A 57140-nucleotide genomic window follows, 5' to 3' on the forward strand; every position below is an offset into this window, starting at 1 on the left:
GTGCTGCACCCGGTGCATGCGCAGGGCACCGACCGCCGCCCGGCGGAAGCCGCGCGCTACGTGAGCGCGACCGGCGAGTTCACGGTGCCGCCGCGCACCGCGGTGGTCTACGTGGTGCAGCCCTGAGGGAGGCCCTGCCGGACAGCCGTCCGGCTCATGCCGGGCGGCCCCGGTAGGCGCCCGGGGTGTCGCCGGTCCAGCCCTTGAAGGCGCGGTGGAAGGAGGCCGTGCTGTCGAAGCCCAGCTCGGCCGCGATGGTGGCCATGGGCTCCCGGCTGCGCGTCAGCTTCTGCACCGCGAGGTCGCGCCGCAGTTCGTCCTTCACACGCTGGAAGGAGGTGCCCTCGTCGGCCAGGTGCCGGTGCAGCGAGCGCACCGAGACGTGCAGGGCCTGCGCCGTGCTTTCGGCGGTCGCGGCCAGCGGCAGGCGGGCGAGCAGGTGCTCGCGCAGCCGCTGGCTCAGCAGCTCCTGCTTGAAGGAAACGAACAACCAGTCCTCCGGCGCGCGCCGCAGGAAGTCCTTGAGCTCGTGGCGGCTGCGGCGCACCGGCAGCTGCAGGTGCGCCGACTCCATCAGCAGGGCGGTCTCGGGCTGCGCGAAGCGCACCGGCCCCGGATAGAGCGCCTGGTACTCGGCCGCGAAAGACGGCCGCTCGAAGGAGAAGTCGACGCCCACCAGCGGGATGCGCCGGCCGACCAGCCACGAGGCCACCCCGTGGATCAGCTTGAGCATCAGGTCCAGCGCGACGGGTTTGCAGGGCGAGGCGCCGGCGTGCTCGATCAGCGCGACGCGACTGGTGTCGGCACCGGCCGTCAGCTCCAGGTGGAAATCGTCCTGCAGCAGGCGCAGCACCCTCGACCAGCGGTGCAAAGCGACCTGCAAGGAGCCGGCATCCAGCAGGCTCAGGCAGGTGAACTTCAGCGCCCCGGGACGCAGCGGCCGCGAGAACAGTCGCGGCATCTCGTCGTCCAGGCGCAAGGCGAGCAGGCGGTAGAGCGTCGCGACCTGCTGCTCGGTGACCCGGGCCGCCGGCTGGCCGGCCAGCCAGGGCGCGATGCCGGCCTCCTCCAGGCAGCCGGGCAGTTGCTCCGGCGTGAGCTCCATCGCGGAACACAGGGCGTGCACATAGCCCATGGAGATGGTCGGTGAGGACACGCGCGCTTTCATCGGCCGCACTCTTTGGCAGTAAATGCAACTATGACGGCTCAGTTCGCCAGTGACGCCGCGCGTGGCGCGACCGACACTCGAGCCAGGAGCCGGGCGCCCCCGGCCTGGGACCACCCGGAAGTCAACAACATAGCATGCAGGTCTGTGCCGGCACCCCGGGGTTGTCACGGAACGATGGTTCCGCTGTGCAGGAACGAAGAGGAGGAATTGATGTCCATCCCTGAAGCCCGCCGCGCGCGGGCGGTGGTTTGCCGCAGCATCGGCGCGCCGGTGGTCGTCGAGGACATCCTGGTGCAGCCGCCGCGTGCCGGCGAGCTGATGATGAAGGTCAGCGCCTGCGGCGTCTGCCATTCGGACCTGTCGGCCACTGACGGCACGATTCCCTTCCCGCCGCCGCTGGTGCTGGGCCACGAAGGAGCCGGTGTGGTCGTCGCGGTGGGCGAAGGGGTCAGCCGCTTCGCGGTCGGCGACCATGTCGTGAGCTCCTTCGTCAGCATGTGCGGAAAGTGCCGCTACTGTGCAGAAGGGCGGCCGCAGTTGTGCGATCAGGCGGCCCGCACCACCATCAGCCTGCCCGACGGCAGCGTGCGCACCTTCGACACCGAAGGCCGGCCCCTGGGTGTCTTCGCCGGCTGCGGTACGATGGCCGAATATGCGACCCTGCACACAGACAACGTGGTCAAGATCGACCGGGACATGCCGCTGGACCGCGCCGCGCTGATCGGCTGCGGCGTGATGACCGGCTATGGCGCCGTTCACAACACCGCGCGTGTGACGGCGGGCTCGGCGACCGCGGTGTTCGGCTGCGGCGGGGTCGGCCTCAATGTCGTGCAGGCCTGCTGCATCGCGGGCGCCGGCACGGTGGTGGCGGTCGACACCTCCGACGAGAAGCTGGAGATGGCGCGCCGCCTGGGCGCCACCCACACCGTCAAGGCGGGGCCGGACACCAACGTCGTCAAGGCGGTGCGCGGCCTGACGGAGGGCGGCGCCGACTACAGCTTCGAGTGCGTCGGCCGCGGCAGCGTGGTGTCGCAGGCCTACGGCGCGCTGCGCAAGGGCGGCACTGCGGTGGTGGTCGGCGTCGCGCCGCCGGACGACACCACCAGCCTGCGAACCGCCACGCTGACCTTCGACGAAAAGACGCTCAAGGGCAGCTACTTCGGCTCGGCGCGACCGCCGCTCGACTTTCCCCGCCTGATCGGCCTCTACCGCCAGGGGCGGCTGCGCCTGGACGAGCTGATCACGCGCGAATACCGGGTCGACGAGGCGCCGCAGGCCTTCGCCGACCTCGCTGCCGGGCGCAATGCGCGCGGCATGATCGTGTTCGACTGACCCCCTTCGACCTTTACCGGCCCCTGCTGCCTCCCCCTGTTTCCTGTCCAGGAGTGTTTTTCATGATCCGTCACGACCAGCTCTACATCGGCGGCGCCTGGGTGCCCTGCCCCTCCCGCGAAGTCATCGAGGTGGTCTCGCCCTCCACCGAGGAGGTCATCGCGACCGTGCCGGCCGGCAGCAGCGTGCAGGTCGATGCCGCGGTGACGGCCGCCCGAGCGGCCTTCGAGTCCTGGTCCGCGACATCGCCCGCCGAACGCGCCGAGGTGCTGCAGCGCATCCACGAAGGCCTGAAGGCCCGCGCGCCCGAGATCGCCCGCACCATCTCGTCGGAGATGGGCATGCCGCTGCACCAGGCGCTGCGCATCCAGGTCGGCACCCCGGTCGCGAGCTTCAAGCTGTATGCCGAACTGGCGCGCAGCTTCGCCTTCGAGGAAGAAGTGGGCCATTCCCGGGTGCTGCGCGAAGCGGTCGGCGTGGTGGCGGCCATCACGCCCTGGAACTACCCGCTGCACCAGATCGCCGCCAAGGTCGGCGCGGCACTCGCGGCCGGCTGCACCCTCGTGCTCAAGCCCTCCGAGGTGGCGCCGCTGAACGCCTTCCTGCTGGCCGAGGTGATCCATGAAGCCGGCCTGCCGCCGGGCGTCTTCAACCTCGTCACCGGCTACGGCGGCACGGTGGGCGAGGCCCTGGTCGCCCACCCGGACGTGGACATGATCTCCTTCACGGGCTCGACCCTGGCAGGCAAGCGCATCTCGGAAGTGGCGGCGCACACGGTCAAGCGGGTGTCGCTGGAGCTGGGCGGCAAGTCCGCCGCGGTGGTCCTCGACGATGCCGACCTCGCCGCTGCGGTGCACGGTACGGTCGCCAACTGCTTCATGAATGCCGGGCAGACCTGCACCGCGCACACCCGGCTGCTGGTGCCCCGCGCGCGTCTCGAGGAAGCGTGTGCGCTGGCGGTCGAGGCGGCTGCCGACTGGCGTGTCGGCGATCCCTTCGACGAGCGCAGCCAGCTCGGGCCGGTGGCCTCGGCGCTGCAGCGCGAGCGGGTACGCCACCACATCCGCGCTGGCGTCGAGGCCGGCGGCCGGCTGCTGTGCGGCGGACCGGATGCGCCGATCGGCCTGGAGCGCGGCTACTACGTGTCGCCCACCATCTTCGCCGACGTGCGCCCGGACGCACGCATCGCCCAGGAAGAGGTGTTCGGCCCGGTGCTGGTCATCCTGCCCTATGAGGACGAAAACGACGCGGTGCGCATCGCCAACGGCACGGTCTACGGGCTCTCGGGCGGCGTGTGGTCGGCGACCGAGGAGCGCGCTGTCGCGGTGGCGCGGCGGCTGCGCACGGGCCAGGTCAACATCAACGGCGGCGGCTTCAACCTGAAAGCACCCTTCGGCGGCTACAAGCAGTCGGGCCACGGGCGCGAGCTGGGCGTCTACGGCCTGGAGGAGTTCCTGGAGTACAAGTCGCTGCAGTTCAAGCGCTGAGCGGCGACCAGGGCCTGTTAACAGGCCCTAGCATCGTGCAGCCTTTCTTCTTCCGGAGATCCTGCAGATGCTGTACGCCTTGCGCCCGCTCGCTTTCGCCCTCCTCGCCGCCCTCGGCAGCGCGGCCCACGCCCAGGCCGCCGCCGGCACGGCGGCCGCCCTGGACGCCGCCGTCCTCGACGCGCTCGACCTGCGCATCGCCGCGGCCGCCCCGCGCGTGATCGAGTGGCGCCGCGACATCCATGCCCATCCCGAGCTGTCGGGCCGGGAGGTGCGCACCGCGCGGCTGGTGGCCGAGCATCTCAAGCGCCTGGGCCTGGAGGTGCAGACCGGGGTCGGCGGCACGGGGGTCGTCGGCATCCTGCGCGGCGCCCTGCCCGGCAAGGTGGTGGCCTTGCGCGCCGACATGGACGCCCTGCCGGTCGAGGAGGCCACCGGCCTGCCCTTTGCGTCCAAGGTCCGGGCCAGCTACCGCGGCAAGGAGACCGCGGTGATGCATGCCTGCGGGCACGATGGTCACACCGCCATCCTGATGGGTGTGGCCGAGGTGCTGCAGGGCATGAAGGCGCGCCTGCCCGGCTCGGTCAAGTTCATCTTCCAGCCCGCCGAGGAGGGCGCGCCGGACGGCCACGACCACCATGACGGCGCTGCGACGCCCGCCTGGGGCGCCAAGGCGATGGTGGAGCAAGGTGCGCTGAAGGAGGTGCAGGCGATCTTCGGGCTGCACCTGACGGGCAACCTGCCGCTCGGCGTGGTGGGCTACCGCAGCGGCCCGCTGATGGCCGGTGCCGACTCGCTGCGCATCCGGGTACAGGGCCGCGGCACGCACGGCTCGGCACCGTGGAGCGGGGTCGACCCCATCCTGGCGTCGGCCCAAGTGGTGGTGGGCCTGCAGGGCATCGTGAGCCGCCAGCTCAACATCACCCAGGAACCGGCAGTGCTCACGATAGGCGCGATCCAGGGCGGCAACCGCGACAACATCATTCCGGACAGCGTCGAGATGCTGGGCACCCTGCGCACCTTCGACGAGGGCATGCGCAGCGAGGCCAAGCAGCGCATCGCGACCACCGCGCAGTCCATCGCCGCGGCCAGCGGCGCGCAGGCCAGCGTCAGCTTCGGCCCGACCGCCTACAGCGTCACGAACAACCCGCCCGCGCTCACCGAGGCGGTGCTGCCGGCCTTGAAGCTCGCGGCCCGCGGCCGGGTGACGGAGATCCCCAAGGTGAGCGGCTCGGAGGACTTCTCGGAGTTCCAGAAGGCGGTGCCCGGCTTTTTCTACCTGCTCGGTGCGACACCCAAGGGCAAGGAAGCAGCAACGGCGCCAACCAACCATTCACCGGCCTTCGACATCAACGAAGACGCCCTGGCCGTGGGCGTGAGGACACTGTCGGTGCTGGCGCTGGACTTTCTCGGGCGGCCCTGAGATCAGGCGGCCGGCCGCGCCGCCCCTCCCCCCGCGTTCTGGGAGGTGTCCCACTCAAGTCAGGGGGCCGGCGGCCTCCCGCCCTTGTCGTCGCACCGGCTTTCCGGATAATTCCGCCCTGCAGTAACAAATTATTACGTAGGGTGATGGATACGAGGGTGCAGCTGGTCTTCCTGGGCGAGACCGTCGAGGGTTTTGACGTCGAGAGCGTGAAGCGCGGCCTGGCGCAGTTGCTCAGGCTGGACGACAGCCGGCGCGAGGAGCTGTTCTCCGGCCGGCGCCGGGTCCTCAAGCGGGCGCTCGACGCCGCCAAGGCCCAGCAGTACGTGGCGCAGTTCGCCAGGGTCGGCGCACGGCTTCACGTCGAAGCCGACGAGGCGGCCCGGCGGCCCTTGCAACTCGTCGATCCCGCAACGCCGCCTGCGGCTCCAAGCCCCGGCAGCCGCCCCGCCGCGGCGCCGGCACCGGTGTCGCCTGCTTTGGCACTCGCACGCGGCGACGAGGAGATCGTCTGCCCCTCCTGTGGCGAACGACAGCCCAAGCGCATCCTCTGCCGATCCTGCGCGACCGACATGCCGCGTGGCATCGCGGCCAAGCGGGAGGAGGAGGAGAAGGCACGGGCCGAGCGCCGGGCCGCCTTCATGGCGCGGCACAAGGTGAGCGCATCGACCGCCGGGGCGAGCGGGTTCGAGTCCGGTGAGGCGCCCGCGATGTGGGGCTTGGGCTTCTCCGGGCGCATCGGCCGGCTGCGCTATGCGACGGCCAGTGCCCAGATCGCCGCCGCGATGTTTTTCCTGGCTTGGTTTGCCCTGCGGGACCTGGAGCGGCCGAGATTTGTGCTGCTGGGCACGGTGCTGCTGGCCGCGTGTTTCCTGTTGCTGCGGCTGGCGTTCCTGCGCTGCCACGACTTCGACCGCAGCGGCTGGTGGAGCCTGCTGCAGGCGCTGCCCTTCGTGGGCTGGCTGATCGGCTGGCTGATCGCTCTGATGCCCGGGACCGAAGGTGAAAACGACCACGGCATCGAGCCGCCCCTGGGGCGCTGGTGGCACCTGTTCGCTTCGCTCGGGGTCCTGGTGGCAAGCACGCTGCTGAGCGTGCCGGCGATGCACGCGGTGTCCGTCGGCATGCTGGAGGACGGCGAGGCGTCGCTCGAGCCGATCGACCTGCCCTCGCCGGTTCCGCCGCACCTGCGAGAGGCCAGGGCGGCCTACCAGGAGGACTACCTGCCGGCGATCCCGCACAAGGCCTTCGCGCTGTCGTCCAGCGGCAGCTGGGGCATGAGCTCGCGGGCACCGTCTCCGCAGGAAGCGATGCGCGAGGCGCTGGCGAACTGCGACGCGCGGCGCGAGGCCTACACCGCCCTGTGCACCGTCGTCAGCGTCGACGATCAGGTGGCAAGGCAAGGCCTCCGCTGAGCCGGGGCCGCCACGCCCGTGTCGGTGTTCCGCTGACTGCCACACCCTCCCCTTGCGGCGAAGCTAGCCGCCATACCGCACAACCACCGGGGAGCCGCGCCATATGGCCCAGCTGCAAGAGGTCGCGAACTTCATGAAGGAGCACGGGCTGCTGCTCGTCACCGCCGAGTCCTGCACGGCCGGCCTCATCGCCGCCACGCTGGCCGACCTGCCCGGCGCCGGTGCGCTGCTCGACTGTGCCTTTGTCGTCTACTCGCCCGAGGCCAAGCAGCGCTGCCTGGGGGTCGACCCGAACACCATCGAGCGCTGCAACCTCACCAGCGAGGCAGTGGCCCGCGAGATGGTGCGCGGCGCGCTGCCGGAATGCCGGGCCAATGTCGCGATCGCCAACACCGGCGTCGCCGATGCGGTGGACGACGAGATTCCCGCCGGCACGCAGTGTTTCGCCTGGGCCTTCCGCAGCAAGGACGACCCGCGCGAACTGCGGATATTCTCCGAGACCCGCAGGTTCAGCGGCGGCCGCAACGAGATCCGCCAGCAGAGCGCCGAGTACGCGCTGCAGCGCCTGCCCCACTACTTCGAGACCGCCGGCCGGCTGTGCTGACGGCCCCGCACCCACTCAGGACACCGATGCAGACCCCCCAGCCCCCCGGCAGCCCTCCTGCCGCCGCCCCCCACCCCCGGCAGGCCGGGATCATGCGCGCGCTGGAGGTCGCAGAGACCTTCGACCCGGTGCTGGAGATCGAACGCCGGGTCGCCTTCCTCGCCGACTACACCCTGAGAGCGCGGGCCCGGGCGCTGGTGCTGGGCATCAGCGGCGGGGTCGACTCGCTGCTCGCCGCGCTGCTGGCGCAGCGGGCCGTGGAACGCCTGCGGAGTCAGGGCCACGAGGCCCGCTTCATCGCGATGCGCCTGCCCTATGGCGCACAGAAGGACGAGGCCGACGCCCAGCGCTGCCTGCAGGTCATCCGTCCCGACGAAATGCTCACCGTCGACATCCAGCCCGCTGTCGACGCGATGGCGCAGTCGCTGCGCGAAGCAGGCCTGGCCTACCGCGACGCCGCCCATGAGGACTTCCTGATCGGCAACGTCAAGGCACGCCAGCGCATGATCGCCCAGTACGCAGTGGCCGGCGCCCGTAGCGGGCTGGTCATCGGCACCGACCAGGCGGCCGAGGCATTGATGGGCTTTTTCACCAAACACGGCGATGGCGCGGCCGACCTGACCCCGCTGACCGGCCTCAGCAAGCGCCGCGTGCGGGCCCTCGCCAAGGCCCTGGGTGCACCCGACGAGCTGGTCTACAAGGTGCCCACCGCCGACCTCGAAACGCTGTCGCCGCTCAAGCCCGACGAGGTGGCCTTCGGCGTCAGCTACGAGCAGATCGACGACTTCCTCGAAGGCAAGGCGGTGGGGTCCGACGCCGAGGCCATCATCCTGCGCACCTACGACCAAAGCGCGCACAAGCGCGCCCTGCCTGCCACGCCTTGACCGGCAGGGCCGCCCGCGCTCCTGGCCTCAGGAGACAGGCCGGATGGGCCCCACGGCCGACATGTCTCTCACGCGAGACTTCAAGGATCACCTTGGGGCGCCCCCTCAGATGGGGGACTGAGCGGCTCCATGCGGTTGAACCTCGCTAAACTCGGTCGTCCAAGAAGGGTGCCGTGCCCATGCGCCGAGTGCCTGCTACAACCGCCGAGGGAGTCCATGCTCACGTTCATTCTGGTCCAGGCCTGCCTTGGAGCGGCTCGCCGTTGTCGTGATATGGGCCTCACCCGCTGACCGAGGCCCGCATGTCCATCCTCTCTTCCCTGTCGACCGCCGTCCAGGCTCTGTTGAGCGGCTACACCCAAACCGACCGCCTGCTTCGGCTGCACACCCGGCTGGGCCCTGACGTGCTGCTGGCCGAGCGCATGACGCTGACCGAGAGCCTGGGCCCCAGCGGCCCCGACTGCGGCTTCAAGCTCGAGCTCACCGCGCTGAGCCCCGACACCCACCTCGAACTCAAGCAGCTGATCGGCCAGCCCGTGCTGCTGGAGCTGCTGACCCAGGCCAGCCGGAGCACCTTGCGCCCCTGCCATGGCCATGTGACCTCCGTGTCGCTGCTCGGCGCCGACGGCGGCCTGGCGCGCTACCGCCTGATCGTCGAGCCCTGGCTGGCTTTTCTGTCCTGGCGCCAGGACAGCCGCACCTTCCAGAACCAAACGGTGATGGAGATCGTCGAAGCGGTGTTTGCGAGCTACCAGGCCCACGGCGCCTTGGCGCCGGCCTGGCGCTGGGAACTGGCCGACCGCGCGGTGTATCCGCAGCGCTCGCTGTGCACTCAATATCAGGAAAGCGACCTGAACTTCATCCGACGGCTGTTGCGAGAGGAAGGCCTGTTCACCTGGTGGGAGCACACCGGCGACGCCGGCGGCGGAGACACCCTGGGTCAGCACACGCTCGTGATCGCCGACCACAACGGCGCGTTCAAGGCCAACAGCCAGCCACGCGTGCGCTACACCCAGCCCGGCGCTGTGATGAAAGAAGACAGCCTGCGCCAGTGGCACCGCGAACAACGCGTGACCACCCAGGCGGTGAGCGTGGTCAGCTGGGACTACCGCAGCACCCAGCTGCGCCCGGTCAGTGCGAGCGCCCTGCACACGGCCGGCGGCATCGCCAGCGAATGCCAGGATGTGCCGGGCGTCTACGCCTACGAAAACAGCAGCCAGGGCCAGCGACTGGTGCAGCGCCAGCAGGAAGCGTTGGACGCCCGCGGCCAACTTTTTTATGGTGAAGGGACGGTCCGCAGTTTTGCGCCCGGCAGCGTGATCACCGTGCTGGACCACCCCCTCCATCAGGGCGGCGAGCAGGACCGATTTGTGTTGCTGCGCGCCGAGCACCGGGCGCGCAACAACGTGTCGGCCGACCAGCGAGCCGCGATCGATCGCCTGCTGGGGGTGGTGCTCGACGCCGTCAGCGAGCACTCCGACGCGCGCCAGCCCGACCTGTCCAACGCCAGCGAGGAGCCGCTGTACAGCGTAAAAGTGGTCGCCTTGCCCGCCGCCGTGCCGGTGCGTGCCCCGGCCCTCGATGTGGCGCTGGACCCGCAAGCCGGTCTGGACAGCATCGTCCAGCACCCGCGGCCCACCGTCTCGGGTACCCAGACGGCCATCGTCGTGGGGCTCGACGCTCCGCTGCACACCGACCGCGACCACCGCATCAAGGTGCAGTTCCACTGGCAGCGCGGCGGCAACGGCAGCCATCGGCTGGGCGCCACCGGCCGCGACAACGCCCCGGCCAACGATGCCAGCGGCACCTGGGTGCGGGTCGGCACTTCCGTGGCGGGCGCCAACTGGGGCAGCGTCTTTACCCCGCGGCTGGGGCAGGAGGTGCTGGTCGCCTTCCTCGACGGCGACATCGACCGCCCGGTGGTGATCGGCTGCCTCTACAACGGCCTGGGCCAGGACAATGCCCAGGGCAACCAGGTGGCCGGCGGCGCGGCCACGGCGACCGGCAACGCACCGGCCTGGTTCCCCGGCTCTGAAGCGGCCGGACCCCACCAGGGGCACCAGCACGGGGCCGTGATGGCCGGCTTCAAAACCCAGGAGCTGTCGGCCAGCCAGAGCGGGGCCGGGGGCTACAACCAGCTGGTGTTCGACGACAGCCCCGGACAGGGGCGTGTGCAGCTGGCCAGCACCCAGCACCGCACCCAGCTGAACCTGGGCCATCTGCTGAACCAGAACGACAACCAGCGCCTGCATCCGCGCGGGCATGGTGCGGAGCTGGTGACGGAGGCCAGTGGCGCGGTGCGTGCGGGCAGCGGGCTGTTGATCAGCGCCGACGCACGGGCCGGGGGCTCGACCGGCAGCACGGCCCAGCTGGACACCCGCGAGGCCGAGGGCCAGCTGCAGCAAAGTGCCGAGCTGACGACGTCCTTGATCGACACGGCGCAAAAGCACAAGGCGCAGCTGAAGGACGAGGTCAAGCCCGAGGACCTGCCGGTAGCGCAGGCGCAGAAGACGCTGCAGGAGAGCATCGCGCTGACGGACCAACGCGGCGATCCGGGCAGCGGGGCCGGGGAGATCGGCGGCGGGGCGGGCACGGTGAGGGCCTGGGGGCGACCGGACCTTGTCGCTTCAGCGCCGGCCGGCATCGGCCTGTTCACCCCGGCCAACACGGTCATGACCGCGGGCAACACGGCAAGCTGGGTGGCCGGGCAAGATCTCACCCACAACGCGCAGCGGCACTACAGCCTGGCGGTCAAAGGGGGCATCGGCTGGTTCACCTATGGCAAGGCGAGCAATGCGAGCAAGCCGAACCAGGAAACGGGCATCCAACTGCACGCGGCCAGCGGCAAGGTCAGCAGCCAGAGCCAGAGCGCGGCGACCAAGCTGACGGCGGACAAGACAGTGGAGGTGAGCAGCACCCATGCGGCGATCCAGATGGGGGCGCCGGTGCACATCCTGCTGACGGCGGGTGGGTCGGCGGTGCGGATCGAGGGGGGCAACATCACCTTGACTACGCCGGGCGCAGCCCGCTTCAAGGCAGGCATGAAAGAACTGACCGGTCCGGCCAGCGCGAGCACCGATCTATCGCTCCCGACGCCGAAGAATGTGCCTCCATGTAGTCAACTCGAGGCACAAGCTGCGGCGAACGGTGCAGCCTTCTTGTGAATACCACGGACGAAATGGGTCAGCCGACGACTCGTGCACGCCGTGTTGAGCAGGCGGTCAGCCAAACGGCGGCGCGGTTGCCCCTTGCTCGCCAGCATTCACCCGCGACCTGCGGTTTGCCCCTGTTCGCCTTGATAGATCCCTTCTTCCGGGAGCCCCATCTGCTGGCCTCTGATACACGTGTTGCCGGTGATGTTGCCGCATTGCAGACCATGAGACGGGAAGGATGGAGGCGCGAGGTATGGATGCCCGAAGGGCAGCCGCTGATCCATCCTCTGCGGCTGCCCTATCTTGTCCAACTGGACGGAAAGGCCGATGAGCATTTTCCTTTGCTGCTCGAAACGACCGAACGCGAGGCGGAGCAAGCCGTGGAGACCGGTGTCGGCAAATTCACGATCGGTGCCGTGCTGGAATCCGAACTGGCGCCCGAGCTGTTGATGCAATGGGTCGAGGCGATGTGGACCGTGCAGATCGGCCCCGGGAATCGCTATCTGCGCATCGCGGATCCCCGTGTGTTCGAACTCCTCACGCATCTTCTCGGCGTCGGCGAGATGCAAAACTGGCTGGGGCCTATCGCTCGCTGGCACGTGAGGACGCGTGACGGCGTCTGGGTCAGTCATGCAGGTGCGGTCGCGATTGACAGCGGATGCGACGAGCAAGCCCTCTATTCACGTCAAGCGCGGCTACAGACCATTGCGCGCGAGCGACCGCGTTTGAAGCTGAGTCCGGAGAGAAAGAGGCGCATGGAAGCAAGCGAACTGGTTTCCTTGAGCCTGACAGAACTGCAACGTCACCGTGCAGGGCCCCTGCCGGAGGACAGCCACGAGAGGGCATGGCGGGGCCTGGAACGGTGCCGGGAGTTGGGCCTAGCGAGCGCGGACGACATGGTCGCTTATGTGTGGCGCGCCATCGCATGGCCTTCGCTGGAGCACAGCGCTTCCTGCCGAGACGCTATTCGAGCGGCGGCTTCTGACCCGGGCACGCTCGATGAGCGGCTGACCGGGTGGAATGAAGCGCAGGTCACCCCGCCGGATGGCAGGCCCGCGGAAGGACCGCAAATCAATCAGGGATGGGAAACAAAATGACGACGACGCGCTCTTGCAAGATCTGCGAACACAGTGGGCTGCCCATCCTGTTTCTTTACCACGCGGCTGTTGCGAAGGATCCGGACTTCGGGCCCTTGGACGCCCACAAGCTCAAGTCGCATCCGTCGTCCATCGCGGCCGTCGGTCTGCCGGATATCACCCATTCGCGGTACGTCCTGCGGAGCCTGCGTCCGCGCAGCTTCTTGTACATCTACCATGAAGTACCGCCCCCACATTTGCTGAAGCGGCTGGACCGGACGAAAGCGGCCAAAACGGTTCCGGCATCAGTGGCCTCGGACGAAGCACATTGGGAAGTTTTTCAGGTCCTCACGGGCGGGGCTTTGGTACCGCAGGATCACCCGCTGTTCGGGAGCGGCGAAGCCTTCTCGTGCGACGCCGACGGTGGCTCGCACATCTATACCGCCCTGACCTATCGCCTGCGGAACGCTCACGCGTCGAAAGGCATCTGGGTGGCGGTCAGCGCGAATCAATGGAACCGCAAGTTGCGCGAGCGCATCAAGGAACGCAAGGCCGAGGTGATGCACTTTGTCAATGTGCCCGCCGCGCTCAGCGCCGTGGAAGTCAAGTCGGGTACCCACAGCAGCGGCAAGCATATCTTTCGGCCCACGGGCGAATGGCTCGAGGAGCATGTCGCCGATTTTGCGCTCGACAACTTCCAGCACGGTAAACGCGAACCCCGTGGTCCTTTGGCGAAAGTGCGTGGAGCAGGCGCGGCGCTTGTCCAGCGGATGGAGCAGTTGTCGGCTGAACACCCGAAAACCAAAGGACGGGGATTCGCGTTCGTCTTGCCAGATCCAGTGGGCACGGCCCAGGCACTTGCCGAGATCTCTCTGGCGCGGCAACAGCAAGGGCTCGACTACGCCTATGAAAACCGGCAACCCTTTGGCGTGGCGACCGCGATCCAGGTGATCCGCAACAAGGTGCACACCGCCACCGCCGAGGAGATCGATGGAGACAAGACCAAAAACCCGCGCTTTACTGCTGCGGACTTGCACGAGACAACCGGACTTGCGGGGACTCCCCCGAAACCCAAGTTCGTAGAACCCTATTTTCATGCTGCCAAGCTGGCCGCAGAATCGGGGAACTATATCAACTGCGGCACGATGAGCAGGCAGAATTTCGAGAGTGCGCGGGATATACACAAGAACCTGCCAAAAAATGCGACATATCTCAAACTGGCCAACGATCCCGCGAGAGGAGTGGTTATCGCGCCGTTTGACGCCTTAACCGCCACGAAGGCGAAGCAGACCCTTCAGAAGATGGACCGGCTTCACAATGGTGCCGAGATGGAGACTTTCCTCTCGGAATTTAACAAGACGAAAGAGAAGTTCGAGAGACTGGTGCGGGAACACAATGACGACCAGGCTCAGCTGCTTCCCTGGGCACCTCTTGCGTGCTATATGCGCGATCATTTTGATGCGTCGGACCCGAACGACCGCAACTGCGAACACAAACCGGGCGAGGTCTACATGCAGGAGGCGGCCGGCGTCTTGATCGGCTCTGGCACTTTCAGTCCGCGTTTGGCGGAGGAGAGCACCAAGCTGCTGGATGCGCAGCCGGGCAGCGACAACGATTGGCTACTGAGAGCGATGGTGGCGAATCAGAAGGAGCTTTTCGCGGCCTTCCAGGATGAGTGGGCTCACGGCAAAGAATGGTTCAGCAGTGAGGATAAAAAATTTGACAAGACCTACGACACGATCAAAGGACTGATGTCCGATGACTGGGTCACCGGCGCTCTTCGTGCTCGCTTTGGGTGGTTGAACCCCGCCGGTATCGCGCTGAGTTTTGGACTCCAAGCGTGGGCCGTGGCCGCGGCGGCTTATGTGACGGCGGAACTGCTCGCGAAATCAAAAAAGGCGCAGGATGTCGCCGCAAAGGCGAACGCGTCCTTGAAAGGGGTAGTCGACAGAAAGCTTGCCGCGGGGAAAGCGGCACGTGCAGCCGCGCTGCAAGCCTCTGTCGATCGCCTCAAAGCGGCTGAAGCGGCTGCCGATTTGCGAACCAAGAAGTGCGCTATATGGGCCGATTCATTTGGCGGCCTGCTTGCCGCGGTTTTGACGGGCGCTCCGCCGTCGAAACCTGTGCTTGCCAAGGTCCAAATGCATTGGACCGAGGCACTTGCGGTGCTTACGCGGTTAGAAAATAGCGGCAAGAAATTAGACGTCGATACGCGCCAGCAGAAGCAGCATTTTGAGCATTTGCAGAGCCGCTGGAAAACGCTGCCAGATCATATTCGGAACACAGTGATCACCATAGATCTTCGCGTCACAAACGCGGACCTTGTCGATGCGATGTCATTGCCGGATCTCCACGAGAAAGCGACTGGGGCAACGGTGTCTATCATCACCAAAGAGCCGGGTCTGCGACGGGTCGATTTGACCGTGACGAATTTCGCCAATCTTTATGATGATGCCCACCGCTACGACAGACTCAAAAGCTTTGTCACCGACGGGATCAAGGGCCGTTTTGCGCAGCTCAACGATGTAATGCTGGGCGGGAGCAAAAGGAAGGAAAAAATCGTTCAAGCGGCCGTCAAACCGAATGGTGCTATCGACGCAGGAATAGATATCGCCGGCAAAGCTGCGACGGCAACAAAAAACGTCGTCTTGAACTCGGATGCCTTGGGTGCGAGCGGTCATCTCTCTCTGGGAGGAGCGCTATTGCAGTGGCGTCTTCACTATGGGAATGCCCAAAGGATTGACGAATTGAGTCAGAAGCTGCTGGCTACCCCGGGGCTGACACCCGAGCAGCGCGAGGTCATTCAAGAGACGATCCAGATGACAAAGTTCGGCCTGTGGGATAACTACGCGGGTATGGCTGGCGGCGTTCTGGAGCTCGGAGGCCTCATTGCATCAGACCTTCGCCAATTCACTTGGGCACAGGCAAGGCCAACAGCAGGGAAGCTATTAACCGGCGGCGCGGCTGCAATGATGTTCGCCGCAGGTGTTTCTGGCGCAATCGGTAATGCGTTGAATGCAGCGCAAAATTTCATGAAGGCGGCGAGTAAGTTCAAACAGGGGCAGACTGGTCTGGCGTCAGCCTACTTACTGGTTACAGGACTGTATACTCTGGGAAGTGGCGCCGTCGGTGCTTCTGCAGTCGAGATCGCTGTACATTGGTACTGGGAGCGGAAGCTGCTGGAAGGTATGACTATCAGGGGCATCCAAAGGAATGGTGTGTTTGTAGCTGGACGGTGGGGATACGGTTGGGTAAGAGGGCTGAGTCTCACCGGCTGGGGCCTCGTGCTCACGCTTGCCTCATTCGCTGTAGAGGGCATAGTCATCTACTGCGACCGTACTCCGCTAGAAGCGTGGATAGAAAACAGTTACTTCGGAAACAAGCCACTCTATCGCGACAAATACCCTAACCCCAAAAACTGGGAGCGGGAAAATGCTGCGCTAGAGAAAGCATTCAAACTTGCTCACGCTCAGGCTGCTGAGTGGAGCAACCTGGATAAAGCGACGGCCGGCGGAAAACAAGTATTTCCTCCCCTTGTCCCGACTAGCGAGTCCGGTAGCACGATGTTGAAGGCGCACTAGGAGAGAGATATGGCGTCGTGCAAACACGTGCTCGGGAAAGACCTTGTTCATCCTGGAATGCTTTCTGTCACCGAGCGCTCAAAAAGTGCGGAGCACCTTTCCAAGAAAGTTCAGGCGTCGAACAATCCCAGTAGTTTGGGTTTGGTACGAGAGGCATGGAGCCACGCTCTTTCTTTGCAAATGATGTTCACGGGAGCGCGCGGCTTTGTTAGCATTGTCTGCCTCGCGTTCCTTATCGGCGCAGCGGCGATTTGTTACTGGCCCTTCAAGCTCTCCATTACCATGACATCGAAGCTAATGTCGGAAGATGGGATGGGAGGATACGCCCTAGTTATGTTGTTTATGTCTGCTTGGATGGGCGGGATGGCGCTGGTCGCCGTTTGTATAGGAGTTCGGGGGCTCCGAATGGACTTATTTGGCCCGAAGGATGTCCCGCTCGTCTTCAACAAACAGACGCGCAAGGTCTACAAATATGTGCAGGAACTTCCCAAAAAGAAGGGGACTGGCGCACTGAATGCACTCAAGCACCTGGTGGTCAGCGCTTTTTCGCCTTGGCCTCAGATGCTTTTGATTGAATATGACTGGGACTGCCTCGAGGCGGAGTACTTCGAATCGACAACGCTGATGGGCAATGTGAACAAGACATTGCGGGTCTTGCAGTTCTATGTCAAAGAGCACCCTACCAGCCAGCGAGTGATCGACAGCTTCACCGTGGCTTCGCCGGCGGTTGTGACACGCTCCATGTCGATGGACCTTTGGGAATACATCCGGCGTTACATGGAGGAAGACGGTCCGGTCATGCACAAAGGGGACTCGCCCGCACCGGCATGGCCAACCAGCTTGCTGCAGTCCGCGCAGGCAGTGGCGCCGTACTTTTGGCCGCTGGTTTTAATGGGGAGTCTCTGGAGCGCGTACTCGGTGTGGCAGCATGGGTGGCCGCATGATCAGGGCCACTTTGGGCCGGTCGTTTTTATAGTCGGCTTCATTTCAAATTTCTTCCTGCTGGCCATCGTCTTCAACCGCCTGGGTTACGCCCTTGGCAGAGAAGCCCCTCTCCCGCCCGCAGTGCTGGAGACCGTGGGGGAGCCTCTGGACCTCGCCAGGTTGGCGAAAGAGGCAAATGCCGGTGCGGTTGTCTCCCAGGCTGCGACCTAAGTCCTCACACGGCCGCTCCACGAGCTGCCCTGCTCCCCCGCATTTTCAGCGTCAGCGCTCGCCAGGCGTCCACGCCTCGCAGTGGTGGTCCGCAGCGAAGTTGCCAAAGACCGTGCTCGCATCCGGCTTGAAGCGCCAGTAGCGGTCGCCGGCACCATAGGCCGGCCAGGCCGTGGCGCCCTCGACGTTCGGGTTGCCCCCGCGCACGAAACGCGCCCAGCGTTCCACCATCTCCTGCGCCAGCCGTCGCTGTGCGGCGTCGAGTTCCTGGCCGGCCGCCGTGGGCACGTCAAAGAGGTACTGGATCTCGGCCGCGTGATAGGCCTTGTAGGGGAAGCTGGCCGGCGGCTGCAGCGACATCGGCGCGTCGCGGTCGTCGAACTCGTAGGCGTACACCGGCACGTGCTCCGCCAGCGCCTGCGCCAGGCGCCGCCCGCCGCAGGCAAAACTGGCATCGGTCACCAGGGCGCTCAAGGCCAGGCCGGGGCTGTTGTCGTAAGCGCTGAGCGGATAAAGCACCAGGGCGTCAGCCGCCGTCACCGGCGTGCCGGCCACCGCTGCCGCCACGGCCGCGGGGTAGTCCTCGGGCGCCAGCGGCCCGCGGATCATCTCGCTCTGGTTGTACTGGAACACCGTGTACTCGTCGTGCGTGCTGCCCGTGAGCACCGGCACCTGGTTGAACTGCCCGCTGCTCCAGGCGCTGGCCGGGTCGCGCGGCAGCAGCGCGCCGTCGACATTCGGCGCGTGGCTGCGCGGCTGCTTCGCAATGAGGGTGTCGACCGGCAAGGCCCGCAGGCAGGCGGCCGCACCCGGCCCGTCCGGACAGCCCATGGCCTCGGCCGCCTGCACCCCGCGGACCTGCGCCTGCTCGCCGGTGGGCAGGCTGCGCTGGTAGCCGCCGCTTTGCACGATGGCGCGCTGGAACAGGCCCGCCGCATCCGGCGACACGAGGTGCGCCACCACGCTGGAACCGCCGGCCGACTGACCGGCCACCGTCACCTGCCCCGGGTCGCCACCGAAAGCCGCGATGTTGTCCTGCACCCAGCGCAGCGCCAGCTGCTGGTCCATCAGCGCGTAGTTGCCGGAGCGGCCCTCGGCATCGTTGAGGGCCGGATGGGCCAGGAAACCGAGCGCCCCCAGCCGGTAGTTGAGCGTCACGACCACGATGCCCTGCTCGACCAGCCGGGTCGGGTCGTAGCCGTTGCTGCGGCCAAGATAAAAGGCGCCGCCGTGGATCCACACCATCACCGGGTGCGGTCCGGCGCTGCGCGGCGCGTAGACGTTGAGATAGAGACAGTCCTCCTGCCCGCCCGGCGTGCCGTACTGCAACGGCGCGGTGTCGGGCTGGGGACAGTGCGGGCCATGGACGGTGGCCGGTCGCACGCCGCTCCACGCGGCCGCCGGCTCGGGCGCCCGCCAGCGCCGCTCGCCGCTGGGCGGCGCGCCATAGGGGATGCCGAGCCAGGCGCGTGTCGTGTTCGTCTCGCTGCCCTGCACGGTACCCGCCCGGGTCTCGACCCGGGTCGCATCGCCACTGTTTTCACCCTCCTCGTCGTCGTCGCTGCCGCCGCAGCCCGACAGGGCCAGCCCCGCCGCCAGCATCATCCCGGCCAGCCGGAAGCCGGCCGGAACAGTATTGCCACGCCTCTTGCTCATCCTCGGTTCTCCTTCCTGGAAATCGCCGCCCGTCGTTGCGGACGGCTGGTGGTAAAGACCGCAGTGCGGGCAGGCTGCGGCGCGGGCCGCATGCCGGGTCTCAGGGGCGCCGCTGCTCGGCATAGGCCGCGCAGCGCTGCTGCCAGCGCAGCCGCTCGACGTCCGTCGCCCCCAGGTGGCGGGCCGCCTCGGCGCCCAGCTGTGCCTGCCGGTACACCTCGACCTCTGTGCCGCCGCGCTCCGGTGAGCGCCCACTGCCCGCGAAACGGCGTGTCCAGTCTGCGAGCTGCGCACGCTGCGGTCATTGGCAGGGTCAGCCGTTGTAGTTGCGCCTTCTGCCAATGCCTCTGGTGCAGCGCAGCAGGCGACGCCGCACCCGGCCGACCGCCGGCAAGCGCCGCCCCTGGGGCTTACCCGCTTGTCAGCACGGCGCGATGCGTGAATAAACGCGCTGCCGCCGATCTGCAGTACCCTGCGGGTTTGCCTGTCCAAACTGTGGCCCCACCAAGGGGCCACACGCTGTGTTGTGGGAGTAGTACCGATGAAGTCCAAAGCCGCCCTGTGGGCGACCACCCTCGTGGGGGCCATGTTGTCCACGTCCCCCGCCCTGGCCCAGACCGAGATCCAGTGGTGGCACTCGATGGGAGGTGCGCTGGGTGAATGGGTCAACGACCTGGCACGCCAATTCAACGAGAGCCAGAAGGACTACCGCATCGTTCCCACCTTCAAGGGCAGCTACGACGAGTCGATGACGGCTGCCGTGGCCGCTTTCCGTGCCGGCAATGCGCCGCACGTGCTGCAGGTGTTCGAGGTCGGCACTGCGACCATGATGGCCGCCAAGGGTGCCGTCAAGCCGGTCGCCGACGTGATGCGGGAAGCCGGCCTGAAGTTCGACCAGCAGGCCTATGTGCCCGCGGTGGCCGGCTACTACACGGCGCCCAACGGGCAGATGCTGAGCTTCCCCTTCAACAGCTCGACCACCGTCTTCCACTACAACAAGGACGCCTTCAAGGCCGCCGGGCTGGACCCGGAGAAGCCGCCGCGCAGCTGGCCGGAGGTCGCGCTGGCCGCTGGGCAGCTCAAGGCCGCCGGGCACAAGTGCCCCTACACCACCAGCTGGATAGGCTGGACCCAACTGGAGAGTTTCTCGACCTGGCACAACGTGGAGTTCTCGACCCTGCGCAACGGCTTCGGCGGCACGGGGACGCGGCTGACCTTCAACTCTCCGCTGCACGTGCGCCACTTCGAGAACCTGGCCAACATGGCGCGCCAGGGTCTGTTCATCTACAAGGGCCGCGGCAACGCGGCCGATGCGACCTTCGTCTCCGGCGAGTGCGCGATGATGACCGGCTCCTCGGGCCTGTACGGCAACATCAAGCGCAACGCAAAGTTCGCCTCCGGCATCTCGACCCTGCCCTATTACCCCGATGTGCCCGGCGCGCCGCAGAACACCGTGATCGGCGGTGCCAGCCTGTGGGTGATGGCCGGCAAGAAGCCGCAGGAATACAAGGGCGTGGCACAGTTCTTCGCCTTCCTGTCGCGACCCGAGGTGGCGGCGGCCAGCCACCAGCGTACCGGCTACCTGCCGGTCACCACGGCCTCCTATCAGCTGACCGAGAAGTCCGGCTTCTACACGCAGAACCCGGGGACCGATGTCGCGGTGACGCAGATGATCCGCAAGACCACCGACAAGTCGCGCGGCATCCGCCTGGGCAACTTCGTGCAGATCCGCACCATCGTCGACGAAGAAACCGAGCAGGTCTGGGCCGGCAAGAAAAGCGCGAAGGAGGCCCTGGACGCAGCCATCAAGCGCGGCAACGAGCAGCTCCAGCGCTTCGAGCAGGCCAACCGGCGCTGACCCACCGCCGCATGCCGTGGTAGGCAGGCGGGTCACACGCCCGGGCTGCCTTTGGCCTCTTCCCGCAGGCGCGGCCCACCCGGCCGCGCTCATATCGAGACCGCATGGAAAAGCGCGTACGTTTCCGATCCCGCTGGCTGCCCTGGGCGCTGATCGCGCCGCAGATGGCCGTCGTGCTGGTGTTTTTCTTCTGGCCCGCGGCCCAGGCGCTCTACCAGAGCGTGCTGTCGCAGGACGCCTTCGGCCTGTCGGTCGAGTACGTGGGCGCGGCGAACTTCCAGCGGCTGTTCGAGGACCCGAGCTACATCGAATCCTTCCAGACCACGGCGCTGTTTTCCGTGCTGGTGGCTGTCTGCGGCCTGTGCGTCGCGCTGCTGCTGGCGGTGCTGGCAGACCGTGTCGTGCGCGGCGCGGCGCTGTACAAAACCCTGCTGATCTGGCCTTATGCGGTGGCGCCGGCGGTGGCGGGTGTGCTGTGGATGTTCCTGTTCGCGCCGTCCATCGGGGTGGTCAGCCACGTGCTGCAGCGTGTCGGCGTCGAGTGGAACCACCTGCTCGACGGCCGCGACGCGATGGCCCTGATCGTGATCGCCGCGGTCTGGAAGCAGATCTCCTACAACTTCCTGTTTTTCCTGGCCGGGCTGCAGTCCATCCCGCGCTCGCTCGTCGAGGCGGCCGCGATCGACGGGGCGGGCCCGTGGCGGCGCTTCTGGACCATCGTGTTCCCGCTGCTGTCGCCGACCACGTTTTTCCTGCTGGTGATCAACGTGGTCTACGCCTTCTTCGACACCTTCGCCATCGTCGACGCCACCACCCAGGGCGGCCCGGGCAAGGACACCGCGATCCTGGTCTACAAGCTCTACTACGACGGCTTCAAGGCGCTCGACATGGGCGGCTCGGCGGCCCAGTCGGTGATCCTGATGCTCATCGTCATCGCGCTGACCGTGGTGCAGTTCCGGTATGTCGAGCGCAAGGTGCAGTACTGATGAGGGACTCACATGGTTGAACGCCGCCCCGCCCTCACCGCCCTGTCGCACCTGATCCTGGTGCTGGGTGTGCTGATCGTCGCCTTCCCGGTCTACGTGACCTTCGTCGCCTCGACCCAGAGCACCGAGCAGATCGCGCAAAGCCGGCCGCTGTCGCTGCTGCCGGGCGAGTACTTCGCCGAGAACTACCGCCGTGCGCTGTTCGGCGGCCAGGGCGCCTTCGGCAGCGAAAAGGCCCCGGTGGGCCGCATGCTGTGGGTCAGCTTCGTCAGCGCGATGGTGATCGCGCTGGGCAAGATCGCGATCTCGCTGCTGTCGGCCTTCGCGGTCGTGTACTTCCGCTTCCCGCTGCGCCAGCTCTGCTTCTGGATGATCTTCGTCACCCTGATGCTGCCGGTGGAGGTGCGCATCGGGCCCACCTACGAGGTGGTGAGCCAGCTGGGTCTGCTCAATACCTATGCGGGGCTGACCGTGCCGCTGATCGCTTCGGCCACCGCGACCTTCTTGTTCCGGCAGTTTTTCCTCACGGTGCCCGACGAGCTGGTGGAGGCCGCGCGCATCGACGGCGCCGGGCCGATGCGCTTTTTCAAGGACGTGCTGGTGCCGCTGTCGGCGACCTCGATCGCGGCGCTGTTCGTGATCCAGTTCATCTACGGCTGGAACCAGTACCTGTGGCCGCTGCTGGTCACGACCGGCGACGCGATGACACCGGTCGTGATGGGCATCAAGCGCCTGGTGGCCGGCGAGGCCTACACCGAGTGGAACATCGTGATGGCCACCGCGCTGCTCGCGATGCTGCCGCCGGCGCTGGTCGTGCTGCTGATGCAGAAGTGGTTCGTCAAGGGCCTGGTCGACACCGAAAAATAAACAGCATCCCCACATGGCATCTCTTTCGATCCGCCAGGTCGTCAAGCGCTACGGCGCCGGGCCCAAAGCCTTCCCCGTGATCCACGGCGTCAGCGCCGAGATCGCCGACGGCGAGTTCATCGTCATCGTCGGGCCCTCGGGCTGCGGCAAGTCCACGCTGCTGCGCATGGTGGCGGGGCTGGAGGAGGTCAGCGAGGGCGAGATCGCCATCGGCCCGCGTGTCGTCAACCAGCTGGAACCCTCCGAGCGCGACATCGCGATGGTGTTCCAGAACTACGCGCTCTACCCGCACATGAGCGTCTACGACAACATGGCCTACGGCCTGAAGATCCAGCGCCTGGCGAAGGACGAGATCCGCCGGCGGGTCGAGAAGGCGGCGGCCATCCTGGAGCTGTCGGCCCTGCTGCAACGCAAGCCGCGCGAGCTCTCGGGCGGCCAGCGCCAGCGTGTCGCGATGGGCCGGGCCATCGTGCGCCAGCCGCAGGTCTTCCTGTTCGACGAGCCCTTGTCCAACCTCGACGCCAAGCTGCGGGTGCAGACACGCCTGGAGATCCAGAAGCTGCACCGCGAGCTGGGCATCACCTCGCTGTTCGTCACCCACGACCAGGTCGAGGCCATGACCCTGGCGCAGCGCATGATCGTGATGAACGGCGGGCGCATCGAGCAGATCGGCACGCCCGAGGAGGTGTATGCGGCGCCGGCCAGCACCTTTGTCGCCAGCTTCATCGGCTCGCCGCCGATGAACCTGATCGAGGGGCAGCCCGAAGGCGTCGGCTTCGTCGCCGGCGGCGAACGCCTGGCCTTGCCGGCCGGCACCGAGCTGCCGGTGGCGGGCGCCACCCTGGGTGTGCGTCCCGAGCATCTGGCGCTCAGCGACGACGGCTGGCCCGTCAGCGTGGAGATGGTCGAGGTGCTGGGCGCCGAGCGGCTGCTCTATGTGAAACTGGGCGCTGCCTCGCTCGTGGTGCGCAGCGACGACACGCAGCTGCGTCCCCAGGTCGGCGACCGGCTGCATGTGCGGCCACAGGCCGGCAAGCTGCACTGGTTCAATCCCACCACACAACGGCGGCTCGAGCTGTGAACGACTCTCGCTTTTCCCCGCATCCCTGGCCCTATCCGTTCTGGGTGGCCCACCGCGGCGCCGGTCGGCTGGCACCGGAAAACACGCTGGCGGCCTTCCGGCACGGCGCCGGCTTCGGCTACCGGATGTTCGAGTGCGACGTGAAGCTCAGCGCCGACGGCCGGCTTTTCCTGCTGCACGACACGACGCTGGAGCGCACCACCGACGGCCGGGGCGTGGCCGGGCAGCTGCCATGGCAGCAGTTGCAGAGTCTCGATGCCGGCGGCTGGCACAGCCGCGCCTATGCCGGCGAGCCGCTGCCCAGCTTGGAGGCGATCGCCCGTTATGTGCTGCGCAACGGCTACTGCCTGAACCTCGAGATCAAGCCGACGCCCGGCGAGGAAACCGCCACCGGCGAGGCCGTGGCACGCTGCTGCGCCCGGCTCTGGCGCGAGAGCCGCACCCCGCCGGCCGCCCCGCCGCTGCTGACATCCTTCCGTCCCGAAGCCCTGCAGGCCGCGCTCGACGCCGAACCCCAGCTGCCGCGCGGCCTGCTGCTGGACCACTGGCGCGAAGGCTGGCTGGCCGAAGCCCGCCTTTTGCGCTGCGCGGCCGTGGTGACCGACTACGCGATGCTCGACGCCGATGCCATTGCCCAGATCCATGCCGAAGGCATGCGGGTGCTGAGCTACACGGTCAACGATCCCTGCGAGGCGCAGCGGCTGCTGGACGCGGGCATCGACGGCTTGATCACCGACGCGGTGGACCGGTTTTCGCCGGGGGCGGCGGTGCTGGACTGACGCTCCGCCTGGCTCGCCGGGCAGCGACCGCAAGACCAGGGCCTGCAGGCGTGGCGCTATGATGCATCTGGAAGTGCAACGGATCACGAAACTCCGATGGATTCCGAGCTCAGGAACACCGCCATGAGCAGGCCGCTTCACAAGTCGACTGTTGCCGAGTACCTGGCCTGGGAGGAGCAGCAAGCCGAACGCCACGAGTTCTTCCGCGGTGAGGTCTTCGCGATGGTCGGCAACCGGCGCGGTCACGGCCGCGTGGTCGCCAACTTGATGCGGCACCTCGGGAACCATCTCGACGACAGCCCTTGCCAGGCTTTAAGCGAGAACATGAAGGTCCGGGTCGGTGACGAGGCCGTCTTGTATCCCGACGTCTTCGTGACCTGCGACAGGCACTACGGTCCGAACGAAATCGACTTCACGGCGCCCGTGGTGATCATCGAGGTGTTGTCGCCATCGACCCAGCGCTGGGACCGCAGCGAAAAGTTCGCCACTTACCGCAAGCTGCCGTCACTGCGCGAATACGCACTGATCGATCCCGATACGCGGCGGGTCGAAGTCTTCCGGCCGCAGTCGGACCGCAGCTGCCTCTACTTCGACATGACCGAGCAACACGTCCTGGCGCTGGCATCGATCGGATTCGAGTTGAGCTGCGTCGATCTGTTCAAGGGCATGGAAAGCAACGAGAACAACCCGCCGCCATGAGCTTGCGCACGCCCGGGCGCCGCCCATCCTGCCCGTTCAGAGCTCCGGCCTGTGTCGCCGAGCCTGCTCGAGCAGCACCTTGACCCGCTCCAGCAGCTGGTCGATCTCGAAGGGCTTGCGAAGGAAATCGTCATACCCCTCCGCGAGGCCGTGCAGCATGGCCTCGGGCACCCCGCTCATCATCAGGATCAAGGTGGCCGCATGACGATCGATCGCGCGCACGGCCTCGATCAGCTGCGCCCCGTTCATGACCGGCATCATGTGGTCGGTGATGATGAGATCCGGCTTCGCCTCGTCGAGGATCTCCAGCGCCCGCCGCCCATTGCTCGCGACGGCGACCTGGTAGCCCTCCTCACTCAGCGTGAGCGCGAGCGCTTCCAGGTTGGAGAACTCGTCGTCGACGACCAGGATGCTCGGCACGGCAGTCAACCCTGATGATCGACGGCCGGGTCATCCAGGCCGATGCGCAATCCGCCCGCCGTCAGCACGACCTCGCGGGTCTGCTGGCTGTAGCGGGTGCCGCGCATCTTGCCGATCGAGGCGAAGCGCCGGGTGAATGTGCCGTGTTGCAGGCGCAAATTGAGCACGTTGTCGCTCAGCGCGGAAAGGCTGGGAGTCGACACCAGTCGCGACTCCCTGCGAGGATCGCTCTCCTCCATCGTGACGAGGGTGGTCACCCCCGCGCGCCGCAGTTCGTTGGCGAGACTGGCGAGGAACAGGTCGCCACGTTCGCCATAAGCCGGAGCCAACAGAAAACCGCCCAGGCTGTCGATCACGACCCGTCGCGCCCCGGTCTGCCGGACTGCGTCCAGCAAGCGATAGGCGAGCTCGTCCAGCATGTTCTCCCCGAGGGGGTGCCATGCAAAGGTCAATGACCCTTCCGCTTCCCGCGCGGCCAGGTCCAGACCGAACTCCCGCCCGATCTGCATCAGGAACTCCGGCGATTCGTAGAAGCTGAAGAAAAGCGCTGGCGAGGCGACGCTGGCGCAGGCGGCGAAATGAAGCGCCAGCACCGTCTTGCCGCTGCCCGCATCGCCCGAGATGGCGGTGATGCTGCCTTCCGGGACGCCCCGGAGCGCGATCATGTCGTCGAGCCCCGGTATCCCGGTGCTGACCGGCTTCAGCTCGATGGCCCCGCCCGGCGACTCCCGGTGCGCGGACTCGAAGCGCGGGTAGACGACGATCCCGTCGGCGCCGATGCGGAAGGCATGGTTGCCGCGCAAGGTGGCGCTGCCGCGGAACTTCACGACCTCGATGTTGCGCTCCCGGCGCGGCCCATAGGCCCGTTCGCGCATCAGCAGAATGCCGTCCACCATGGTCTGCTCGGCCGAGACCGGGCGGTCGGCGGCATCGCTCGTCAGCAGCAAGGTGGTGCAGCCACTGAGGACCGCGTGCGCCTGGATATCGCTGATGAACAGCTTGAGATCTTGCTCGGAGGCCGCCGCGGTGGCGGCCATCACTAGGCCGTCGAGCACGAGCACGTTGGCCTTGCTCTCGCGCATCTCGGTGCGCAGCAGCTTCACCACGCCGGCCAGCCCCTCGTCGCGCAGGGCGTTGAAGCCGCTGACGTAGTGAATCGACTGCGGCACCGCCGCGGGGTCGAAGAAGGACATCGCCTGCAGGTGCTGGAACAGCCGTGCGTGCGACTCGGCCAGCATCGTGACGTACACCACCCGGCCGCCCCGCGCCACCTGGTTGAAGCAGATCTGGTTCGCCAGGATGGTTTTGCCGGCGCCCGGCGAGCCCTGGACGATATAGACCCCGGCCTTGATCAGCCCCCCGCCCAGAAGTTCGTCCAGGCCCGGCACGCCGGCCGGCAATCGTGAAAGCGTCTGAGGTGCGTCGGAGTCCGGTTGCGTCACGTTGAAAGTCCAGAAGAGTCGGTGTGCGGCGGCACGAGCGGAAGGTGGACGGTGAAACACGAGCCGGTATTCGGTCCGGCCTCGACTTCGATGGAACCGTGGTGCGCCTCGACGAGCCGGCCGACGATCCAGAGCCCGAGACCGAAGCCCCCGTTCACGTTCGCGCCCGAAACCACACGCTCGAACTTCTCGAAAATGCGCCTGCGGTCACCTTCGTCGATGCCGGGCCCACCGTCGGCCACGGAAAGGCAAGCCGTCTTTCCGTCCCCCATGCACGCCCGTATGGTAATGGGACTGCCGCCGCCGTATTTAACGGCGTTGGACAACAGGTTGGACAGGATCTCTTCGATGGCCTGCGCATCCCAATGCCCGACGATGCCGGGGTCGATGTCGGTCCTCACCGCGATGCCATGAAAGGCAAACTCTTCCGCGTGCAGTTCGACGACGTCGGCCACCAGCTCGTGAAGACGGACCGCCTCGGGCCGGATGAGGAAATTCCCGGCATTCAGGCGCGTGACATCCAGGAGCACCGTGGCCCGCTTGACGTAGTTGGCGAGCATCCGGCGCGCACGCTGGAGCTCGTGCTGTATCCGCTCCAGCTGCTGACGTGCGGCAAGGCGCTCGATCGCGGCGAGCTGCATCGCGAGCGCGTTCATCGGGCTTCTCAACTCGTGTGCCGCGATCAACAGGAAATCGTCGCGGGCCTGGACGGCACGCTGGCTTTCAATGAGACGGTTTTGCAGTTCCGTCACCGGTGCCGCGATGGCATCGGCGACATGGCCCGAAGGGCCCAGCTCTTCAGCACTGGACAACGGCTGCTCCGGAAAACCTGGGCAGGCGGCCGGACCGGCCGATGCTCGCCCCAGAAGGATGGAGGTGGATGCTCATGGGCGATAGGTCCGCAGGGACGGCTGGGTCGTTTCCAAAGGACGCCGTGGCGCCTCCGCCGGAAGGGAGTGCGCACAGCAGGGCTCACTGTACACGAGACAAACCAGCCGACGACTTAGGGCGGCGGTCCAACAAATGGGCGCCTCGCAGCAAGCACTCGCCCGCTCACCGACCGCCGGCTGCAGGTCTGCTTCGCGCCACACATCGGGCTGGGCGCGACCTCACACCTCTCAGAAAGACCGCTACGAAGTGAAGCGATCCGTTCATCCCCTCGCCATGCTGCCCGCAAGGGCGGTCACGCCCAAAAAGTCGCATCTCGGCCGTCGCCGGAGCGCCGCGCCGCCGAGAAGTCGGGCCCCTCACTCTATGCTGTAGGGTACCGCGCCGCGGCCCGAAATCCGCTTCCGCTCGGGCGGGATGGCGCCAACCCGGAACCACCAGCATCAAGACGAGCGCCGAGACAACCCGATCCCATGGATGTGTGCAAGGAACCGGGCGGCAGGCTGTTGCCGCCCCTGCTGGCAGCGGCCGCCTGCGCCGCCGCCGGCTTTCACCAGCTGATGCTGCTGGTGCCGCTCGCGCTGTTCCTCGGGCTGCCTGTGCTGTGGTACCGGCAGACCTTTCTGGCCGTGACCGCGGGCCTGGCCTTCGTGATCCTGGCCTGGCTGGTGCAGCCCGCCGCACGCCATCGCCTGCGCTACCTGGGTCGCGCGGAAGCCGCGGTCCTGTACGCCTGGGTGGACCGGCTCAGCGAGCGGCTGGATGCGCCGCGCGTGCAACGCATCGCCCTCAGCAAGGAGTTGAACGCGGGCGCGCTCGAATTGCACCGCGGCAGCTCGCTGCGGCCGACCTGCCGCGTGCTGGTGCTGGGCCTGCCCCTGCTGGCCGTGCTCGACGAAGCCGCGCTGAAGGCGGTGGTGGCGCACGAACTGGGCCACTTCTCGCGTCAGCACGGCCGGCTCGGCCACTGGCTGTACCGGACCCGGGCCGCCTGGTCGGCCCACCTCGCACCGACCGAAACCCACGACCACGCCCCGTGGCAACGGGCAGCCGCGGCCTTCGCGCGCGCTTTCGTCCCCTGGTTCGAACGCCACAGCCTGGCACATGCCCGTGCCTGTGAATTCGAGGCCGACCGCTGCGCGGCCCGCGCCGTCGGCGCGGCCGCGGTGGGGCGGGCCCTGGTGCAGCTGGAGCGGGCGGCCGTGCGCTGGAACGAGGAGGCCCGCGTGGCCCTCACGCGCTGGCAGTTGCACCAGCCGCAGCCCCTCGACCGGAGTCTGGAGACCCTGGCGGCGCGGCTGCGCAAGCCGCCCGCCGATGCGGCGGCGCTCGACATCCGGCTCCGGACCGCCCGGCATGACGGCAGCCATCCGCCGCTCGGCGAACGGCTGCGGGCGCTGCAACTCGATGCAGCCAGCCTGGACGCCACGCTGCCGCCCGCAGCCGAAACCGCCGGCCCGGTCCTGCTCGGCCGGCACTGGGACCGCCTCGCCGCCGAGCACGACAGCGCCTGGGCCCGGGAGCAGGCGCCGCGATGGGCGCTCCGGCATGCCGCGCTCGGGGTCCTGGCGGAACGCCGCGAGCAGCTCCGGCACGAGGGTCTGCTCGACCTCGAACGGCTGAGGCTGGAGTGCATCGTGGGGGAGCCCGACGAGGCCGAAGTGCTGGCCGAAGCGCTGGCCCACCGCAGCGACAGCGATGACCCGACGCCGACCTTCCACCTCGCCTGCAACAGGATCGCGCGCCACGGCAACAGCGCGGCCGTGCCGCAGCTGCTGTCGTGCATCGAGAGCTCGGCGGCCTGGGCCGCGCCGGTGCGCGCCTTCCTGCACGACCACGCCGACATGGCCGGGCTCTCCGACCACGAGCGGGCCGCGAACCTGCAGCTGCTCCTCAAGGCCGAGGAGCGCCGCGCCCGGGCCGCCGCGACCGTGCTCGACGCAGCGCGCCGCGGCAGCTTCATGGCCGCCCGGCTCGACGACACCCAGAAGGCCGCGCTGGCGGCGGCCCTCGCCGCCTGGCCGGCGGTCAGCGCCGCATGGTGCGTCGGGGCGGTCGCGCGCATGGACGACCGGCGGCGCTACGAAGCCTGCCTGCTGATCGTGCGGGTCGCGCCGCAGCCGCTGTCGGAGCTCGGCCTGGACGAGGACGGCGCCTCGCTGGAGCTGCAGGACCTGCTGGCCACCTTGATCGAACCTGCACTGCTGCCCCTGGTGTGGACCCGCTTCACGACCGAGCCGCTGCCCCTGGCCGTGCAAGCTGCCGTGGAGCGGATGCCGTCATCGCGCCTGCACTGAACGCGCCTGCCGACCGCCGAAGGTCCGCGCGCCCGAGCGCGGCAAACTGGTCGCGGCGCACGCCTGGTTCGAGGGCCTCACACGCCCTTGGCGGGTCGAGACGAAGCTGCGCGCTAGCTAGCGCGCCGCGGCGCTCATCCCCCGGGTGCCGGAAACATCCACAGCAGCGCAAACGTCATCACCACGTAGCGACCCAGCTTGCCGATCGCCATATAAAAGAGGCAGCGCCAGAACGGCATCTCCAGCCAGCCGGCCACGCCGCACAGCGGGTCGCCGACGATCGGCAGCCAGGACAGCAGGCAGGCCTTGGGTCCCAGACTGCCCAGCCAGTTGAGCAGGCGGACCTTGGGATGTTGGTGCGTCAGGTGCTCGTAGGCCTTCTCGGCGCCGTAACCCATCCAGTAGGTGATGGCGCCGCCGACGGTATTGCCGGCGGTCGCGACGAAGATGGCCGGCCAGAGCAGCTCGGGGTTGAGCTGCAGCAGACCGAACAGCGCCGGCTCCGAGCCGAGCGGCAGCAGCGTCGCCGAAACCAGCGCCACGGTAAACAGCGTGCTCAGGCCGTACTCCGGCAAGGCCAGCATGCCGAGCAGATGATGGAACCAATCCTCCATGGCGGCGGATTATCGGCAGCCGGGCGCGCCCTGGCAGTCGGCCGGACACGGACGCGCCCGCTGCAGCGGGTTGCACCGCAGCAAAGGCCGGCGCCGCCACGGCGCTCAACGATGCAAACAGGGCCTCAGCGCCGCCCGGCGGCCGGCAGCCGCTATACTCTGCCTCCTTTTTCAGCACGCCCCACACCTTCGTCCCCATGCAGATCGGCCCGTTCGAACTGGCGAATCCGCTTTTCGTCGCGCCCATGGCGGGCGTCACGGACCGGCCTTTCCGCCGCCTGTGCAAGCGCCTGGGCGCCAGCTACGCGGTCAGCGAGATGGTGACCTCGCGCCGCGACCTGTGGGACAGCCTGAAGACCTCGCGCCGCGCCAACCACAACGGCGAGGTCGCCCCCATCGCGGTGCAGATCGCCGGCACCGAGCCCATCATGATGGCCGAGGCCGCCGCCTACAACATCGACCGCGGGGCCCAGATCATCGACATCAACATGGGCTGCCCGGCCAAGAAGGTGTGCAACAAGTGGGCCGGCTCGGCGCTGATGCAGGACGAGACGCTGGCCTTGCGCATCGTCGAGGCGGTCGTCACCGCCTGTGCACCTCGGGGCGTTCCCGTCACCTTGAAGATGCGCACCGGCTGGTGCCAGCAGCACAAGAACGCGCTCAGCATTGCGCGCGCCGCCGAGTCGGCCGGCATTGCGATGCTGACCGTGCACGGCCGCACCCGGGAGCAGGGCTACAAGGGCGAGGCCGAGTACGAGACCATCGCCGCCGTCAAGGCGGCGCTGCGCATCCCGGTGGTCGCCAACGGCGACATCACCAGCCCCGAGAAGGCCAAGGCGGTGCTGCAGGCCACCGGCGCCGACGCGCTGATGGTCGGCCGCGCCGCGCAGGGCCGGCCCTGGATCTTCCGCGAGATCTCGCACTACCTGGCCACGGGCGAGCATGCCGTGCCACCGCGGGTGCGGGAGGTGCAGGACTGGCTCACCGAGCACCTGCACGACCACTACGACCTGTACGGCGAGTTCACCGGCGTGCGCACCGCGCGCAAGCACATCGGCTGGTATGTCCGCTCGCTGCCCGGCGGCGAGGCCTTCCGCGCGCACATGAACACCCTCGAGACCTGCGAGCAGCAACTGTCCGCGGTGTCCGATTTTTTCCATAGCCTGGCTGCGTCCCGAGAGCGCCTGCCCAGCGCAGGCCCCGCATCGAACGACGCCGCCGAGCACCTGACCCGGGAAGCCGCATGAGCAAGAAAAACATCGAAGAGTGCATCCGCAGCAGCTTGGAGTCCTACTTCAAGGACTTGCGCGGCGAAGAACCGCACTCGATGTACGACATGATCCTGACCATCGTCGAGAAACCGCTGCTCGAAGTGGTGATGCAACAGGCCGACGGCAACCAGTCGCGTGCCGCCGAATGGCTGGGCATCAACCGCAACACGCTGCGGCGCAAGCTCGTCGAGCACAAGCTGCTGAAATGAAAGGCGGGGCCGCCCGCCGGCTCCGCCACCGCTTCCCGTCCCACCGCGCTTCCCCACCGAGCCTTCCTACCGAGCCCCACCATGCAAGCCCTGCTCTCCGTATCCGACAAGACCGGCATCGTCGAATTCGCCCAAGCCCTGCACGCGCAGGGCGCCAAGCTGCTGTCCACCGGAGGCACGGCCAAACTGCTGGCTGAAAAAGGCCTGCCCGTGACCGAGGTGGCCGAGGTCACCGGCTTTCCCGAGATGCTGGACGGCCGCGTCAAGACCCTGCACCCGCGCATCCACGGCGGCCTGCTGGCACGCCGCGACCTGCCCGAGCACATGGCGGCGCTGAAGAGCCACGGCATCGGCACCATCGACCTGCTGATCGTCAACCTCTATCCCTTCAGGCAGGCCACCGCGCGGCCCGACTGCACGCTGGAAGACGCGATCGAGAACATCGACATCGGCGGCCCGGCGATGCTGCGCGCCGCCGCGAAAAACTGGCAGGACGTGGCGGTCGTGATCGACCCGAGCGACTACGAGCGGGTGCTCACGGAGCTGAAGGCCGGCCGCATCGAGCGCGCCACCAAGTTCTTGCTGGCCAAGAAGGTGTTCGCGCACACCGCCGCCTACGACGGCATGATCACCAACTACCTGACCGCGCTCGAAGAGGGCTCGGAAGCCGCCACCGCCGCGGTGCCCCAGCGCGCCGACTGGCCGGCCGTCTTCAACCTGCAGCTGCACAAGACGCAGGACATGCGCTACGGCGAGAACCCGCACCAGGGCGCCGCCTTCTACCGCGACGCCCAGCCGGTGGCCGGCAGCCTGGCGCACTACCGCCAGCTGCAGGGCAAGGAGCTGTCCTACAACAACATCGCCGACGCCGACGCGGCCTGGGAATGCGTCAAGACCTTCGACGCCCCGGCCTGCGTGATCATCAAGCACGCCAACCCCTGCGGCGTGGCGGTGGCGGGCAATGCGGCCGAGGCCTATGCCAAGGCCTTCAAGACCGACTCGACCTCGGCCTTCGGCGGCATCATCGCCTTCAACCAGACGCTGGACAAGGCGGCGGCGGAGCTGGTCGCCAAGCAGTTCGTCGAGGTGCTGATCGCCCCGGCCTACAGCCCGGAGGCGCTGGAGATCTTCAAGGCCAAGCAGAACGTGCGGCTGCTGCAGGTGCCGCTGGCGCGCGACGCCAACCCCTATGACTTCAAGCGTGTCGGCGGCGGCGTGCTGCTGCAGTCGGCCGACGCGAAAAACGTCGCGGCCAGCGAGCTGCGTGTGGTGACGGCCAAGCAGCCCACCCACGAGCAGATGCAGGACCTGCTGTTCGCCTGGAAGGTGGCCAAGTTCGTCAAGAGCAATGCCATCGTGTTCTGCGCCGGCGGCATGACGCTGGGCGTGGGCGCCGGCCAGATGAGCCGCATCGACTCGGCGCGCATCGCCTCGATCAAGGCCGAGAACGCCGGCCTGACCCTGGCCGGCTCGGCGGTCGCGAGCGACGCCTTCTTCCCGTTCCGGGATGGCCTGGACGTGGTCTGCGACGCGGGTGCCACCTGCGTGATCCAGCCGGGCGGCAGCATGCGCGACGACGAGGTCATCGCCGCGGCCAACGAGCGCGGCATCGCGATGGTGCTGACCGGCACCCGCCACTTCCGCCACTGAAACCCGGCCTGGGGGGCGCTCGCGCCCCCCAGGCCCCGGGGGGTGCGCCGCCAACGCGACATCCCGGGGCCCGCCCGGCCGCTACCATGCGCGCATGAGCCTGTCCAACACCACGGGACTGCTGCTGTCCTTCGTCGCGCGCCTGGTCACCGGCGCGCAGGGCCACTGGTACGGATGCGTGCCCAAGGCCGAGCAGCGCATCTACTTCGCCAACCACCAGAGCCACCTGGACTGGGTGCTGATCTGGTGCGCCCTGCCCCGCGAGCTGCGCGCCCACACCCGGCCCATCGCCGCCAAGGACTACTGGACCTCCTCGCCGCTGAAACACTGGCTCACGCGCGAGGTGTTCAACGCCGTCTACGTCAACCGTCAGCGCACCGATGACCAGGACCCGCTGGAACCCCTGGTCGAGGCACTGCGCCACGGCGACTCGCTGGTGATCTTCCCGGAGGGCACGCGCAGCAACCTGGGCGAACCGCAGGCCTTCAAGTCCGGCCTCTACCACCTGGCGCGGCAGTTCCCCGAGGTCCAGCTGATCCCGGCCTGGATCGACAACGTGCAGCGCGTGATGCCCAAGGGTGAGGTGGTGCCGGCCCCCATCCTCTGCTCGGTCACCTTCGGTGCGCCGATGCAACTGCTGCCCGACGAGGACAAGCGGGCCTTCCTGGAACGCGCGCGCGAAGCCGTGACCTCGCTGCGCAGGCTGGGCCGGAGCCACTGATGAGCGAGTTCCTCAAATACCTGCGCGCGCTCAGCGCCGGCGAGCAGATCGGTGCCCTGTTCCTGATCGTCTTCGGCCTGCTGAGCCTGGCGACGATGCTCGGCGTGGCCTTGAGCATCAAGGCCACCGACGAGGCGCAGAGCACAAGCGCCGAGCGCTTCAAGCGCCAGCTGCAGACCTCCTGGGTCATGGTCACGGTGTTCTGGATGGCCTGGATCGCCGGCACCTTCGTGTCGGTGCTGCTGTTCGGCGCGCTGTCGTTTTTCGCGCTGCGCGAGTTCATCACGCTGTCGCACACCCGCCGCGGCGACCACCGCAGCCTGATCCTGGCGTTTTTCGTGGTGCTGCCGGTGCAGTACTCGCTGGTCGGTGCGCGTTACTTCGACCTGTTCACCGTGTTCGTGCCGGTGTACGTGTTTTTCGCCATTCCCGTGATGAGCGCGATCGCCAACGACCCCGAGCGCTTCCTGGAGCGCAATGCCAACATCCAGTGGGGCATCATGGTCTGCGTCTACGGCCTGAGCCACGCGCCCGCGCTGCTGCGGCTGGACTTCCCCGGCTTCGAGGACCGCGGCGCCTTCCTGCTGTTTTTTCTGGTCTTTGTCGTGCAATCCTGCATGCTGATCCAGGCCTATGTCGCGCGAAACTACCGGTCGCTGAAACCGGTCGCGCCGCGCATCAGCGCCTCCTTTTCGTGGGGCTCGGCCTGGGCCGGCGTGATCTGCGGCGGCCTGATCGGTACCCTGCTCTACTGGATCACGCCCTTCAAGCCGGGTCAGGCCCTGGGCATGTCGCTGATCGCCTGTGCGGCGGGCAGCTTCGGCCACTTCGTGATGAAGGCCCTGAAGAAGGACGCCGGCGTGCACTTCTGGGGCAACGAAGGGCGCCTGGTGACCGGTGCGGTGGGCCTGCTCGACCGCATCGCTGCGATCTGTTTCGCCGCGCCGGTGTTTTTCCATTCGGTGCGCTGGTACTTCAACATCTGAACCTTGACCCACTGAGCCAGACATGAGGGTGCTCGGCATCGACCCCGGCCTGCAGTGCACCGGCTTCGGCCTGGTGGACGTGGAAGGCGCGCAGCTGCACTACGTCGCCAGCGGCACCATCAAGACGCGCGACGCGGCTCAGGGTGACCTGCCGGGCCGCCTCAAGATCATCTTCGACGGCGTGCAGGAGGTGGTGCGCCGCTACACGCCCACGGTGGCCTCGGTGGAAATCGTCTTCGTCAACGTCAACCCGCAGTCCACGCTGCTGCTCGGGCAGGCCCGCGGCGCGGCACTGGCGGGCCTGGTCAGCTGCTCGCTGCCGGTCAGCGAGTACACCGCGCTGCAGATGAAAAAGGCCATCACCGGCCATGGCATGGCGCGCAAGGAACAGATCCAGGAGATGGTCGCCCGCCTGCTCAAGCTGCCCTCGGCCCCCGGCAAGGACGCGGCCGACGCGCTGGGCATCGCGATCTGCCACGCCCATGCGGGGCGCTCCTTCGATGCCATTGCGAAGGCCGGCGGCGCGCTGGCGCGGCGCACGCACGCGCAGTTCAAAGGCGGGCGGACGTACTAGGGCCTCTCCACTGAAGCTGACACTCGGGACCGCCGCGCCGCAGCCCCGACCCCCGCCGCGCCGATGAGCACCAGCGCCCAGCTGGCCGGCTCGGGCACCGGTGCCGCCGCAAAGCCGTAGGCGCTGGCCTGCAGATCCAACAGTGCATAGACGGTGGCGCCGCTGCGGTTCTCGAAGCTGACTGACAGCTGCTCGCTGCTGGCCTGTCGCCGTTCGACGCCGGCCGGGTCGTCCACGTCGCTGTAAAGCTGCAGGCGGTGCGAGTCGGTGATGGTCTGCGCTTCGCCGTCGATCGAAGGCCGGCCGAAGATGGCGAGTGACAGCAAGGTGCGGGCCTCGGTGCCAGCGCACATACCGCCCGCCCCGCAGTGCGACACCGTGGTCAGCGCCAGCCGCGAATCGGCCGTGAGCGTCAGGCTGCTGCCCGCCGCAATGGCGACGAAACTCGCCCCGTAGTCGCGCGACGTCAGGTCGGCGCTGACGCTCAGGTCGAAGCGCTGGCGGCGATCGTCCAGCTGGGCGCGCAACCGGCCGCCTTGCGCGCTCAGCTCCGCACGGCTGCGGTGCCGGACATCCACCGCTTCGTGTTGGTCGTCGGCCCGGGGCCACGTCGAACTCTCATCGAGAACGCCGGTGCTGTAGTCCCGTGAGGGATCCGCGGCAGCGGTGTGGGAGGACCAGGCATGGGCGCTCAGCTGGCCGCCGAGGTTCAGCACCGGCGCCGGCGCCGATCCACCGTCGGGGTCCAGGTCGCGCAGCTCGAAGCGGATCGCCCTCAGCGCCGCGTCCACCTCATGCGCCTGAACGCCGGCCGGGCACAAGAGGGAAAGCAGGGAGGCCAAAGACAGGGCGGCCAGGGCCGGGAGACGCTGGCGCGAAGGCAGACGCAAAGGCATGAACGCTCCTGGGAGGCAGTGGAAAGCGAACGCTAGCCAACTTGGGCAGGTATCGCAACCCGCCGTTGAAAGCAGGGGCATTCAGGGTTGCCGCAACTTCGCTTCAGTTCTGAGCCACTTCCTGCGTGTCAACAATGACAGCTCGCGAGCGGTCTTCTGCGCCACAGTACGGTGCAACTCCGCCACCCCATCGAGTCCGTCCGATGCTTCACTGCGAAACTGCCTCCGCCGGCTTTATCGAAGTGGCCGCGTCCGCGACGCTCGCGGAGTTCCGCGCCCACGTGATCCAGTGGTTCATGTCGCAACTCGGCTGCGACGGGCTGGTGCACGGCGACGGGGCCCGGCTTTACGGCTCGGTGATCGCGATCACACGGGCCGAGGTGGTGGACCGGCCGCCGGCCTTCCTGACCGACTACGTCGCGGTGCGCCACCTGGACTCGGTCGGCCAGCGTTTCGCGAGCTGCCCCGGGCTGCTGCAGAACATCGCCGTCGAGGCGCACTACCGCGAGGCACGGCTCGGCCGCGTGGCCGACTATCTGCGCCACTACCGGGTGGCGCATCTGCTGCTCGGCGGCGTCGAGAACGAGGTCGACCATGGCCTCAGCTGGATGACGCTCTACCGCGAGGACACGCGCCGGCCCTTCACGGCAGCGCAAGCCGACGCCTGCAGCCGGCTGCTGCCGCTGGTGATGAAGCTCGACCGCGGCCTGCAGCCTTCCTCCGGCGGCGAGCACGCGCCCGGCCTGCTGGCGCTGCAGACGCCGGCCGCCGCGCACGGGCTCACGCCGCGCGAGGTGGCGGTCGCCCTGGCCTATGCTTCGGGGTCCAGCTGCAAGGCGGTGGCGCGTTGCCTGGATGTGTCGCCGGGCACCGTGAAGGCCCATCTGCACGCGGCCTTCCGCAAGCTCGGGGTGCACAACAAGGTCGAACTGCACCACAAGCTGCTCGGCGAGGCGCCGGGCGGGACGTCGCGGCCGCGGCCTTCGCTGGTCGGTGCAGGAGAGTGAAACACCGCCGGCGCCCTCAGGGCTCCGTGCCGCCCGGCCAGAGCCGCTCGCCGATCAGCACGCCGAAAAACACCAGCCCGGCGATCACCGTCCACTTGACGATCACGAGCCCGATGCGGAAGTAGTGCGGCTGCCGGGTCCACAGGTAGAGCCCGAAGCAGACGATGGACGTCAGCAGCAGCAGGAAAACCAGGATGCGGACAACGGCGAACATCGCACGGTCCTGCCCGGTGTCTTACCAGGCCGGCGCCAGCTGCGCGAAGCCGGAAGGGGCGTGGGCCTCGTCCTCGAAGCTGACGATCTCGTAGGCGCTCGCGTCGGCCAGCACCGCGCGCAGCAGCTTGTTGTTGAGCGCGTGGCCCGACTTGAAGGCGCTGTAGGCGGCCAGCAGCGGCTTGCCGACCACATAGAGGTCGCCGATGGCGTCCAGGATCTTGTGCTTCACGAACTCGTCGTCGTAGCGCAGGCCCTCGGCATTGAGCACGCGGTAGTCGTCGACCACGATCGCGTTGTCCATGCTGCCGCCCAGGCCCAGCCCGCGCGTGCGCATCATCTCGACGTCCTTCGTGAAGCCGAAGGTGCGGGCCCGCGCGATGTCGCGCGTGTAGCGGCCCGAGGAGAAATCGAACACCACCCGCTGGCCGGTCTGGTCGACGGCCGGGTGGTCGAAGTCGATCTCGAAGGAAAGCTTGTAGCCGTGGAAGGGTTCGAGGCGGGCCCACTTCAGCGTCGGCCCCTCCCCTTCACGCACTTCCACCGGCTTCTTGATGCGCAGGAAGCGCTTGGGCACCCCCTGAAGTTCGATCCCGGCGCTCTGCAAGAGGTAGACGAAGGAGGCTGCAGAGCCGTCCAGGATCGGGACTTCTTCGGCGGTGATGTCGACATACAGGTTGTCGAGCCCCAAGCCCGCGCAGGCGGACATCAGGTGTTCAACGGTGTGCACCTTGGGCGCGCCGGGGTCGCCCCCGGCCGACAGGGTCGACGCCAGCCGCGTGTCGCTGATCGCCGCGGCCGAGACGGGGATCTCGACCGGCACCGGCAGATCCACGCGCCGGAACACGATGCCGGTGTCGGGCGCAGCCGGCCGCAGCGTGAGTTCCACGCGATGGCCACTGTGCAATCCGACGCCGACCGCCCGCGTCAGCGACTTGAGGGTGCGTTGTTGAAGCATGTCCGCATTTTAGTCAAGCGAGGACTAACCCGCTCCGAAAGCTTTTGATCGCCACGATTACGAAAACCAGCAATCCCGAAGTCGAGCAAAGCGAGACGAGCAAGCCGAGCGTGGCGGCCTCCAGGCCGCCGACTGAGGGAGGGGATGAGCGAGCGAGCGGGCCGAGGTGGCGGCGAGGACCGCAGCCGTACTCCCGTACGGCGAGGACCACAGCCGCCAGATCGGCCCGCGCAGCAGCTCATCACCCCCTCAGTCAGCTTGTTTGCGGAGGAAGGCGGGGATCTCGATCTCGTCCATCCCGTTGCTCGCCAGCGCATCGACCTTCGCCGCCGCCTGTGTCCGCCCCGAACGCCACACGCTCGGCGTGTTCAAGCTGCTGTAGTCATGCGCCGCGTGGCCGCCGTGGCCGCCATGGCCCGAATGCACCGGGCTGTTGAGCACCGGGATGTTGTCGGTGCCGGTGCGCAGCGCCGGCTGCGAGTGCACCACGCTGATGGGTGCCTGCTGGCGACGCGCATTGCCCGACAGGCCGGTGGCGATCACCGTGACGCGCAGCTGGTCGCCCAGGCTGTCGTCGTAGGCCGTGCCGTAGATCACATGTGCATCATCGGCTGCATAGCGGCGGATCGTGTTCATCGCGTTGCGGCTTTCGCTCAGCTTGAAGGTGCCGCGCGCCGCCGCGATCAGCACCAGCACGCCGCGCGCGCCCGACAGGTCGATGCCTTCCAGCAGCGGGCAGGCCACGGCGGCCTCGGCGGCCTTGTGGGCGCGGTCCGGACCCTGCGCGACGGCGGTGCCCATCATCGCCTTGCCCGGCTCGCTCATCACGGTCTTGACGTCCTCGAAGTCGACGTTCACCAGGCCCGGGATGTGGATGATGTCGCTGATGCCGCCGACGGCGTTTTTCAGGACGTCATTGGCCTGCGCGAAAGCCTGGTCCTGGGTGACGTCGTCGCCCAGCACCTCCAGCAGCTTCTCGTTGAGCACCACGATCAGGGAGTCGACGTTGGCCTCCAGCTCGTTCATGCCGACGTCGGCCTGCTTCATGCGGCGGCTGCCTTCGAACTCGAAAGGCTTGGTCACCACACCGACCGTCAGGATCCCCATGTCCTTGGCCACACGCGCGATCACGGGGGCCGCACCGGTGCCGGTGCCGCCGCCCATGCCGGCGGTGATGAAGAGCATGTTGGCGCCTTCGATGGCGCTGCGGATGCGATCCACGGCCTCCTCGGCGGCGGCCTTGCCGGCCTCGGGTTTGGCACCGGCGCCCAGGCCGGTGGTGCCCAGCTGGATCAGCTTGTGAGCCGCCGAGCGGTTGAGGGCCTGCGCGTCGGTATTCGCGCAGATGAATTCAACACCCTGGACGCCCTGCGCCATCATGTGTTCGACGGCATTGCCGCCGCCGCCACCGACGCCGATCACCTTGATCTGGGTCCCCAGGTTGAATTCTTCGATCATCTCAATAGGCATTTGGACCTCCTTCGTCACTAGCTTCGCCTACAAAAAAACCTTCTCCGACCGACGCCTCTGGCGTCCTCAGAAATTTCCTATGAACCAATCCTTCACGCGGCCGAACAGCGTCTTCACCGAGCCGGCCTGCTGGGCCGCCCGATGTCCCCGCACGCGCGCCAGCCGCGCCTCCTCCAAGAGTCCCATGACGGTGGCTGAACGCGGGTTCGCCACCATGTCGTGCAGGGCCCCGGAATAAGTCGGGATGCCCTTGCGCACGGGTTTTAGAAAGATGTCTTCGCCCAACTCCACCATGCCGGGCATCACGGCCGAGCCGCCTGCGAGCACGATGCCCGACGACAGCAGCTCCTCGTAGCCGCTCTCGCGGATGACTTGATGCACCAGTGAAAAAATCTCTTCCACGCGGGGCTCGATCACGCCGGCCAATGCCTGGCGTGAAAGCATTCGGGGTGCCCGGTCGCCGAGGCCGGGCACTTCGACCTGTTCGTCCGGGTCGGCCAGCAGCTGCTTGGCCACGCCGAAGTCGACCTTGATCTCCTCGGCGTCCTTGGTCGGCGTGCGCAGCGCCATTGCGATGTCGCTGGTGATGAGGTCGCCGGCAATGGGGATCACGGCGGTGTGGCGGATCGCGCCGTCGGTGAAGATCGCCACGTCGGTGGTGCCGGCGCCGATGTCGACCAGGGCGACGCCCAGGTCCTTCTCGTCCTCGGTCAGCACCGACAGGCTGGACGCCGAGGGGTTGAGCACCAGCTGCTCGACTTCCAGGCCGCAGCGCCGCACGCACTTGACGATGTTCTCGGCCGCGCTCTGAGCACCCGTGACGATGTGCACCTTGACCTCGAGCCGGCCGCCGCTCATGCCGATCGGCTCCTTGACCTCGTGGCCGTCGATCACGAACTCCTGCGGCTCGACCAGCAGCAGCTTCTGGTCGTTGGGGATGTTGATGGCCTTGGCCGTCTCCACCACCCGCGCCACGTCGATGGGCGTGACCTCCTTGTCGCGCACGATCACCATGCCGGTCGAGTTCTGCCCGCGGATGTGGCTGCCGGTGATGCCGGTGTAGACCCGCGTGATCTTGCAGTCGGCCATCATCTCGGCCTCTTTCAAGGCCTGCTGAATGGACTGCACGGTGGCGTCGATGTTGACCACCACGCCACGCTTGAGACCATGCGACGGCGCCACGCCCAGGCCCGCCAGCCGCAGCTCGCCGCTCGGCAGCACCTCGGAGACGACCGCCATCACCTTGGCGGTGCCGATGTCGAGGCCGACAACGAGATCTTTGTATTCCTTGGCCATCTTGCCCTCAGTTCCTCTTGGCCTCGCCCGGCACGCTGGTCGTGATGCCCTTGATGCGCACCGCATAGCCGTTGTGGTGCCGCAGGTCGGCGTACTCCAGCGGTCCGGGATAGCTCGCCGCGACCTGCGCCCAGGTGCCGACGAAACGCTCCAGCCGCGTCATCACTTCATCCGCGTCGCCGCGTCCCATCTCGATCTGTGCGCCGTTGTCCAGGCCGGCCTTCCACGAGCCACGGTCCGAGAGCGTGAGGCGCTCGACACGAACCTGGAGCCGGGCCACTGCCGTGTTCACCCGGCCGTAGAGGTCCAGCACCTGCCGGGCGCTGCCCTCCGGGCCCTGCAGGGTCGGCAGGCTGTCCTCCTCGACGTCGCCGAGGTTGGCCTCGAAGACCTCGCCATGGCTGTTGACCAGCCGGCTGTCGCCCCAGTACGCAGCGACGCGGTGTTCTTCGAGATGCACCGCCAGCCGGTCGGGCCAGATGCGCTGCACCGCCGCTCGGCGCACCCAGGGCACCGCCTGGAAGGCCTGGCGTGTCTGTTCCAGGTCCAACGTGAAAAAATTGCCGCTGAGTTTCGGCAAGGCGTTCGCACGGATGGTGGTGGCGGTCGCGCGGGACAGCTCGCTGTCGATGCGGATGGCGCGGATCGCGAAGGTCGGCCAGCGGGTCACCCAGGACACCGACACCCAGACGAAGCCGAGCGCAGCCAGCATGTAGAGCAGGGCTGCGGTCGCGTTCATGAGGCGGATGTCCAGCGGTGTGGTGGTCTGCATGGTGCGGGGTTCGTGCGACCCCTTGCTAGAGGTGAAGCGAGGCCTGGGCGCACAGCCACAGGCACAGCTGCTCGTAGCTGATGCCGGCCGCCCGGGCCGACATCGGCACCAGCGAGTGGCCGGTCATGCCCGGCGAGGTGTTGATCTCCAGCAGGAAGGGCTTGCGGTCGCTGGAGCGGATCATCACGTCGGCCCGGGCCCAGCCGCCGCAGCCCAGGGTGCGGAAGGCCTGCACCGCCAGGCGCTGGATCTCGCGCTCCTCGGCCTCGGGCAGGCCGCTCGGGCAGTGGTACTGCGTGACGTCCGTGAAGTACTTGTTCTGGTAGTCGTAGTTGCCCTCGGGCGCCACGATACGGATCACGGGCAGCGCCTCGGCGCCCGCGCCCTGGCCCAGCACCGGGCAGGTGGTCTCGTCGCCGGCGATGAATTCCTCGCACAGCACCTCGGGGTCGTGGCGGGCCGCCTGCTCGTAGGCGGCCTCGCATTCCTCCAGCCTCGTCACCTTGCTGAGGCCGATCGTCGACCCCTCGCGCGAGGGCTTGACGATCATCGGCGCGCCCAGGGCGGCGAAGGCCTGGCGGGTGTCCTCGGCGCTCGCGACCAGGCGCCAGTCCGGCGTCGGCAGGCCCTCGAAGCGCCAGATGCGCTTGGTCATGATCTTGTCCATCGCGATGGCGGAGGCCATCACGCCGGAGCCGGTGTAGGGCAGTCCCAGCAACTCCAGCGCGCCTTGCACCGTGCCGTCCTCGCCGTAGCGGCCATGCAGCGCGATGAAACAGCGCGCATAGCCGTCGCGCTTGAGCTCGGACAGGTCGCGCTCGGTCGGATCGAAGGCGTAGGCGTCCACCCCCTGCGAGCGCAAGGCGTTGAGCACGCCGGTGCCGGACATGATGGAGACCTCCCGCTCGGCGGACTTCCCGCCCATCAGCACGGCCACCTTGCCGAGCGCCTGCGGGTCGATGGCAGAGAGATCGAGCTTCATGCGGGGAGTCCTTTCTTGAGGGATACGCTCAGCTGGCCGGGCACGCCGCCGATCGAGCCGGCGCCCATCGTGATCACCACGTCGCCGTCGCGCGCCTGCTCGACGATGGTCTGGGGCAAGGCCGCGATGTCGTCGACGAACACCGGGTCGACCTTGCCGGCCACACGCAGCGCACGCGCCAGCGAGCGGCCGTCGGCCGCGACGATGGGCGGCTCGCCGGCGGCATAGACCTCGGCCAGCAGCACCGCGTCGGCGCTGCCGATGACCTTGACGAAATCCTCGAAGCAGTCGCGCGTGCGGGTGTAGCGGTGCGGCTGGAAGGCCAGCACCAGGCGCCGGCCCGGAAAGGCGCCGCGGGCCGCGGCCAGGGTCGCCGCCATCTCGACAGGATGGTGGCCATAGTCGTCCACCAGTGTGAAGCTGCCGCCGCCCGCGGCCGGCAGCTCGCCATAACGCTGGAAGCGCCGGCCCACGCCCTTGAACTCGGCCAGCGCGCGCAGCACCGGCTCGTCGGGCAGCTCGAGCTCGGTGGTCAGCGCGATGACCGACAGCGCGTTGAGCACGTTGTGCTCGCCGGGCAGGTTGAGGGTGACAGACACGTCGGGCAGCGAGACGCCGTTGCGGCGCCGGCAGGTGAAGACCATCTGGCCGTCGCGCGCCTGCACGTCGAGCGCGCGCACCTGGGCGTCCTCGCCGAAGCCGTAGGTGATGACCGGGCGCGAGACCATCGGGATGATGGAGCGCACGCCGGGATCGTCGCTGCACAGGATGGCCGCGCCGTAGAAGGGCATGCGGTGCAGGAAGTCGACGAAGGCGGCCTTGAGCTTCGCGTAGTCGTGCCCGTAGGTGTCCATGTGGTCGGCGTCGATGTTGGTGACGACCGAGACGATGGGCATCAGGTTCAGGAAGGAGGCGTCGGATTCGTCGGCCTCGACCACGATGTAGTCGCCGCTGCCCAGCCGCGAATTGGCGCCGGCGCTGTTGAGGCGGCCGCCGATCACGAAGGTCGGGTCGGCACCGGCCTCGGCCAGCGCGCTGGCGACCAGGCTGGTGGTGGTGGTCTTGCCGTGGGTGCCGGCGATCGCGATGCCGCGCTTCAGGCGCATCAGCTCGGCCAGCATCACCGCGCGCGGCACCACCGGCACGCGGCGCGAGCGGGCGGCGATGACCTCGGGGTTGTCGCCGCGCACCGCGGTGGAGGTGACGATGGCGTCGGCGCCCTCGATGTGCGAGGCGTCATGGCCCAGCATCACGCGGATGCCCAACGAGGCCAGCCGGCGCAGGGTGGCGCTGTCGTTCTGGTCCGAGCCGGAGATGGTGTAGCCGAGGTTGAACAGCACCTCGGCGATGCCGCTCATGCCGGCGCCGCCGACGCCGACGAAATGAATGTGCTTGACTGCGTGTTTCATGCCACGCCTTCCTTTTTGTTCACGAGCTTCTCGAGCTCGTCGGCCACCTTGGCGGCGGCCCGTGGACGAGCGAGCGTGCGGGCCTTCTCGGCCATCGCCTGCAGCGAGGCGCGGTCGAGGCCGCCCAGCAGTTCGGCCAGGCGCTCGGGCGTCAGCTCGGCCTGCGGCAGGTGGTGGGCTGCGCCGTGCTGCGCCATGTAGAGCGCGTTGTCGCGCTGGTGGGAGGTGGTGCTGACGATCAGCGGCACCAGCACGCTGGCGACGCCGGCCGCGCACAGCTCGCTGACCGTCACGGCGCCGGCGCGGCAGACGATCAGGTCGCACTCGGCCAGGCGGCGCGCCATGTCGTCGATGAAGGGCAGCACCTCGATCGCGGCGTCGTCCGGGTCCAGGCCCTGGGCCTTGTAGAGCTCCTTGACGCCGTCGCGGTTGAGCTGGCCGGTCTGGTGCGTCACGTGCGGCCGCGCTTCGGGCGGCAACAGCGCGAGCGCCTTGGGCAGCGTCTCGTTGAGCACCCGCGCGCCCAGGCTGCCGCCCACCACGAGCACGCGCAGCGGGCCCTGGCGGCCGGCAAAACGCTCGGCCGGCACGGGGATCTCCTCGATCTCGGCACGCACCGGGTTGCCGGTGACAGTGGCCCGCTTGTTGACGGTCGCCGCGGCGCCATCGAAGCCGAAGGCCACCATGTCGGCCACCGGCAGCAGCGCCCGGTTGCTCATCAGCAGGGCCGCGTCGGCATTGACCAGCACCAGCGGCGTGAAACGCGCTGCGGCCATGACGCCGCCGGGGAAGCAGACATACCCGCCCATGCCCAGCACCGCATCGGCCTTGCGGGCGCGCAGGATACGCCAGCAGGCCCCGAAGGCGGCAAGCAGCCGCAGCCCGCCGGTGATCGTGTGCAGCAGGCCCTTGCCGCGCAGTCCGCTGAAACCGATGGTGTCCAGCGGGATGCCGGTCGAGGGCACCAGGCGGTTTTCCATGCCCTGGGTGGTGCCCAGCCAGCTGACGGTCCAGCCGCGCCGCTGCATTTCCTGGGCGACGGCCAAGCCGGGAATGATGTGCCCCCCGGTGCCCGCGGCCATGATCACGAGGTGCCGGCTCATGCCCGACCTCCGCGACCAACCCGATGCCGCAGGCGAGACGTCCCACCCCCAGCACGATGCCGCAGGCGAGCCGAACCCTGGGTCCCGTGTGCGGCGTCGAGGAGCGCAGCGGCTGGAAGGTTGCCCCGCTCGGCACGAGCGGGGTCGGCGAGCACTGTCCGAGCACCGTTTTGAAGGGGCACAGCCCCTTCAAAAAACGGGCGAGTTGCGCAGCCGCCTTCCAGGCGCGAGCACTGCAGAGGACCCCTCGCGGAGCGAGGGGCGCCGCACTCGGGTCGCCTTTCTTTGCCTACTTTCTTTGGCGAAGCAAAGAAAGTAGGTCGCCCGCCGGGGCGAACTCCCGGCACTGCCCGCGCAGCGGGCATCGCCCCGCAGGGGCGACTCCCCAGCACGGGCAGCATCGACACCAGACAGCGAAGCAAGCGAACGAAGCCAGCTCATGCCCGCCCTCCCCGCATCAGCTGCCGGTTTTCCATGTCCACCCGCAGCACCACCGCGATCGCGATGCAGTTCATCAGGACGGCCGAGCCGCCATAGCTCATCAGCGGCAGGGTCAGGCCCTTGGTCGGCAGCACGCCCAGATTGACGCCCATGTTGATGAAGGCCTGCCCGCCCATCCAGATGCCGACACCCTGGGCCACCAGCCCCGAGAACACCCGGTCCAGCGCGATGGCCTGGCGGCCGATGTGGAAGATGCGGCGGGTCAGCCAGAAGAAGGCGAAGATCACCGCCGCGACGCCGACGAAACCCAGCTCCTCGCCGATCACCGCGAGCAGGAAGTCGGTGTGCGCCTCGGGCAGGTAATGCAGCTTCTCGACGCTGGAGCCCAGGCCCTGACCGAAGATCTCGCCGCGGCCGAAGGCGATCAGCGAGTGCGACAGCTGGTAGGCCTTGCCCAGGGTGTACTTCTCGTCCCAGGGGTTCAGGTAGGCGAAGATGCGCTCGCGGCGCCAGTCGCTGAAGCTGATCATCAGCACGAAGGCCGCGACCAGCACCGCGGTGATCAGGAAAAACATGCGGCCGTTGACACCCCCCAGGAACAGGATGCCCATCGCGATCGCCGCGATGACCATGAAGGCGCCCATGTCCGGCTCGGCCAGCAGCAGCAGGCCCACCACCGCGACGGCCACGGCCATCGGCAGCACGGCGCGGAAGAAACGCTCCTTGACCTCCATCTTGCGCACCATGTAGTCGGAGGCGTACAGCGCGATCGCCAGCTTCGCCAGCTCCGAGGGCTGGAAGCTCAAGGGGCCCAGCCCGATCCAGCGCCGCGCGCCGTTGACACCCTTGCCGATGAAGGGCAGCAGCACCACCACCAGCAGCAGCAGCGCCGCGACGAACAGCCAGGGCGCGTATTTCTCCCAGACCTGCATCGGCACCTGGATCGCGATCAGCGAGGCGACGAAGGCGATGCCGAGGAACAGCGCGTGGCGCATCAGGAAGTGGCCGTGGCGGTAGTTCGCGAAACGGGGGTTGTCGGGCAGCGCGACCGAGGCCGAATACACCATCACCAGGCCGAGCGCGAGCAGCGCCACGACCACCCAGAGCAGCGGCTGGTCGAAACCCTGGGGCCGGCCGGGCTGGCCGGTGGAGACCCAGTCGCGCACCGGCAGGCCGGCATCGCGCTGCGGCAGCAGCGCACCGAAGCCGGCGCTGAAACGCTGCCGCAGGGCTTCCCAGCCGAAACGTGCCTGCGGTTCGCTCATTCCAGCATCTCCCCCTGCTCACCCGCCATGGCGCGCACCTCGGCGACGAAAACCATCGGCGCGGTGGGCGTAGTTGCGGAACATGTCCAGGCTGGCGCAGGCGGGGCTCAGCAGCACGGCGTCGCCGGCATGGGCGCGCTCGGCGCAGGCGCGGGTGGCGGCTTCCAGCGTCTCGTAGTGCTGGTAGGGCACGCCGCTGCCCGCCAGCGCCTGGGCCACCAGCGGGGCGTCCCGACCGATCAGCGCGGCGTAGCGCGCGTGCAGCGAGAGCGGTCGGGCCAGCGGCGCGAAGTCCTGGCCCTTGCCGTCGCCACCCAGGATCACCAGCAGCTTGGCCGGCGCGCGGTCCAGCCCCAGGCCGTCGAGCGCCGCGACCGTCGCACCGACATTGGTGCCCTTGCTGTCGTCGAAGAAGTCGACGCCTTCGAGCGTCGCGACGTATTCGACGCGGTGCGGCTCGCCGGCGTATTCGCGCAAGCCGTGCAGCATGGGTGCGAGCGGGCAGCCGATCGCGGCGGCCAGCGCCAGCGCCGCCAGCGCGTTGGCGGCATTGTGGCGGCCGCGCACGCGCAAGGCGTCGGCCGGCATCAGGCGCTGGATGTGCAGCTCTTCTTCCTCGGCCTCGTCGCGCTTGCGGCCACGGCCCGACTTCAGGGTCTCGTCGGCCTCCATCGCGCGCACCAGCCAGGCCATGCCGTTCTGGGTGATCAGGCCGTAGTCGCCCGGACGGCGCGGCGCGTCGAGCCCGAAGCGCACCACCGCCCGCTCCACCCGGGTCGCGGGCCGGCCGCGCAGCTTGGACTTCACGAACTGCGGCGGCGGCACCATGGCCTCCACCATCGGGTCTTCGCGGTTGATGACCATCACCGCGTCGGTGCCGAAGATGCGCGCCTTGGCCGCGGCGTAGCCAGCCAGGTCGCCGTGCCAGTCGAGGTGGTCTTCGGTGATATTGAGCACCGCCGCGGCGCTGGGCTCGAAGCCTTGCACACCGTCGAGCTGGAAGCTGGACAACTCCAGCACCCAGACCTCGGGCAGGTGCTCGAAGACCGGAGCGGCGGGCGGTGGCGGCGCCAGTTCCAGGGCGCGGTCGTCGTCTTCCGGGAGCGCCGCGAGGTCGGCCTCGTGGCCGGTGTCGTCGTCGCCGGCGGCCGGCGCTTCGGATTCGGCGCCGGCCGGCTCCAAGGTCTCGGCGTCCGGGGCGCCTGCCTCGGCGCCGGCGGCAGCCACCTCGGCAGCGCTGGCACCGTCGAGCGCGGCCAGTGCGGCGAGATCGGCGGCGCCGGGCTCACCGGCGCCCTCCTCGGCGCCGCCTTCGGCCGGCACCGCTGAGTCGACCGGCTCGGCCTCAACCTCGGCCGGCGCCGGTTCCAGGGCCAGCGCCTCGCTCAGCGTCTGCAACAGCGTCGGTCCGATATTGCCGGCCACGCCGACACGCCGGCCGGCGCGCTCGATCAACAGCGCGGCCATCGAGGTGGTGGTGGTCTTGCCGTTGGTGCCGGTGATCGCGACCACCTTCGGCGCATAACCACGCGTGGCCTTCAGGTGCGCCAGCGCCTGGGCGAACAGGTCGAGTTCACCCTGCACCGGCACGCCGAGCCCGGCGGCCCGGGCCAGCAGCGGCGCGAGCCGCTCGTCGCGCGGCGACAGCCCCGGGCTCTTGAAGACACGCGACACGCCGTCGAGCACCTCGTTGCCCAGCGGGCCGGACAGCAGCCGGGCCTCGGGCACCGCCTCGCGCAGCGCGGCCGCCTGGGGCGGCGTCTCGCGCGAGTCCCAGACGCGCACCGTCGAGCCCGCAGCGGCGCACCAGCGCGCCATCGCAAGCCCGGAGTCGCCCAGCCCGAGCACAAGAACGGTGATGCCTTGCAGGTCCTTCATCAGCGCAGCTTCAGCGACGACAGGCCGACCAGGCACAGCAGCATCGTGATGATCCAGAAGCGGACCACGACCTGCGTCTCCTTCCAGCCGGACTTCTCAAAGTGGTGGTGCAGCGGCGCCATCTTCAGGATGCGGCGCCCTTCGCCGTAGCGTTTTTTCGTGTACTTGAAATAGCTGACCTGCAACATCACCGACAGCGCTTCGACGACGAAGATGCCGCCCATCACGGCCAGCAGGATCTCCTGGCGCGTGATGATGGCGATGGTGCCGAGGGCGCCGCCCAGCGCCAGCGCGCCGACGTCGCCCATGAAGACCTGGGCCGGATGGGTGTTGAACCACAGGAAGGCCAGCCCCGCGCCGGCCATCGCCGCACAGAAGATCAGCAGCTCGCCGGCGCCCGGGATGTAGGGAAAGATCAGGTACTTCGAATACACCGAGCTGCCCACCACATAGGCGAACACGCCCAGCGCCGAGCCCACCATCACCACCGGCATGATGGCCAGTCCGTCGAGGCCGTCGGTCAGGTTGACGGCATTGCTGGAGCCCACGATCACGAGGTAGGTCAGGATCATGAAGCCGTAGACCCCCAGCGGGTAGCTGATGGTCTTGAAGAAGGGCACGAACAGGTCCGCATTGGGCGGCAGCGGGTTGGAGAAGCCGGACTGCACCCAGCGCACGAACAGCTCCAGCACCCGCAGGTTGGAGGTCTCCGACACGCTGAAGGCCAGGTAGATGGCTGCCAGCAGCCCGATCACCGACTGCCAGAAGTACTTCTCGCGCGAGCGCATGCCCTCGGGGTTCTTGTGCACCACCTTGCGCCAGTCGTCGGCCCAGCCGATCGCGCCCATGCCCAGGGTCACCAGCAGCACGATCCAGACGAAACGGTTGGTCCAGTCGAACCACAGCAGCGTGGAGATCGCGATGCTGAGCAGGATCAGCACGCCGCCCATCGTCGGCGTGCCGCTCTTGGCGAGGTGGGTCTGCACGCCGTACTCGCGGATCGGCTGGCCGATCTTGAGTTCGGTCAGGCGGCGGATCACCCACGGCCCCAGGCACAGCCCGATCAGCAGTGCGGTCATCGCCGACATCACGGCGCGGAAGGTGAGGTACTGGAAAACGCGCAGGAAGGTCCAGTCGGGCTGGAGGTTCATCAACCATTGCGCGAGGCCGACTAGCATCGGGGCTCCTGTGCGCCCGACGGGCCGGACGCGTTCTTGTCTTGTGAGTCGCTCGCTGCGGCGCCGGACGGGGAGGCCAGCAAGGCCTCCACCACCTGCTCCATCTTCATGAAGCGCGAGCCCTTGACCAGCACGCAGCCGGCCTCCGGCTGCTCATGCAGCGCGGCGGCCAGCGCGGCGGCGCTGTCGAAATGGCGCGCGCCGCCGAAGGCGCGCGCCGCGTACTGCATCTGTGCTCCGGCGGTCCAGAGCACGTCGATGCCCTGGGCGCGCGCGTAGTCGCCGATCTCGGTGTGGAAGGCCGGGCCCTGGTCGCCCACCTCGCCCATGTCGCCCAGCACCAGCCAGCGCGGGCCCGGCATCGCGGCCACCACGTCGACGGCTGCTCGCATCGAGTCCGGATTGGCGTTGTAGGTGTCGTCGACCAGCGTGACCTGGCGGCCGGCACGCCGGTAGCTCTTGACCTGCGAGCGGCCCTTGACCGGCTCGAAGTCGCGCAGCCCGCGCGCCACCGCGTCCAGCGGCACACCGGCGGCCAGCGCACAGGCGCTCGCCGCGAGCGCGTTCTTGATGTTGTGGGCCCCGGCGATGCGCAGCTCGGTGCCGGCCTCGCCGGCCGGCGTGCGCAGGTGCAGCGCCCAGTGGTCGCCGGCCCAGCGGCCTTCGCCCGTCACGTCGGCCGGCCCCTGGCTGGCGAATGTCATCACGCGGCGGGTGCCGGCCAGCCCCTTCCAGAGCGCCGTGTAGGGCTCGTCGGCCGGGAACACCGCCACGCCGCGTGTGTCGAGCGATTCGATCACACTGCCGTTCTCGCGGGCGACCGCCTCGACGGTGGCCATGAACTCCTGGTGCTCGCGCTGGGCGTTGTTGACCAGGGCCACGGTGGGCGCGGCGATGCGCGAGAGATACGCGATCTCGCCGGGGTGGTTCATGCCCAGCTCGACCACCCCCGCGCGGTGTTCGCCGCGCAGGCGCAGCAGGGTCAGCGGCAGACCGATGTCGTTGTTGAAGTTGCCCACCGTGGAGAAGGCCGTGTCGCCCAGCCAGGCGCGCAGGATGGCCGCGATCATCTGGGTGACCGTGGTCTTGCCGTTGCTGCCGGTCACCGCGATCAGCGGCAGGCCGAAGCGGGCGCGCCAGCCGGCGGCCAGCTCGCCCAGCGCCAGCTTGCTGTCGGCCACCTGCAGGCCCGACAGGCCCGCCTCGGCCAGGCCGCGTTCGGCCAGGGCAGCGACGGCGCCGGCGGCCTTGGCCTGGGCCAGGAAGTCGTGCGCGTCGAAGCGCTCGCCCTTGAGGGCGACGAACAGGTCGCCGGGGCGCAGGCTGCGGGTGTCGCTGTGCACGCGTTCGATCTGCACCTCGGGGTCACCCTCCAGGGTGGCGCCCTTCAGCAGGCTGTGAGCCAGAGCCAGCGTCATCATGGGAGGTACCCTCCTGTGCAAGGCAGCCTCGGCTTCCTCGACATCCGAAAAATGGTGTTTGCGGCCGCCGATGTCCTGGTAGTCCTCGTGGCCCTTGCCGGCGATCAGCACCACGTCGGCGGGATCGGCCTGGCCGAGTGCGTGGCCGATCGCGGCGCGCCGGTCCGCCAGCACGGTGGCGGCCGCGGGGCGCGCCATGCCGGCGACGATCTGGGCCAGGATGGCCTCCGGCGGCTCGGTGCGCGGGTTGTCGCTGGTGACCACGACCCGGTCCGCCAGCCGCTCGGCGATGGCGCCCATCAGCGGACGTTTGGTGCTGTCGCGGTCGCCGCCGCAGCCGAACACGCACCACAGACGTCCGCCGCGCTCCTCAGCCAGCGGACGCAGCGCCTGCAGGGCCTTCTCCAGCGCGTCGGGGGTGTGCGCGTAGTCGATCACCGCCAAGGGCCCGGACGCGCCGCCGACGCGCTGCATGCGTCCCGCCACCGGGGTCAGCTCGGCGCAGACGGCCGCGGCCTCGGCCAGGCCGATGCCCAGGGCACGCAGCGCGCCGATCACGCCCAGCAGGTTGGCGACGTTGTAGTCGCCGATCAGCGAGGTGCGCACCGGGGCGGTGTGGGCGCCTTCGACCAGGGTGAAGCAGAGCCCGCCGTCCTGATAGGACACTTCGCGCGCCAGCAGCTCGCCGCCGTCGACCAGCGAATAGCCGATCACCTGCAGGCGGCCTTCGGCGCGCAGCTGCATCGCGAGCGCCGCGCCCTGGGGGTCGTCCAGGTTGATCACCGCGGCGCGCAGGCCCGGCCAGCCGAACAGCCGCTCCTTGGCGGCCCAGTAGCTGGTCATGTCGCCGTGGTAGTCGAGGTGGTCGCGGGTGAAGTTGGTGAACAGCGCGACCTCGATGCGCAGGCCGTCGAGGCGGTGCTCGACGATGCCGATCGAGGACGCCTCGATGGCGCAGGCTTTCAGGCCCTGGTCGAGCCAGCCGCGCAAGGCGGCGTGCAAGGTCACCGGGTCAGGCGTGGTGAGGCCGGTCGAGACGATGCGGGCGTCGGGCACCGCGCGCGAGGGCGGCTCTCCGACCCCCAGCGTGCCGATCACGCCGCAGCGCCGGCCCATCAGACTCAGCGCCTGCGCGACCCACCAGGCGCTGGAGGTCTTGCCGTTGGTGCCGGTCGCGGCCACCACACGGAGCTGGCGCGAGGGCTGGCCGTACCAGGCGTCCGCGATCGCGCCGCTGGCAGCCTTCAGGCCCGCCACGGCGGCCACCCGGCCGGCAAGGCCGGGCGCGTCGAAGCCATAGGCCTCGGCACCCTCGGCCTCCACCAGGCAGGCGGCAGCGCCGGCCTGCAGTGCGGCAGCGACAAAAGCCCGGCCGTCGCGGGCATAACCCGGCCACGCCACAAAAGCGTCGCCCGGCGCGACACGCCGGCTGTCGGTGCACAGCGCACCGGTCACGCGAGCGCGCAGCCAGTCGGCCGCGGCCTCGGGCGAGGTCAGGACGTCGAGCGCCATCAGAAGCTCTCCTCCACCGCCGGCGCCTGGCGCTGCTCGGCGATGATCTGCGGTTGCACGGCGAGGTCGGGCTGCACGCCCATCATGCGCAGCGTCTGCTGCACCACCTCGCTGAACACCGGCGCGGCGACGTCACCGCCGAAATACTTGCCGTTGTTCGGCTCGTCGACCATCACGGCGACGACGATGCGCGGCTTGTCGACCGGCGCGAGGCCGACAAACCACGAACGGTACTTGCGGTCGGCGTAACCCTTGCCTTCCTGCTTGTGGGCGGTGCCGCTCTTGCCGCCGACCGAATAACCGATGGTCTGGGCCTTGGGCGCCGTTCCGCCGGGCGCGGCCGCCATCTGCAGCATCTTGCGCATCACCTGCGCGGTGCGCGGCTGGAACACCGGGATACCGTTGACCGGCTGGCCGGTCTTGACCAGCGAGATCGGGATCAGCTCGCCGTCGCGCGCGAACACCGTGTAGGCGCGCGCCAGCTGGAACAGCGAGACCGACAGGCCGTAGCCGAAGCTCATGGTCGCCTGCTCGATGGGCCGCCAGCTCTTGTAGGGGCGCAGGCGGCCCGACACCACGCCGGGGAACGGCAGCTGCGGCCGCTGGCCCAGGCCGATCTCGGTGAACATCTCCCACATCTCGCGCGGCGGCATCTGCATCGCCATCTTCACGGTGCCGACGTTGCTCGACTTCTGGATCACCTCGGCGACCGTCAGGATGTCGTGCGGGTGCGAATCGCGGATGGTCGAACCGGTCACCATCATCCAGCCCGGCGCCGTGTTGATCGGCGTGTCGGGCGTGACCAGGCCGCGCTCCATCGCCAATGAAGCGATGAAGGGTTTCATCGTCGAGCCGGGCTCGAAGGTGTCGGTCAGCGCGCGGTTGCGCAGCTGCGAGCCGCCCAGCTTGTGGCGTTCGCCCGGCACATAGCTCGGGTAGTTGGCCAGCGCCAGCACCTCGCCGGTCTGCACGTCGAGCACCACCACCGAGCCGGCCTTGGCCTTGTGCTCGGCGACCGCGTCACGCACCCGCTGGTAGGCGAAAAACTGCACCTTGGAGTCGATCGCCAGCTCGATGTCGCGGCCGTCCAGCGGGTTGACGCTCTCGCCCAGGTCCTCGACCACGCGGCCCAGCCGGTCCTTGATGACACGCCGGGTGCCGTCGCGGCCGGACAGCTGGTTCTGGAACGCCAGCTCGATGCCTTCCTGGCCGCGGTTCTCGACATTGGTGAAGCCCACCACGTGGGCCGCCGCCTCGCCCTCGGGGTACTTGCGCTTGTATTCCTTGACCTGGTGCACGCCCTTGATCCCGAGGGCCTTGACCTGTTCGGCCACGTTCTCGTCGACCTGGCGCTTGAGCCAGACGAAGTTGGGGTTGTCGCCGAGGCGTTTTTCGAGATCGGCCGCGCTCATGCCCAGCAGCCGCGCCAGCTGGCGCTTCTGGGAGGTGTCGGCTTCCAGGTCCTTGGGGATGACCCAGATGGACGGCGCCGGCACGCTGGAAGCGAGGATCAGGCCGTTGCGGTCGATGATGCGGCCGCGGTTGGCCGGCAGCTCCAGGGTGCGGGCGTAGCGGCTCTCGCCCTGGCGCTGGTAGAAGTCGGTGCCGATGATCTGGATATAGACCGCCCGGCCCACCAGCAGGCAGAAGCCCAGGCCGATGCAGGCGACCAGGAACTTGGAGCGCCAGGGCGGCGTCTTGGACGCCAGCAGCGGGCTGGTGGCGTACATCACGTTGCGCACTGCGTGCGTCCGCGCGCCGCGCTCGGCGCCGCTCTTGAAGGCCTTGGACGCTGGCGCCCGGCTGCGGGAGAAGGGCCAGAACTTCATGGCTGGCGCCCCCCCGCGGCAGGCTGGGAGGCCGCACTGCGCGCCGCCTGGGCGGACGCGGCCGGGGCGGGTGCCGCTGCCTGGCCGGGCCGGTTGACGTAGTGGGTCACGGCGGCCGAGGCGGTGCGCATCTGCAGCTTCTCGCGCGCGACCTTCTCGACCCGCAGCGGCGTGGCCTGGGCGCGCTTCTCGACCTGCAACTGCTCGAACTGGCTCTCCAGCGCGCGCGCCTCGGTCTGGCTGCGCTCGACCTCGACGAACAGGCGGCGCGCCTCGTAGGACACGCGCACCAGGTAGAGCCCGCTGAGCACCAGCGCGACGAACAGCACCGCGTTGAGCCGTGTCATGCCGGGGCCTCCGTGCGCTCGGCCACGCGCAGTACCGCCGAGCGGGCGCGCGGGTTGTTGGCCACTTCGGCCTCGCCGGGCTTGATGCGGGCCACGGGCAGCAGCCGGGGGTCGGGCACCGGCGCAAAGGGCGCGCGGCGGTCGATCTCGGTGCGGCTGTGGCGGGCGATGAACTGCTTGACGATGCGGTCTTCCAGCGAGTGGAAGCTGATCACGGACAGGCGGCCGCCCGGTGCCAGCAGCGCCAGGGCCGCGTTCAACCCCTGCTCGAGTTCCTCGAGCTCGGCGTTGACGTGAATCCGAAGAGCCTGAAAGGTACGCGTCGCAGGATCCTGCCCCGCCTCCCGGGTCTTGACCGAGCGAGCCACGAGTTGGGACAGCTCGGCCGTGGTGCGAACGGGACTGCCGCTTTGCCGGCGAGCCACAAGCGCCTTTGCAATCGACACAGCAAACCGTTCTTCGCCATAGTTGCGTATCACCTCTGCGATCTGCCGCTCGTCGGCGCGGGCCAGGAAGTCGGCCGCGCTTTCGCCGCGGGTGGTGTCCATGCGCATGTCCAGCGGACCGTCGAAACGGAAGCTGAAGCCACGCTCCGGCGTGTCGATCTGCGGCGAGGAGACGCCGAGGTCGAGCAGCACCCCCGATACCCGGGCCACCCCGCGCCGGGCGCAGGCCTCGGCCATCGCGGCGAAGCTCTCGTGCTCGATGGAAAAACGCGGGTCCTGGACCCGCGTGCTGGCTGCTATGGCCTCGGGATCCTTGTCGAAGGCCAGCAGGCGTCCCTGTGGCGAGAGGCGCGACAGCACCAGAGAAGAGTGTCCGCCGCGACCGAAGGTCCCGTCTATATAAAACCCGTCGGGATCGTGGACGAGTCCATCCACCGCCTCG

General features: G+C 68.3%; 47 protein-coding genes and 1 pseudogene (2 of these 48 cut by a window edge). 25 read left to right on the forward strand and 23 right to left on the reverse strand.

Annotation, left to right across the window (positions count from 1 at the left end):
* Window positions 1-126: the 3' portion of an alpha-1,6-glucosidase domain-containing protein gene (locus OOT46_RS05595; RefSeq protein ID WP_265402607.1), read on the forward strand. The gene continues 3117 nt to the left of window position 1, outside the view; the window shows 126 of its 3243 coding nt (coding positions 3118-3243); its start codon lies off the left edge, out of view; it ends in the stop codon at window positions 124-126.
* Between the two features lie 28 nt (window positions 127-154).
* On the opposite strand, the gene OOT46_RS05600 is transcribed toward OOT46_RS05595, so the two are convergent.
* Entirely contained in the window at window positions 155-1168 is a 1014-nt protein-coding gene (locus tag OOT46_RS05600; protein WP_265402608.1) for an AraC family transcriptional regulator, read from the reverse strand.
* 210 nt (window positions 1169-1378) lie between these two features.
* Here OOT46_RS05600 and OOT46_RS05605 point away from each other — a divergent pair, with 210 nt between their 5' ends.
* The 10 genes from OOT46_RS05605 (at window position 1379) to OOT46_RS05650 (ending at window position 17277) form a co-directional block, all read left to right on the forward strand.
* Window positions 1379-2500, forward strand: coding sequence for a Zn-dependent alcohol dehydrogenase (locus OOT46_RS05605; RefSeq protein ID WP_265402609.1), 1122 nt, complete (start codon window positions 1379-1381; stop codon window positions 2498-2500).
* Window positions 2501-2562: 62 nt separating this feature from the next.
* Window positions 2563-3987, forward strand: a complete 1425-nt coding sequence (locus OOT46_RS05610) for an aldehyde dehydrogenase family protein (protein WP_265402610.1) — start codon at window positions 2563-2565, stop codon at window positions 3985-3987.
* A gap of 67 nt (window positions 3988-4054) precedes the next feature.
* Window positions 4055-5410, forward strand: coding sequence for an amidohydrolase (locus OOT46_RS05615; protein WP_265402611.1), 1356 nt, complete (start codon window positions 4055-4057; stop codon window positions 5408-5410).
* Window positions 5411-5556: 146 nt separating this feature from the next.
* Entirely contained in the window at window positions 5557-6825 is a 1269-nt protein-coding gene (locus tag OOT46_RS05620) for a DUF805 domain-containing protein (protein WP_265402612.1), read from the forward strand.
* 103 nt (window positions 6826-6928) lie between these two features.
* A complete protein-coding gene (locus tag OOT46_RS05625; protein ID WP_265402613.1) occupies window positions 6929-7429 on the forward strand; it encodes a CinA family protein in 501 nt (166 codons plus the stop codon).
* A 26-nt stretch (window positions 7430-7455) separates the two neighbouring features.
* The gene (gene nadE / locus OOT46_RS05630) at window positions 7456-8313 is read left to right on the forward strand and encodes an ammonia-dependent NAD(+) synthetase (protein WP_265402614.1); all 858 of its coding nucleotides are present in this window, start codon (window positions 7456-7458) and stop codon (window positions 8311-8313) included.
* 302 nt (window positions 8314-8615) lie between these two features.
* On the forward strand, window positions 8616-11477 hold the full coding sequence (locus OOT46_RS05635) for a type VI secretion system Vgr family protein (protein ID WP_265402615.1): 2862 nt from the start codon (window positions 8616-8618) through the stop codon (window positions 11475-11477).
* Window positions 11474-12562, forward strand: a complete 1089-nt coding sequence (locus tag OOT46_RS05640; RefSeq protein ID WP_265402616.1) for a hypothetical protein — start codon at window positions 11474-11476, stop codon at window positions 12560-12562. The genes OOT46_RS05635 and OOT46_RS05640 overlap by 4 nt, the downstream gene beginning before the upstream one ends.
* Window positions 12559-16122, forward strand: coding sequence for a toxin VasX (locus OOT46_RS05645; RefSeq protein ID WP_265402617.1), 3564 nt, complete (start codon window positions 12559-12561; stop codon window positions 16120-16122). Before OOT46_RS05640 ends, OOT46_RS05645 begins: the two co-directional genes overlap by 4 nt.
* 9 nt (window positions 16123-16131) lie before the next feature.
* Window positions 16132-17277: a DUF6708 domain-containing protein gene (locus OOT46_RS05650; RefSeq protein WP_265402618.1), complete on the forward strand. Its 1146-nt coding sequence runs from the start codon at window positions 16132-16134 to the stop codon at window positions 17275-17277.
* A 51-nt stretch (window positions 17278-17328) separates the two neighbouring features.
* Here the strand turns inward: OOT46_RS05650 and OOT46_RS05655 are convergent, their stop codons facing one another.
* Window positions 17329-18933, reverse strand: a complete 1605-nt coding sequence (locus OOT46_RS05655; RefSeq protein WP_265402619.1) for a carboxylesterase/lipase family protein — start codon at window positions 18931-18933, stop codon at window positions 17329-17331.
* A gap of 100 nt (window positions 18934-19033) precedes the next feature.
* Window positions 19034-19159: pseudogene (locus OOT46_RS05660) on the reverse strand (lipase secretion chaperone); the annotation flags it as partial.
* Window positions 19160-19474: 315 nt separating this feature from the next.
* On the opposite strand from OOT46_RS05660, the gene ugpB reads away from it, so the two are divergent.
* The 6 genes from ugpB to OOT46_RS05690 all read left to right on the forward strand — a co-directional run bounded on the left by ugpB (window position 19475) and on the right by OOT46_RS05690 (window position 25203).
* Window positions 19475-20791, forward strand: coding sequence for a sn-glycerol-3-phosphate ABC transporter substrate-binding protein UgpB (ugpB, locus tag OOT46_RS05665; protein WP_265402620.1), 1317 nt, complete (start codon window positions 19475-19477; stop codon window positions 20789-20791).
* A gap of 104 nt (window positions 20792-20895) precedes the next feature.
* Window positions 20896-21777, forward strand: a complete 882-nt coding sequence (gene ugpA, locus OOT46_RS05670; protein ID WP_265402621.1) for a sn-glycerol-3-phosphate ABC transporter permease UgpA — start codon at window positions 20896-20898, stop codon at window positions 21775-21777.
* 12 nt (window positions 21778-21789) lie between these two features.
* Entirely contained in the window at window positions 21790-22644 is an 855-nt protein-coding gene (gene ugpE / locus OOT46_RS05675; RefSeq protein WP_265402622.1) for a sn-glycerol-3-phosphate ABC transporter permease UgpE, read from the forward strand.
* A gap of 13 nt (window positions 22645-22657) precedes the next feature.
* Window positions 22658-23725, forward strand: coding sequence for a sn-glycerol-3-phosphate import ATP-binding protein UgpC (locus OOT46_RS05680; RefSeq protein ID WP_265402623.1), 1068 nt, complete (start codon window positions 22658-22660; stop codon window positions 23723-23725).
* Window positions 23722-24504: a glycerophosphodiester phosphodiesterase gene (gene ugpQ / locus OOT46_RS05685; protein WP_265402624.1), complete on the forward strand. Its 783-nt coding sequence runs from the start codon at window positions 23722-23724 to the stop codon at window positions 24502-24504. Before OOT46_RS05680 ends, ugpQ begins: the two co-directional genes overlap by 4 nt.
* Before the next feature lie 123 nt (window positions 24505-24627).
* Complete coding sequence (locus OOT46_RS05690; RefSeq protein WP_265402625.1) at window positions 24628-25203, forward strand: Uma2 family endonuclease; 576 nt, start codon at window positions 24628-24630, stop codon at window positions 25201-25203.
* Window positions 25204-25239: 36 nt separating this feature from the next.
* Here the strand turns inward: OOT46_RS05690 and OOT46_RS05695 are convergent, their stop codons facing one another.
* From OOT46_RS05695 to OOT46_RS05705, 3 genes are read right to left on the reverse strand one after another with little or no spacing between them, the layout of a single operon-like run.
* The gene (locus tag OOT46_RS05695) at window positions 25240-25623 is read right to left on the reverse strand and encodes a response regulator (RefSeq protein WP_265402626.1); all 384 of its coding nucleotides are present in this window, start codon (window positions 25621-25623) and stop codon (window positions 25240-25242) included.
* Between the two features lie 5 nt (window positions 25624-25628).
* Complete coding sequence (locus tag OOT46_RS05700) at window positions 25629-27065, reverse strand: RAD55 family ATPase (RefSeq protein ID WP_265402627.1); 1437 nt, start codon at window positions 27063-27065, stop codon at window positions 25629-25631.
* Window positions 27062-27877: a sensor histidine kinase gene (locus OOT46_RS05705; protein ID WP_265402628.1), complete on the reverse strand. Its 816-nt coding sequence runs from the start codon at window positions 27875-27877 to the stop codon at window positions 27062-27064. The genes OOT46_RS05700 and OOT46_RS05705 overlap by 4 nt, the downstream gene beginning before the upstream one ends.
* Before the next feature lie 549 nt (window positions 27878-28426).
* Between OOT46_RS05705 and OOT46_RS05710 the strand changes: the two genes are divergently transcribed.
* On the forward strand, window positions 28427-30250 hold the full coding sequence (locus OOT46_RS05710; RefSeq protein ID WP_265402629.1) for a M48 family metallopeptidase: 1824 nt from the start codon (window positions 28427-28429) through the stop codon (window positions 30248-30250).
* A gap of 134 nt (window positions 30251-30384) precedes the next feature.
* On the opposite strand, the gene OOT46_RS05715 is transcribed toward OOT46_RS05710, so the two are convergent.
* Window positions 30385-30864 (reverse strand): YqaA family protein, encoded by a 480-nt coding sequence (locus OOT46_RS05715; protein ID WP_265402630.1) that lies wholly within the window; start codon window positions 30862-30864, stop codon window positions 30385-30387.
* Between the two features lie 197 nt (window positions 30865-31061).
* On the opposite strand from OOT46_RS05715, the gene dusB reads away from it, so the two are divergent.
* The 6 genes from dusB (at window position 31062) to ruvC (ending at window position 36275) form a co-directional block, all read left to right on the forward strand.
* Complete coding sequence (gene dusB, locus OOT46_RS05720) at window positions 31062-32111, forward strand: tRNA dihydrouridine synthase DusB (RefSeq protein WP_265402631.1); 1050 nt, start codon at window positions 31062-31064, stop codon at window positions 32109-32111.
* Window positions 32108-32344 (forward strand): Fis family transcriptional regulator, encoded by a 237-nt coding sequence (locus tag OOT46_RS05725; RefSeq protein WP_265402632.1) that lies wholly within the window; start codon window positions 32108-32110, stop codon window positions 32342-32344. The genes dusB and OOT46_RS05725 overlap by 4 nt, the downstream gene beginning before the upstream one ends.
* Window positions 32345-32425: 81 nt before the next feature.
* Window positions 32426-33994, forward strand: a complete 1569-nt coding sequence (gene purH, locus OOT46_RS05730; RefSeq protein WP_265402633.1) for a bifunctional phosphoribosylaminoimidazolecarboxamide formyltransferase/IMP cyclohydrolase — start codon at window positions 32426-32428, stop codon at window positions 33992-33994.
* Window positions 33995-34088: 94 nt separating this feature from the next.
* Window positions 34089-34715, forward strand: coding sequence for a lysophospholipid acyltransferase family protein (locus tag OOT46_RS05735; RefSeq protein ID WP_265402634.1), 627 nt, complete (start codon window positions 34089-34091; stop codon window positions 34713-34715).
* Window positions 34715-35701: a phosphatidate cytidylyltransferase gene (locus OOT46_RS05740; RefSeq protein WP_265402635.1), complete on the forward strand. Its 987-nt coding sequence runs from the start codon at window positions 34715-34717 to the stop codon at window positions 35699-35701. Before OOT46_RS05735 ends, OOT46_RS05740 begins: the two co-directional genes overlap by 1 nt.
* A gap of 22 nt (window positions 35702-35723) precedes the next feature.
* Window positions 35724-36275, forward strand: a complete 552-nt coding sequence (gene ruvC / locus OOT46_RS05745; protein ID WP_265402636.1) for a crossover junction endodeoxyribonuclease RuvC — start codon at window positions 35724-35726, stop codon at window positions 36273-36275.
* On the opposite strand, the gene OOT46_RS05750 is transcribed toward ruvC, so the two are convergent.
* Window positions 36272-37171, reverse strand: a complete 900-nt coding sequence (locus OOT46_RS05750; protein WP_265402637.1) for a PEP-CTERM sorting domain-containing protein — start codon at window positions 37169-37171, stop codon at window positions 36272-36274. The two genes, ruvC and OOT46_RS05750, sit on opposite strands and share 4 nt — an antisense overlap.
* Window positions 37172-37374: 203 nt before the next feature.
* Here OOT46_RS05750 and OOT46_RS05755 point away from each other — a divergent pair, with 203 nt between their 5' ends.
* The gene (locus OOT46_RS05755) at window positions 37375-38178 is read left to right on the forward strand and encodes a response regulator transcription factor (protein ID WP_265402638.1); all 804 of its coding nucleotides are present in this window, start codon (window positions 37375-37377) and stop codon (window positions 38176-38178) included.
* 16 nt (window positions 38179-38194) lie between these two features.
* Here OOT46_RS05755 and OOT46_RS05760 read toward each other — a convergent pair whose 3' ends face one another.
* From OOT46_RS05760 to rsmH, 15 genes are all read right to left on the reverse strand, one after another.
* Window positions 38195-38392: a hypothetical protein gene (locus OOT46_RS05760; RefSeq protein WP_265402639.1), complete on the reverse strand. Its 198-nt coding sequence runs from the start codon at window positions 38390-38392 to the stop codon at window positions 38195-38197.
* A 21-nt stretch (window positions 38393-38413) separates the two neighbouring features.
* Window positions 38414-39349, reverse strand: a complete 936-nt coding sequence (lpxC, locus tag OOT46_RS05765) for a UDP-3-O-acyl-N-acetylglucosamine deacetylase (protein ID WP_265402640.1) — start codon at window positions 39347-39349, stop codon at window positions 38414-38416.
* Window positions 39350-39598: 249 nt separating this feature from the next.
* Window positions 39599-40819 carry a cell division protein FtsZ gene (ftsZ, locus tag OOT46_RS05770; RefSeq protein ID WP_265402641.1) on the reverse strand — a complete coding sequence of 407 codons (1221 nt, stop codon included), beginning with the start codon at window positions 40817-40819 and terminating at the stop codon, window positions 39599-39601.
* Between the two features lie 66 nt (window positions 40820-40885).
* Window positions 40886-42115, reverse strand: coding sequence for a cell division protein FtsA (ftsA, locus tag OOT46_RS05775; protein WP_265402642.1), 1230 nt, complete (start codon window positions 42113-42115; stop codon window positions 40886-40888).
* Between the two features lie 7 nt (window positions 42116-42122).
* A complete protein-coding gene (locus OOT46_RS05780; protein ID WP_265402643.1) occupies window positions 42123-42887 on the reverse strand; it encodes a cell division protein FtsQ/DivIB in 765 nt (254 codons plus the stop codon).
* A gap of 25 nt (window positions 42888-42912) precedes the next feature.
* On the reverse strand, window positions 42913-43869 hold the full coding sequence (locus tag OOT46_RS05785) for a D-alanine--D-alanine ligase (protein ID WP_265402644.1): 957 nt from the start codon (window positions 43867-43869) through the stop codon (window positions 42913-42915).
* Entirely contained in the window at window positions 43866-45278 is a 1413-nt protein-coding gene (gene murC, locus OOT46_RS05790) for a UDP-N-acetylmuramate--L-alanine ligase (RefSeq protein ID WP_265402645.1), read from the reverse strand. The genes OOT46_RS05785 and murC overlap by 4 nt, the downstream gene beginning before the upstream one ends.
* Entirely contained in the window at window positions 45275-46381 is a 1107-nt protein-coding gene (murG, locus tag OOT46_RS05795) for an undecaprenyldiphospho-muramoylpentapeptide beta-N-acetylglucosaminyltransferase (protein WP_265402646.1), read from the reverse strand. The genes murC and murG overlap by 4 nt, the downstream gene beginning before the upstream one ends.
* A 437-nt stretch (window positions 46382-46818) precedes the next feature.
* Window positions 46819-48087 (reverse strand): putative lipid II flippase FtsW, encoded by a 1269-nt coding sequence (gene ftsW / locus OOT46_RS05800; RefSeq protein ID WP_265402647.1) that lies wholly within the window; start codon window positions 48085-48087, stop codon window positions 46819-46821.
* A gap of 18 nt (window positions 48088-48105) precedes the next feature.
* Window positions 48106-49965, reverse strand: coding sequence for a UDP-N-acetylmuramoyl-L-alanine--D-glutamate ligase (gene murD, locus OOT46_RS05805; protein WP_265402648.1), 1860 nt, complete (start codon window positions 49963-49965; stop codon window positions 48106-48108).
* Entirely contained in the window at window positions 49965-51143 is a 1179-nt protein-coding gene (mraY, locus tag OOT46_RS05810; RefSeq protein ID WP_265402649.1) for a phospho-N-acetylmuramoyl-pentapeptide-transferase, read from the reverse strand. Before mraY ends, murD begins: the two co-directional genes overlap by 1 nt.
* Window positions 51137-54076, reverse strand: coding sequence for a bifunctional UDP-N-acetylmuramoyl-L-alanyl-D-glutamate--2,6-diaminopimelate ligase MurE/UDP-N-acetylmuramoyl-tripeptide--D-alanyl-D-alanine ligase MurF (gene murF / locus OOT46_RS05815; RefSeq protein WP_265402650.1), 2940 nt, complete (start codon window positions 54074-54076; stop codon window positions 51137-51139). The genes mraY and murF overlap by 7 nt, the downstream gene beginning before the upstream one ends.
* On the reverse strand, window positions 54076-55806 hold the full coding sequence (locus OOT46_RS05820) for a peptidoglycan D,D-transpeptidase FtsI family protein (protein WP_265402767.1): 1731 nt from the start codon (window positions 55804-55806) through the stop codon (window positions 54076-54078). The genes murF and OOT46_RS05820 overlap by 1 nt, the downstream gene beginning before the upstream one ends.
* A 95-nt stretch (window positions 55807-55901) precedes the next feature.
* Window positions 55902-56252, reverse strand: coding sequence for a cell division protein FtsL (gene ftsL / locus OOT46_RS05825; protein WP_265402651.1), 351 nt, complete (start codon window positions 56250-56252; stop codon window positions 55902-55904).
* Window positions 56249-57140, reverse strand: the 3' portion of a protein-coding gene (gene rsmH / locus OOT46_RS05830) for a 16S rRNA (cytosine(1402)-N(4))-methyltransferase RsmH (protein WP_265402652.1). Its footprint extends 47 nt past the window's final position; 892 of the gene's 939 nt are visible here — the last part of the coding sequence; its start codon lies off the right edge, out of view; it ends in the stop codon at window positions 56249-56251. Before rsmH ends, ftsL begins: the two co-directional genes overlap by 4 nt.

Source organism: Aquabacterium sp. A7-Y, from assembly GCF_026153205.1.
GTDB lineage: Bacteria > Pseudomonadota > Gammaproteobacteria > Burkholderiales > Burkholderiaceae_C > Caldimonas.

Coding starts and splice junctions, on each gene's coding strand:
- OOT46_RS05750 (WP_265402637.1), bottom strand. CDS start 37,171: ATGCCTTTGCGTCTGCCTTCGCGCCAGCGTCTCCCGGCCCTGGCCGCC.
- OOT46_RS05760 (WP_265402639.1), bottom strand. CDS start 38,392: ATGTTCGCCGTTGTCCGCATCCTGGTTTTCCTGCTGCTGCTGACGTCC.
- OOT46_RS05680 (WP_265402623.1), top strand. CDS start 22,658: ATGGCATCTCTTTCGATCCGCCAGGTCGTCAAGCGCTACGGCGCCGGG.
- ftsW (WP_265402647.1), bottom strand. CDS start 48,087: ATGAGCGAACCGCAGGCACGTTTCGGCTGGGAAGCCCTGCGGCAGCGT.
- OOT46_RS05740 (WP_265402635.1), top strand. CDS start 34,715: ATGAGCGAGTTCCTCAAATACCTGCGCGCGCTCAGCGCCGGCGAGCAG.
- OOT46_RS05605 (WP_265402609.1), top strand. CDS start 1,379: ATGTCCATCCCTGAAGCCCGCCGCGCGCGGGCGGTGGTTTGCCGCAGC.
- OOT46_RS05635 (WP_265402615.1), top strand. CDS start 8,616: ATGTCCATCCTCTCTTCCCTGTCGACCGCCGTCCAGGCTCTGTTGAGC.
- OOT46_RS05780 (WP_265402643.1), bottom strand. CDS start 42,887: ATGCAGACCACCACACCGCTGGACATCCGCCTCATGAACGCGACCGCA.
- OOT46_RS05620 (WP_265402612.1), top strand. CDS start 5,557: ATGGATACGAGGGTGCAGCTGGTCTTCCTGGGCGAGACCGTCGAGGGT.
- ruvC (WP_265402636.1), top strand. CDS start 35,724: ATGAGGGTGCTCGGCATCGACCCCGGCCTGCAGTGCACCGGCTTCGGC.
- OOT46_RS05710 (WP_265402629.1), top strand. CDS start 28,427: ATGGATGTGTGCAAGGAACCGGGCGGCAGGCTGTTGCCGCCCCTGCTG.
- mraY (WP_265402649.1), bottom strand. CDS start 51,143: ATGCTAGTCGGCCTCGCGCAATGGTTGATGAACCTCCAGCCCGACTGG.
- purH (WP_265402633.1), top strand. CDS start 32,426: ATGCAAGCCCTGCTCTCCGTATCCGACAAGACCGGCATCGTCGAATTC.
- OOT46_RS05600 (WP_265402608.1), bottom strand. CDS start 1,168: ATGAAAGCGCGCGTGTCCTCACCGACCATCTCCATGGGCTATGTGCAC.
- OOT46_RS05820 (WP_265402767.1), bottom strand. CDS start 55,806: ATGTACGCCACCAGCCCGCTGCTGGCGTCCAAGACGCCGCCCTGGCGC.
- OOT46_RS05610 (WP_265402610.1), top strand. CDS start 2,563: ATGATCCGTCACGACCAGCTCTACATCGGCGGCGCCTGGGTGCCCTGC.
- OOT46_RS05650 (WP_265402618.1), top strand. CDS start 16,132: ATGGCGTCGTGCAAACACGTGCTCGGGAAAGACCTTGTTCATCCTGGA.
- dusB (WP_265402631.1), top strand. CDS start 31,062: ATGCAGATCGGCCCGTTCGAACTGGCGAATCCGCTTTTCGTCGCGCCC.
- OOT46_RS05735 (WP_265402634.1), top strand. CDS start 34,089: ATGAGCCTGTCCAACACCACGGGACTGCTGCTGTCCTTCGTCGCGCGC.
- murC (WP_265402645.1), bottom strand. CDS start 45,278: ATGAAACACGCAGTCAAGCACATTCATTTCGTCGGCGTCGGCGGCGCC.
- OOT46_RS05755 (WP_265402638.1), top strand. CDS start 37,375: ATGCTTCACTGCGAAACTGCCTCCGCCGGCTTTATCGAAGTGGCCGCG.
- ugpA (WP_265402621.1), top strand. CDS start 20,896: ATGGAAAAGCGCGTACGTTTCCGATCCCGCTGGCTGCCCTGGGCGCTG.
- OOT46_RS05625 (WP_265402613.1), top strand. CDS start 6,929: ATGGCCCAGCTGCAAGAGGTCGCGAACTTCATGAAGGAGCACGGGCTG.
- OOT46_RS05725 (WP_265402632.1), top strand. CDS start 32,108: ATGAGCAAGAAAAACATCGAAGAGTGCATCCGCAGCAGCTTGGAGTCC.
- ftsL (WP_265402651.1), bottom strand. CDS start 56,252: ATGACACGGCTCAACGCGGTGCTGTTCGTCGCGCTGGTGCTCAGCGGG.
- ftsZ (WP_265402641.1), bottom strand. CDS start 40,819: ATGCCTATTGAGATGATCGAAGAATTCAACCTGGGGACCCAGATCAAG.
- OOT46_RS05785 (WP_265402644.1), bottom strand. CDS start 43,869: ATGAAGCTCGATCTCTCTGCCATCGACCCGCAGGCGCTCGGCAAGGTG.
- OOT46_RS05655 (WP_265402619.1), bottom strand. CDS start 18,933: ATGAGCAAGAGGCGTGGCAATACTGTTCCGGCCGGCTTCCGGCTGGCC.
- murD (WP_265402648.1), bottom strand. CDS start 49,965: ATGAAGGACCTGCAAGGCATCACCGTTCTTGTGCTCGGGCTGGGCGAC.
- lpxC (WP_265402640.1), bottom strand. CDS start 39,349: ATGCTTCAACAACGCACCCTCAAGTCGCTGACGCGGGCGGTCGGCGTC.
- OOT46_RS05615 (WP_265402611.1), top strand. CDS start 4,055: ATGCTGTACGCCTTGCGCCCGCTCGCTTTCGCCCTCCTCGCCGCCCTC.
- murF (WP_265402650.1), bottom strand. CDS start 54,076: ATGGCGCTCGACGTCCTGACCTCGCCCGAGGCCGCGGCCGACTGGCTG.
- murG (WP_265402646.1), bottom strand. CDS start 46,381: ATGAGCCGGCACCTCGTGATCATGGCCGCGGGCACCGGGGGGCACATC.
- OOT46_RS05715 (WP_265402630.1), bottom strand. CDS start 30,864: ATGGAGGATTGGTTCCATCATCTGCTCGGCATGCTGGCCTTGCCGGAG.
- nadE (WP_265402614.1), top strand. CDS start 7,456: ATGCAGACCCCCCAGCCCCCCGGCAGCCCTCCTGCCGCCGCCCCCCAC.
- ugpE (WP_265402622.1), top strand. CDS start 21,790: ATGGTTGAACGCCGCCCCGCCCTCACCGCCCTGTCGCACCTGATCCTG.
- OOT46_RS05690 (WP_265402625.1), top strand. CDS start 24,628: ATGAGCAGGCCGCTTCACAAGTCGACTGTTGCCGAGTACCTGGCCTGG.
- OOT46_RS05645 (WP_265402617.1), top strand. CDS start 12,559: ATGACGACGACGCGCTCTTGCAAGATCTGCGAACACAGTGGGCTGCCC.
- ftsA (WP_265402642.1), bottom strand. CDS start 42,115: ATGGCCAAGGAATACAAAGATCTCGTTGTCGGCCTCGACATCGGCACC.
- ugpB (WP_265402620.1), top strand. CDS start 19,475: ATGAAGTCCAAAGCCGCCCTGTGGGCGACCACCCTCGTGGGGGCCATG.